The 57671-nt window shown below is 65.6% G+C and carries 42 protein-coding genes (2 of these 42 cut by a window edge); 33 read left to right on the forward strand and 9 right to left on the reverse strand.

Translation table 11 applies throughout. The annotated features are described in order from the left end of the window. Window positions 1-406, reverse strand: partial view of a carbohydrate-binding family V/XII gene (locus CTR55_RS25440; protein ID WP_296290463.1) — the start only. It extends 1991 nt beyond the left edge of the window; 406 of the gene's 2397 nt are visible here — the first part of the coding sequence; its start codon is at window positions 404-406; its stop codon lies beyond the left edge, outside the window. A 319-nt stretch (window positions 407-725) separates the two neighbouring features. Between CTR55_RS25440 and CTR55_RS25445 the strand changes: the two genes are divergently transcribed. The 4 genes from CTR55_RS25445 (at window position 726) to CTR55_RS25460 (ending at window position 5264) form a co-directional block, all read left to right on the forward strand. Beyond that, window positions 726-1700 (forward strand): ABC transporter substrate-binding protein, encoded by a 975-nt coding sequence (locus tag CTR55_RS25445; RefSeq protein ID WP_296290464.1) that lies wholly within the window; start codon window positions 726-728, stop codon window positions 1698-1700. Window positions 1701-1758: 58 nt separating this feature from the next. Continuing rightward, window positions 1759-2565, forward strand: coding sequence for an ABC transporter permease (locus CTR55_RS25450; RefSeq protein WP_296290465.1), 807 nt, complete (start codon window positions 1759-1761; stop codon window positions 2563-2565). Then, on the forward strand, window positions 2553-3386 hold the full coding sequence (locus CTR55_RS25455; protein WP_296290466.1) for an ABC transporter ATP-binding protein: 834 nt from the start codon (window positions 2553-2555) through the stop codon (window positions 3384-3386). Before CTR55_RS25450 ends, CTR55_RS25455 begins: the two co-directional genes overlap by 13 nt. 249 nt (window positions 3387-3635) lie before the next feature. Further along, complete coding sequence (locus CTR55_RS25460; protein ID WP_296290467.1) at window positions 3636-5264, forward strand: GMC family oxidoreductase N-terminal domain-containing protein; 1629 nt, start codon at window positions 3636-3638, stop codon at window positions 5262-5264. A 272-nt stretch (window positions 5265-5536) separates the two neighbouring features. On the opposite strand, the gene CTR55_RS25465 is transcribed toward CTR55_RS25460, so the two are convergent. Together CTR55_RS25465 and CTR55_RS25470 are read right to left on the reverse strand one after the other, a co-directional pair. Continuing rightward, entirely contained in the window at window positions 5537-6007 is a 471-nt protein-coding gene (locus CTR55_RS25465) for a nuclear transport factor 2 family protein (protein ID WP_296290468.1), read from the reverse strand. 351 nt (window positions 6008-6358) lie between these two features. Next, complete coding sequence (locus CTR55_RS25470; RefSeq protein WP_296290469.1) at window positions 6359-7357, reverse strand: GlxA family transcriptional regulator; 999 nt, start codon at window positions 7355-7357, stop codon at window positions 6359-6361. A gap of 212 nt (window positions 7358-7569) precedes the next feature. Between CTR55_RS25470 and CTR55_RS25475 the strand changes: the two genes are divergently transcribed. The 15 genes from CTR55_RS25475 (at window position 7570) to CTR55_RS25545 (ending at window position 31220) form a co-directional block, all read left to right on the forward strand. Continuing rightward, a complete protein-coding gene (locus CTR55_RS25475) occupies window positions 7570-8508 on the forward strand; it encodes a choline ABC transporter substrate-binding protein (protein WP_296290470.1) in 939 nt (312 codons plus the stop codon). A gap of 90 nt (window positions 8509-8598) precedes the next feature. After that, window positions 8599-9483: a 3-keto-5-aminohexanoate cleavage protein gene (locus CTR55_RS25480; RefSeq protein ID WP_296290471.1), complete on the forward strand. Its 885-nt coding sequence runs from the start codon at window positions 8599-8601 to the stop codon at window positions 9481-9483. 142 nt (window positions 9484-9625) lie between these two features. Beyond that, window positions 9626-10591: an L-carnitine dehydrogenase gene (locus CTR55_RS25485; protein ID WP_296290472.1), complete on the forward strand. Its 966-nt coding sequence runs from the start codon at window positions 9626-9628 to the stop codon at window positions 10589-10591. 82 nt (window positions 10592-10673) lie between these two features. Next, complete coding sequence (locus tag CTR55_RS25490; protein ID WP_296290473.1) at window positions 10674-11147, forward strand: thioesterase family protein; 474 nt, start codon at window positions 10674-10676, stop codon at window positions 11145-11147. Between the two features lie 6 nt (window positions 11148-11153). After that, window positions 11154-12086 (forward strand): alpha/beta hydrolase, encoded by a 933-nt coding sequence (locus CTR55_RS25495; protein ID WP_296290474.1) that lies wholly within the window; start codon window positions 11154-11156, stop codon window positions 12084-12086. A gap of 10 nt (window positions 12087-12096) precedes the next feature. Then, on the forward strand, window positions 12097-13275 hold the full coding sequence (locus tag CTR55_RS25500) for a gamma-butyrobetaine dioxygenase (RefSeq protein ID WP_296290475.1): 1179 nt from the start codon (window positions 12097-12099) through the stop codon (window positions 13273-13275). A gap of 642 nt (window positions 13276-13917) precedes the next feature. Beyond that, window positions 13918-14166, forward strand: coding sequence for a hypothetical protein (locus CTR55_RS25505; protein ID WP_296290476.1), 249 nt, complete (start codon window positions 13918-13920; stop codon window positions 14164-14166). A 167-nt stretch (window positions 14167-14333) separates the two neighbouring features. Further along, window positions 14334-16034 carry a ShlB/FhaC/HecB family hemolysin secretion/activation protein gene (locus CTR55_RS25510; protein ID WP_296290477.1) on the forward strand — a complete coding sequence of 567 codons (1701 nt, stop codon included), beginning with the start codon at window positions 14334-14336 and terminating at the stop codon, window positions 16032-16034. 46 nt (window positions 16035-16080) lie between these two features. Continuing rightward, the gene (locus CTR55_RS25515) at window positions 16081-27459 is read left to right on the forward strand and encodes a hemagglutinin repeat-containing protein (RefSeq protein ID WP_296290478.1); all 11379 of its coding nucleotides are present in this window, start codon (window positions 16081-16083) and stop codon (window positions 27457-27459) included. Further along, the gene (locus CTR55_RS25520) at window positions 27456-27773 is read left to right on the forward strand and encodes a hypothetical protein (protein WP_296290479.1); all 318 of its coding nucleotides are present in this window, start codon (window positions 27456-27458) and stop codon (window positions 27771-27773) included. Before CTR55_RS25515 ends, CTR55_RS25520 begins: the two co-directional genes overlap by 4 nt. Before the next feature lie 460 nt (window positions 27774-28233). Then, window positions 28234-28479, forward strand: coding sequence for a hypothetical protein (locus tag CTR55_RS25525; protein WP_296290480.1), 246 nt, complete (start codon window positions 28234-28236; stop codon window positions 28477-28479). Window positions 28480-28605: 126 nt separating this feature from the next. Then, window positions 28606-28869 (forward strand): hypothetical protein, encoded by a 264-nt coding sequence (locus CTR55_RS25530; protein WP_296290547.1) that lies wholly within the window; start codon window positions 28606-28608, stop codon window positions 28867-28869. A gap of 93 nt (window positions 28870-28962) precedes the next feature. After that, complete coding sequence (locus CTR55_RS25535) at window positions 28963-29652, forward strand: hypothetical protein (RefSeq protein WP_192383518.1); 690 nt, start codon at window positions 28963-28965, stop codon at window positions 29650-29652. 146 nt (window positions 29653-29798) lie between these two features. Beyond that, window positions 29799-30197: a VOC family protein gene (locus CTR55_RS25540; protein WP_296290481.1), complete on the forward strand. Its 399-nt coding sequence runs from the start codon at window positions 29799-29801 to the stop codon at window positions 30195-30197. Between the two features lie 543 nt (window positions 30198-30740). Next, entirely contained in the window at window positions 30741-31220 is a 480-nt protein-coding gene (locus CTR55_RS25545; protein WP_296290482.1) for a phage antirepressor, read from the forward strand. Window positions 31221-31407: 187 nt separating this feature from the next. Here CTR55_RS25545 and CTR55_RS25550 read toward each other — a convergent pair whose 3' ends face one another. Continuing rightward, on the reverse strand, window positions 31408-32514 hold the full coding sequence (locus CTR55_RS25550) for a GlxA family transcriptional regulator (RefSeq protein WP_296290483.1): 1107 nt from the start codon (window positions 32512-32514) through the stop codon (window positions 31408-31410). A gap of 382 nt (window positions 32515-32896) precedes the next feature. Next, window positions 32897-34273 (reverse strand): L-serine ammonia-lyase, encoded by a 1377-nt coding sequence (locus CTR55_RS25555; RefSeq protein WP_296290484.1) that lies wholly within the window; start codon window positions 34271-34273, stop codon window positions 32897-32899. Between the two features lie 348 nt (window positions 34274-34621). Between CTR55_RS25555 and CTR55_RS25560 the strand changes: the two genes are divergently transcribed. The 4 genes from CTR55_RS25560 to choV all read left to right on the forward strand — a co-directional run bounded on the left by CTR55_RS25560 (window position 34622) and on the right by choV (window position 38825). Beyond that, window positions 34622-35566 carry a choline ABC transporter substrate-binding protein gene (locus CTR55_RS25560; RefSeq protein ID WP_296290485.1) on the forward strand — a complete coding sequence of 315 codons (945 nt, stop codon included), beginning with the start codon at window positions 34622-34624 and terminating at the stop codon, window positions 35564-35566. A 239-nt stretch (window positions 35567-35805) separates the two neighbouring features. Next, window positions 35806-36747 (forward strand): choline ABC transporter substrate-binding protein, encoded by a 942-nt coding sequence (locus CTR55_RS25565; protein ID WP_296290486.1) that lies wholly within the window; start codon window positions 35806-35808, stop codon window positions 36745-36747. 54 nt (window positions 36748-36801) lie between these two features. Further along, window positions 36802-37641, forward strand: a complete 840-nt coding sequence (choW, locus tag CTR55_RS25570) for a choline ABC transporter permease subunit (protein WP_296290487.1) — start codon at window positions 36802-36804, stop codon at window positions 37639-37641. Between the two features lie 5 nt (window positions 37642-37646). Then, window positions 37647-38825, forward strand: coding sequence for a choline ABC transporter ATP-binding protein (gene choV, locus CTR55_RS25575; protein WP_296290488.1), 1179 nt, complete (start codon window positions 37647-37649; stop codon window positions 38823-38825). Window positions 38826-39145: 320 nt separating this feature from the next. Here choV and CTR55_RS25580 read toward each other — a convergent pair whose 3' ends face one another. From CTR55_RS25580 to CTR55_RS25595, 4 genes are all read right to left on the reverse strand, one after another. After that, window positions 39146-40156: an alpha/beta hydrolase gene (locus CTR55_RS25580; protein ID WP_296290489.1), complete on the reverse strand. Its 1011-nt coding sequence runs from the start codon at window positions 40154-40156 to the stop codon at window positions 39146-39148. Window positions 40157-40344: 188 nt separating this feature from the next. Continuing rightward, window positions 40345-41214, reverse strand: a complete 870-nt coding sequence (locus CTR55_RS25585) for a helix-turn-helix transcriptional regulator (protein ID WP_296290490.1) — start codon at window positions 41212-41214, stop codon at window positions 40345-40347. A 53-nt stretch (window positions 41215-41267) separates the two neighbouring features. Next, window positions 41268-42686, reverse strand: a complete 1419-nt coding sequence (locus CTR55_RS25590) for an aminotransferase (protein WP_296290491.1) — start codon at window positions 42684-42686, stop codon at window positions 41268-41270. Between the two features lie 229 nt (window positions 42687-42915). After that, complete coding sequence (locus CTR55_RS25595; RefSeq protein WP_296290492.1) at window positions 42916-44019, reverse strand: polyamine ABC transporter substrate-binding protein; 1104 nt, start codon at window positions 44017-44019, stop codon at window positions 42916-42918. Between the two features lie 160 nt (window positions 44020-44179). Between CTR55_RS25595 and CTR55_RS25600 the strand changes: the two genes are divergently transcribed. The 10 genes from CTR55_RS25600 to CTR55_RS25645 form a co-directional block, all read left to right on the forward strand. Then, window positions 44180-44827, forward strand: a complete 648-nt coding sequence (locus CTR55_RS25600; RefSeq protein WP_296290493.1) for a TetR family transcriptional regulator C-terminal domain-containing protein — start codon at window positions 44180-44182, stop codon at window positions 44825-44827. A 110-nt stretch (window positions 44828-44937) separates the two neighbouring features. Then, window positions 44938-45687, forward strand: a complete 750-nt coding sequence (locus CTR55_RS25605) for a response regulator transcription factor (protein ID WP_296290548.1) — start codon at window positions 44938-44940, stop codon at window positions 45685-45687. Between the two features lie 103 nt (window positions 45688-45790). Continuing rightward, window positions 45791-46552 carry a transporter substrate-binding domain-containing protein gene (locus CTR55_RS25610; RefSeq protein ID WP_296290549.1) on the forward strand — a complete coding sequence of 254 codons (762 nt, stop codon included), beginning with the start codon at window positions 45791-45793 and terminating at the stop codon, window positions 46550-46552. Beyond that, window positions 46549-48792 (forward strand): ATP-binding protein, encoded by a 2244-nt coding sequence (locus tag CTR55_RS25615; protein WP_296290494.1) that lies wholly within the window; start codon window positions 46549-46551, stop codon window positions 48790-48792. The genes CTR55_RS25610 and CTR55_RS25615 overlap by 4 nt, the downstream gene beginning before the upstream one ends. Before the next feature lie 394 nt (window positions 48793-49186). Next, on the forward strand, window positions 49187-50614 hold the full coding sequence (locus CTR55_RS25620; protein ID WP_296290495.1) for an amino acid permease: 1428 nt from the start codon (window positions 49187-49189) through the stop codon (window positions 50612-50614). A 402-nt stretch (window positions 50615-51016) separates the two neighbouring features. Further along, window positions 51017-51805, forward strand: a complete 789-nt coding sequence (locus CTR55_RS25625; protein WP_296290496.1) for an enoyl-CoA hydratase-related protein — start codon at window positions 51017-51019, stop codon at window positions 51803-51805. Window positions 51806-51822: 17 nt separating this feature from the next. Next, on the forward strand, window positions 51823-52983 hold the full coding sequence (locus tag CTR55_RS25630; RefSeq protein WP_296290497.1) for an acyl-CoA dehydrogenase family protein: 1161 nt from the start codon (window positions 51823-51825) through the stop codon (window positions 52981-52983). Window positions 52984-53052: 69 nt separating this feature from the next. Continuing rightward, on the forward strand, window positions 53053-55140 hold the full coding sequence (locus tag CTR55_RS25635) for an acetate--CoA ligase family protein (protein ID WP_296290498.1): 2088 nt from the start codon (window positions 53053-53055) through the stop codon (window positions 55138-55140). A gap of 113 nt (window positions 55141-55253) precedes the next feature. Beyond that, entirely contained in the window at window positions 55254-56864 is a 1611-nt protein-coding gene (locus CTR55_RS25640; protein WP_296290499.1) for a 5-guanidino-2-oxopentanoate decarboxylase, read from the forward strand. A gap of 55 nt (window positions 56865-56919) precedes the next feature. Beyond that, window positions 56920-57671, forward strand: partial view of a pyridoxal phosphate-dependent aminotransferase gene (locus CTR55_RS25645; RefSeq protein WP_296290500.1) — the 5' portion only. 439 nt of this gene lie beyond the right edge of the window; only the first 752 of its 1191 coding nucleotides appear in the window; its start codon is at window positions 56920-56922; its stop codon lies beyond the right edge, outside the window.

Consider the following 57671-nt stretch of genomic DNA (forward strand, 5'->3'; position numbering starts at 1 on the left):
CGGTCAGGCCGTCCTTGGGCAGGCGCGCCACCAGCGCATCGCGCAATTGACCGGCACTGTCGGGGGCGGTGGGCACTTCCACCTTGTCGATGCGCAGGTCGGTGAGTTGCACCAGAGCGCTGGCCTTGTCGATGGCGGCGGCGGCGGAGAACTGTGCCACCCCGTAGGTCGGTGCGCCGTTGGCGGGGCCGACGGCGATGGCCGCGCGGCCGCTCATGCGGGTGCCGTCCCAACCCTCGATCTGCGGCTGGAAGATCTGTACGTGCTGCTCGCCGACGGCGAAGTCCCGTGGCCATTTCAATTCGGTGACGGCCGGCGCCTGGAGGTCGGCAGCGACGGTCAGAGCAGGGTGCAGCGACAGCCCGATGGCAAGCGCCAGGGCGGAGAGAACGGGACGTAAAGCCATGCTGGGAACCTTCGTTAAAGAGAGCTGCGTTCAACCTTAGTGCAGCGCGAAACAACTCGCGCGTGTCTGAGTTCTCCCTTGCGCCATGCTGGTGCAGTTTCGCCGGCAAGGCAGCTTTTTCTTATGGCGCAACGACATATTTAATAATTTTCCGAGCCTCCCGCTTCGGCGACCATCCGTCTGTCAGACATGTCGCGAGACAAAGCCTTCAGATGCTACGGCCACAGAGCCTAATGCCGCCCATGTCCCGGTTTTACCGGCCTTCTGGCCACTGCCGCAGTAAATCAACAAAAAAGCCAAACGGCTGTGGGAGTGCTTCATGATCAAGTCCTTGCTCGTGCGTTCCATCGCGTGTTCCGCCCTGGCTGCCGCCGTCGTTTCTGGCGCGCAGGCCGGTACCCTGACCATCGGCCATACCACCTGGGTGGGTTATGGCACGCTCTATCTCGCCCGTGACCTGGGCTACTTCAAGGAGCAGGGCCTCGACCTGCAGCTGACCACCATCGAGGAAGCCTCGATGTACATGGCGGCCCAGGCTTCCGGCCAGCTCTCCGGCTCCGCCTCCACCATCGACGAAATCCTCAAGTACCGGCCCAAGTTCTGCTTCAAGGCCGTGGCCGCGCTGGACGACAGCCATGGTGGCGACGGCGTGCTGGTGAGCAAGGACGTCACCTCGCTGGCCCAGCTCAAGGGTCAGGAAGTGGCGGTGAACGAAGGCTCCGTCTCGCAGTTCTGGCTGGCCTACCTGCTCAAGCACGCCGGCATGAGCATGAGCGACATCAAGGTGCAGAACATGACCGCCGATGACGCGGCCAGCGCCTTCATCGCCGGCCGCGTGCCCGCCGCCGTGACCTGGGAGCCGCATCTCTCGCTGGTACGCGAAAAGCAGCAGGGCAAGGTGCTGGTGGACAGCTCCACCACCCCCGGCGTGATCGTCGACGTGGTCGCCCTCAACTGCGACGTCATCGAGAAGCAGCCCGAGGACGTGAAAGCCCTGGTGAAAGGCCTCTACAAGGCCGTGCAGTACACCCAGGACCACCCGCAGGAGGCCTACGCGATCATGGCCAAGGGCGTCGGCGGCTACCTCTCCGATCCCAAGGCCCTGGCCGACGCCGCCAAGGGCGTGCGCTTCTACGACAAGGCGGTGAGCGAGCAACTCATTGGCGCCCCCGGTAAGCCCGGCGACATCAAGGGCTTGATCCGCCTCGCCAACGAAACCTGGAGCGGCCTGCAGGGCAAGCGCCTGGACGTCAGCTACGACGACCTGGTCGACCCGCGCTTCGTCTCCGAGTAACCGTCTCACTCTTTGTCCCCGCGGGCGGCCTGGCGCCGCTCGCCTGGAGGAATTCGCGATGCCTCGTCGTTCGCAATCCTGGCTCAGCCGTTGCCTGACGCCCAAGGTCGACCTGCCGTTGAAGCTGGTCTGGTCTGCCGGCACGCTGTGCTGGCTGCTCGTGTTCGGCCTGTGGGCCGGGCTCTCCTACGGCGGTGTGGTGCCGGCGATGTTCCTGCCCACCCCTGACGCGGTGCTCGCGGCCGGCGTTCGCCTGGCCAATGACGGCACCCTCGCCACCCATGTGATGGCCAGCGTCAAGGTGGTGATGATCGGCTTCATCGTCTCCTCGCTGGTGTCAGTGCCGTTGGGGCTGCTGATGGGCAGCTTCCGCATCGTCCAGGCGTTCCTCGAACCGCTGGTGAACTTCATCCGCTACCTGCCGGTGACCTCCTTCGTGCCGCTGTTCATCCTGTGGATCGGCATCGGCCTGGAGCAGCGCGTCACCGTGATCATCTTCGGCGTGTTCTTCCAGCAACTGGTGATGATCGCCGACGTCTCCCGCGGCGTCGCCAAGGACCTGGTGAACGCGTCCTACACCCTGGGCTGCAACCGCCGCGACGTGGTCCTCCACGTGCTCGGCCCGGCCTCGCTGCCCGGCGTGCTCGATACCCTGCGCGTGACCATGGGCTGGGCCTGGACCTACCTGGTAGTCGCCGAACTGGTCGCCGCCTCCAGCGGCCTGGGCTACATCAGCCTCAAGGCGATGCGCGGCTTCCAGGTCGACGTGATCTTCCTGGCCATCGCCATCATCGGCCTGCTGGGCCTGATCACCGACCAACTCTTCCGATTCATCCGACTGAAGGTGGCGTCATGGGCGCAGTAGCGATCAAGCAGGAAGAACAAGCCGTGACCGGTCAGCAACCTGCCAAGCCGGCCCGCCTGCGGGTGGAGAACGTCAGCCTGCGTTACCGCACGCCCGACGGCGGCACTTTCAGCGCGCTGGAGAATGTCTCCTTCGAAGTCCCGGACCAGCAGTTCGCGGTGATCGTCGGGCCGTCCGGCTGCGGCAAGTCGAGCCTGCTCTACCTCACCGCCGGCCTGGCCGAGCCCACCGACGGTGACATATACGTCGGCGGCCAGCTGGTCGACGGCCCCGGCGCCGACCGCGGCATGGTGTTCCAGAGCTACACCCTGTTCCCCTGGCTCAGCGTGCGCCAGAACGTCGAGTTCGGCCTCAAGCGCCGCGGCATGCCGGCGGCCGAGCGCCGCGAGATCGTCGACTACTACCTCGACGAAGTCGGCCTGCGCCGCTTCGAGAACAACTACCCCAAGCAGCTCTCCGGCGGAATGATGCAGCGCGTGGCGATCGCCCGCGCGCTGGCGAACGACCCGCAGATCCTGCTGATGGACGAGCCCTTCGGCGCGCTCGACAGCCAGACCCGCATGCAGATGCAGCAACTGCTGCTGCGTGTGTGGGACCACAGCAAGAAGACCGTGGTGTTCGTCACCCACGACATCGACGAGGCCATCCTGCTGGGCGACCGCGTCTACGTCATGGGCGCTCGCCCCGGCCGCATCAAGCGCATCCTCGACGTGCCGATCGAGCGCCCGCGTTCGCTGGACATGGTCATGGACCGCCAGTTCATCGAGATGAAGCGCGAGATCCTCGGGCTGCTCCACGACGACCTGGAAGAAGCTCATTGAGACTCGGCGCCGCCCACCCTCACCTCAGCCCTCTCCGTGAGGAGGGGCCCCCTACGGAGCCCGGCTATTGCTGTAGTTAGCCGGCGAGCGCGGTGCTTTTCGTAGGAGCGAGCTTGCTCGCGAACCGCCCAGCGCCGGACCTGCGGGTGAGTTTGTTCGCGAGCAAGCTCGCTCCTACAGGTTGGGTGTTGTGGCGGTGTGTGAGCTTGCCCCTCAACCCATTCACGCCACACTCCAAAGGGAGCCCCAATGTCCTCCACCCACGACTCCACCTTCGACTACCTCATCGTCGGCGCCGGCTCCGCCGGTTGCGTCCTGGCCAACCGCCTGAGCGCCGACCCGTCGGTGCGCGTCTGCCTGCTGGAAGCCGGCGGCAGCGACGCCAGCCCGCGCGTGCAGACCCCGGCTGGCACCATCACCCTGTACAAGAGCAAGATCTTCAGCTGGAACTTCTACTCCGCGCCGCAGAAGCGTCTGAACAACCGCTCGCTGCACTGCCCGCGCGGCAAGGCCCTGGGTGGCTCCAGTTCGATGAACAGCATGATCTACATCCGTGGCCATGCCTCGGACTACGACCGCTGGGAACAGGACGGCTGCCCAGGTTGGGGCTGGAAGGACGTGCTGCCGTTCTTCAAGAAATCCGAACGCAACCTGCTCGGCCAGGACCCGGCGCTGCACGGCACCGTCGGCGAACTGGTGGTGGACAAGCCGCGCGACCCCAACCCGCTGTCCAGCCTGTTCATCAAGGCCGGCGAGCGCATCGGCCTGCGCCGCAACGATGACTTCAACGGCCGCGAATTCGAAGGCGTCGGCATCTACAACCTGACCCAGAAGGACGCCAGGCGCCTGAGCAGCTACCGCGCCTTCGTCGCGCCGCTGCAACGGCCGAATCTCACCGTATTGAGCGGTCGCCAGGTGGGTCGCCTGCTGCTCGAAGGTCAGCGCGTCACCGGCATCGAACTGCGCAGCGGCGAACGCCTGCAGGCGCGCCGCGAGGTGATCCTCTGCGCCGGCTCCCTCGGCTCGCCGCAGATACTGCTGGCTTCCGGTATCGGCCCGGCCGCCGAGCTGAAAGCCGCTGGCATCCCGGTGAAACACGACCTGCCGGGCGTGGGCAAGAACCTCCAGGACCACCTCGACGGCCTGGTCACAGTGCGCTCGCCCAGCCCGCTGAGCCTGGGCTTCTCCCTCGGCTCGCTGCCGCAGATCCTGCTCTCGCCGTTCAAGTACCTGCTGGCGAAGAAGGGCTGGCTGACCACCAACTACGTCGAGGCTGGCGGCTTTGCCCGCACCCCGCTGGCGGAAGGCCTGGCGGACGTGCAGTTCCACTTCGTGCCCGGCTACCGCAGCCACCGTGGTCGCCTGTTCGAGTGGGGCCATGGCTATGCCGTACACACCTGCGTGCTGCGCCCGAAAAGCATCGGCGAGCTGCGGGTGAAGCCCGGTGGTGACATCGAGATCGACTACAACTTCCTCGCCAACGAGGAAGACGGCCGCGTGCTGGTGGAAGGCGTGAAGCTGGCGCGCAAGATCCTCGCCCAGCCGGAGTTCGACAGCATCCGTGGCGCTGAAATGCTGCCCGGCCCGCAGGTGCAGACCGACGAACAATTGATGGACCACCTGCGCGACTACGCCGCCACCGTGTTCCACCCGGTGGGCACCTGCAAGATGGGCGAAGACCCGCTGGCGGTGGTCGACCTGCGCCTGCGCGTGCACGGCCTGAAGGGGCTGCGCGTGGTAGATGCTTCGATCATGCCGACGCTCATCAGCGGCAACACCAACGCGCCCTGCATCATGCTCGGCGAGCGCGCGGCGGCGATGATCCTGGAAGAGAGCCGCGCCACTGCTGCAGCTCCCTCCCAGGCAGTCCCGGTCTGACGGCTTTCTGTAGGAGCGAGCTTGCTCGCGAACCCGGTAGTAGGGCGGACAACCTGGAACAGGTTATCCGCCGGCCCTTGCGGCGGATAACGCTGGCGCGTTATGCGCCCTACGGCTCGGCGTCCCCCTTGGTCCTACAGTCACCGGGAAGCTCATTCGTAGGATGGGTGGAGCTTGCGATACCCATCAGCGGGCTTGCCGGTGATCGATGGGTATCGCTTCGCTCCACGCCATCCTACGGGTGCCTCAGGCTCCCCTGCGGATAACTGTTCTTACAGCCCCAACTCGCTCAACGACGGATGATCGTCCGGCCGGCGACCCTGCGGCCAATGGAACAGGCGTTCATCCTCGCTGATCGGCAGGTCGTTGATGCTGGCGTGGCGCTCGAACATCAGGCCGTTCTCGTCGAAGGCCCAGTTCTCGTTGCCGTAGGAGCGGAACCAGTTGCCCGAGTCGTCGTGCCATTCATAGGCGAAGCGAACGGCGATGCGGTTGTCGGTGAACGCCCAGAGTTCCTTGATCAGCCGGTACTGCTGCTCGCGCACCCATTTGCCGGTGAGGAACTGGACGATCTGCTCGCGGCCCTCGACGAAGGTCGCGCGGTTGCGCCAGCGGCTGTCGGGCGTATAGGCCAGCGACACGCGGTGCGGGTCGCGGCTGTTCCAGCCATCCTCGGCGAGGCGGACTTTCTGGATGGCGGTGTCGCGGGTGAAGGGCGGCAGAGGGGGACGGGCTTCGCTCATGGTGGTCTCCAAGGGCAGTGAGAGTTGGGTGCCTGGTCTCCATACTCCGCCCGACCCCGGACGGGGTAAATGACGGCGATCCCACAGATATTGCCAACCTGCTTTTCGTAGGAGCGAGCTTGCTCGCGAACAGAGTCAACCGGTGGTGCTGAGGCTGGGCGGTTCGCGAGCAAGCTCGCTCCTACAGAATCGTCCCCGGCCATTAAGGCGTGTAGGGCGCATAACCCGGAACGGGTTATGCGCCATGGTGGCGGATAACGCCGTAGGCGTTATGCGCCCTACAGGGCCGGGCGGTTCGCGAGCAAGGGCTAGGCGCCCCCTCGGTCCTACGAGAGCGGATGCCCCCTCCCTTCAGGGAGAGGGCTGGGGAGAGGGGCTCTTGGCCGCAACACCATGACTGCCCGCCACCTTGCGCAACCCCACCCGATCCTGGCTCGGGCACACCCCGAACTTCGCCCGATAGCTGCGCGACAGGTACGAAGGCGTCTCGAAGCCGCAGGCGACGCCGACCTCCAGCACGCTCATGTCCGTCTGGCGCAGCAACTGGCGCGCCTTGTCCAGGCGCAGGCCGAGGTAGAAGTTCGACGGCGTGTCGTTCAGGTGCAGGCGGAACAGGCGCTCCAGCTGGCGCCGGGTCACCTGGATGCGCTCGGCCAGCTCCAGCGTCGTCAGCGGCGGCTCGCTGTGGCGCTCCATCTCGCCGATCACCTGCACCAGCTTGCGGTTGGAAACGCCATAGCGGCTGGCGACCTGCAGGCGCTGGTGATCCTGACGGGTACGGATGCGCCCGACCACGAACTGCTCCGATACCTGCACCGCCAGCTCCGGCCCGTGGGCCTGGGCGATCAGGTCGAGCATCAGGTCGATGGACGCAGTGCCGCCGGCGGACGTGATGCGTGGCCCGTCGATCTCGAACAGCTCCTGGGTCGCCTGCACCTGTGGATAAGTCTCCCGGAAGGCCTCCAGCGCCTCCCAGTGCACCGTGCAGCGCTGGCGCTGCAGCAGCCCGGCCTCGGCCAGCACGAAGCTGCCGGTATCGATGCCGCCCAGGGTCACGCCCTCGCGGTCCAGGCGTTTCAACCAATGCAGCAGTGCCGGGGTGCAGGCGCGCAGCGGTTCGAAGCCGGCCACCAGCAGCAGCGTGTCGCCCTCGCGCAGCGCTTCCAGGCCGCTGTCGGCGTTCATCGACATGCCGTTGCTGGCCAGCACCGGGCCGCCGTCCAGGCTCATCAGGTGCCAGCGATACAGCTCGCCGCGAAAGCGGTTGGCCACCCGCAGCGGTTCCACGGCGGAGACGAAGCCCATCACGGAAAAGCCGGGCAACAGCAGAAACCAGAAGTCTTGGGACATGGCGGGTACCGTGCAATGGGTGGCAGCCTGCCCATGCTTATGAACCAAGGACGTCGCCCTGGCAATCGGGGAGGTCGCTGCTGTGCAAGAGCCGGTCGCCACCGTGCGACTCACCCGTCGCGTCGCTGCGTAACTTGGACGCCAGCCCCCGTGAGGGCCGCATGACACACAACAACGATAACCAACGCCGCAAAGGCCTTGAGGGAGAAGTCATGAAGCTATCGATCCGAGCGCTCGGCTGTGCCGCGCTCATGCTCGCCGCCGGTACCAGCTGGGCCGCCGAGCCCGCCCAGTGCCAGAACGTGCGTATGGGTACGGTCAACTGGACCGACGTGGTGGCCAGCAGCGCCGTGGCCGAGGCCGTGCTCGACGGCCTGGGCTACAAGGTCAAGCAGACCAGCGCCTCGCAGCAGATCATCCTTGCCGGCATGGCCGACAAGCAGCTCGACGTCTTCCTCGGCTACTGGCAACCGACCATGCAGCCGGTGGCCAAACCCTACCTCGACAAGCAGCAGATCGACGTGATCACCCCGCCGACCCTGCCCGACGCGCAATCCACCTACGCCGTGCCCAGCTACGTCTATGACGGCGGCCTGAAGACCTTCGCCGACATCGCCAAGTTCAAGGACAAGCTGAGCAACAAGATCTACCTGATCGAACCCGGCAGCGGCTCCAACCGCATCACCGCGAAGATGATCGCCGACGACAAGTTCGGCCTGAAGGGCTTCCAGATCGTCGAGTCCAGCGAGGCCGGCATGCTCACCGCGGTCAAGCGCGCCATCAAGCGCAAGCAATGGGTGGTGTTCTTCGGCTGGAAGCCGCACCCGATGAACCTGCAGATCGACATGAAATACCTCACCGGCAGCGACGACGTGTTCGGCCCCAACGAAGGCTCCGCTACCGTCTCCATCATGACCGCCGGCGGCTACCAGGCGCAGTGCGGCAACGTCGCCAAGCTGTTGCACAACCTCAAGTTCAGCAGCGAGCAGGTGAGCCAGGTGATGGTGCCGATCCTCGACCGCAGCCAGCCGGTGGACGCCGCCAAGGCCTGGTTGAAACAGAACCCCGATCCGCTCAAGGCCTGGCTCGACGGCGTGACCACCTTCGACGGCAAGGACGGCCTCGCCGCCGTCCAGGCCTCACTGAAATAGCGTTCCAAAAAAGCCAACCTCCCACCCGTAACTCCCTGCGTGTCGCCCGGCGCGCAGTGGGTGCGTTCGACCCGAAGAAGGACAGCCACCGTGAACCATGAAGTAATCGTCACCTGCGCGGTGACTGGCGCCGGCGACACCGTCGGCAAGCACCCCGCCATTCCCGTCACCCCGAAGGAAATCGCTGCCGCCGCCATTGAAGCGGCCAAGGCCGGCGCCACCGTCGCCCACTGCCACGTCCGCGACCCGCTGACCGGCAAGCCCAGCCGCGACGTGAAGCTCTACCGTGAAGTGGTCGAGCGCATCCGCGAAAGCGACACCGACGTCATCATCAACCTCACCGCCGGCATGGGCGGCGACCTGCAGATCGGCCAGGGCGAGCAGCCGCTGGAGTTCGGCGCCGGCACCGACCTGGTCGGCCCGCTGGAGCGCCTCAAGCACGTCGAGGAACTGCTGCCGGAAATCTGCACCCTGGACTGCGGCACCCTGAACTTCGGCGACGGCGACTTCATCTACGTCTCCACCCCGGCCCAGCTGCGCGCCGGCGCCAAGCGCATCACCGAGCTGGGCGTGAAGGCCGAGCTGGAAATCTTCGACACCGGCCACCTCTGGTTCGCCAAGCAGATGCTCAAGGAAGGCCTGCTGGAAGACCCGCTGATCCAGATCTGCCTCGGCATCCCGTGGGGCGCCCCGGCCGACACCACCACCATGAAGGCCATGGCCGACAACATCCCCGACGGCCTGACCTGGGCCGGCTTCGGCATCGGTCGCTCGCAGATGCCGATGGTCGCCCAGGCCATGCTGCTGGGCGGCAACGTGCGGGTCGGCCTGGAGGACAACATCTGGCTGGACCGTGGCGTACACGCCAGCAACGGCCAGCTGGTCGAACGCGCCATCGAGATCATCGAGCGCCTGGGCGGGCGTGCCCTGACCCCGGCCGAGGGGCGCAGGAAGATGAACCTCAAACCCCGCTGATTCCGGCCCACGTACTGACCTAACTGCTCTTCGTAGGAGCGAGCTTGCTCGCGAACCCGCCCAGCTCTTGAGCTGCCGGTTGACTCTGTTCGCGAGCAAGCTCGCTCCTACAGGTAATCCCCCATTCCTGCTGGAGCCACCCATGTCCTTCATCACCCACATCAAGACCTTTGCCGCCCTCGGCAGCGGCGTCATCGGCAGCGGCTGGGTCGCTCGCGCCCTGGCCCACGGCCTCGACGTCATCGCCTGGGACCCGGCTCCCGGCGCCGAAGCCGCGCTGCGCGCGCGCATCGCCAATGCCTGGCCGGCGCTGGAAAAGGCCGGCCTCGCCCCCGGCGCCTCGCCCGATCGCCTGCGCTTCGTCGCCACCATCGAGGAGTGCGTGCGCGGCGCCGACTTCATCCAGGAAAGCGCCCCCGAACGCCTCGACCTGAAATGCGAGCTGCACGCGAAAATCAGCGCCGCCGCCAAGCCCAACGCCCTGATCGGCTCCAGCACCTCCGGCCTGCTGCCCAGCGAGTTCTACGCCGACGCCACGCATCCCGAACGCTGCGTGGTCGGCCACCCGTTCAACCCGGTGTACCTGTTGCCGTTGGTGGAAGTGGTGGGCGGTGCGAAGACCGCGCCGGAAGCCGTGCAGGCCGCCATCCAGGTCTACGAGTCCCTCGGCATGCGCCCGCTGCACGTACGCAAGGAAGTGCCTGGCTTCATCGCCGACCGCCTGCTCGAAGCCCTCTGGCGCGAGGCGCTGCACCTGGTCAACGACGGCGTTGCCAGCACCGGCGAGATCGACGACGCGATCCGTTTCGGCGCCGGCCTGCGCTGGTCCTTCATGGGCACCTTCCTCACCTACACCCTGGCCGGCGGCAACGCCGGGATGCGCCACTTCATGGCCCAGTTCGGCCCGGCGCTGCAACTGCCCTGGACCTACCTGCCCGCCCCGGAACTGACCGATACGCTGATCGACCGCGTGGTGGAAGGCACCGCCGAGCAGCAGGGCAGCCGCAGCATCGCCGAGCTGGAGCGCTACCGCGACGACTGCCTGCTGGCGGTGCTTGGGGCGATCAAGGACACCAAGTCCAAGCACGGCTTCGCCTTCGCCGACTAACCTCACGGTTCATCACCCGCTCCGAACCGCCCCCTCTCCCTCTGGGAGAGGGCTGGGGTGAGGGCCTCACGGAAGCCGCGCCATGCACGCCCTGAAAACCTACCAAACCCCCATCCTCGCCGAGTGGACCGACTACAACGGCCACCTGCGCGACGCCTTCTACCTGCTGCTGTTCAGCTACGCCACCGACGCCCTGATGGACCACCTCGGCCTCGACGCCGACCACCGCGCGGCGACCAATGACTCGCTGTTCACCCTCGAAGTGCACCTCAACTACCTGCACGAGGTGAAGGAGGGCGAGAGGGTCGAAGTGCGCAGCCAACTGATCGCCCATGACCGCAAGCGCCTGCACGTTTTCCACAGCCTGCACCGCGCCAACGAAGACCTCGCCCTGGCCGTCAGCGAGCAGATGCTGCTGCACGTGAACCTCGAAGGCGGCGCGCGTTCGGCGCCCTTCGAAGGCGCGGTGCTGGAGCGCGTGCTGGCGCTGGCCGAAGCCCACCGCCCACTGCCGCGCCCGGACTACGTCGGCCGCGTCATCGGCCTGCCGGGCTGAACGGGCATGAGCCGGCACTATCCGCTGTCCGATGCCATGCAGGCCTTTGTCGCCGAGACAGAGGCCCATCCCCTGGCGGGCCCAACCCTGGACGCCCAGCGGGAAAACTACGAGCGCATGGCCGCTGCCTTTGCGCCGCCGATCCCGCCCGGCCTGCTGGTGCGCGACGTGCAGCCCGAAGGACTGGTCGAACTGCGCCTCTACAGGCCTGACGGCGCGCCGCCGGCGAGCGGCTGGCCCACGCTGTTCTACCTCCACGGCGGCGGCTGGGTGCTGGGCAATGCCCGCACCCACGACATGATCTGCATTCCCCTGGCCGCCGAACTCGGCGCGCTGGTGGTCGCCATCAGCTACCGACTGGCGCCCGAGCACCCTTATCCCGCCGCCCTCAACGACTGCCTCGACACCTGGCGACGGATTCACCAGGACGGCCTCGGCGAGCCTGTGGATAAAACCCGCATCGCGGTCGCCGGCGACAGCGGCGGCGCCAACCTCGCCGCCGCGCTCTGCCTGGCCCTGCGTGGCAGTGGTGAAGCGCTGCCGCTGGCCCAGGCGCTGATCTACCCCGCACTGGGCAACCTCGACACGCCCTCGCGCACCACCTGTGCCGACGCGCCACTGATGACCAGCGCGGCGGTGGACGAATACCTCGCCGCCTACCTCTCGCGCCCCGCCGACTGGCGCGACCCGCTGGCGCTGCCGCTGCTGGCCGAAGACCTGCGCGGCCTGCCGCCAGCCTTTATCGGCGTCGCCCAGTTCGACCCGCTGCGCGACGACGGCGCGCTGTACCGCGACCGCCTGCGCGCAGCCGGTGTGGCGGTGGATTACTTCCCCGGTGCCGGGCTGGTCCACGGCTGCCTGCGCGCCCGGCGCGTGGCGGAAGTGGATGCCCTGCGCGGCGCCCTGATCGCGGCTCTGCGCCGCAGCCTGAATCGATGAGGAGCAACGCATGCAGACCACGCTGGAAAACCCCGGCGTCGCCGACTGGCGCACCTACCGGCTGACCGCCGAACTGGCCAGCCTGCGGCCGCTGGAGAACCGCCTCGAAGTGCTCTGGGCCGACGGCCGCGTCAGCCCCTTCCACCATCAATGGCTGCGCGACAATTGCCCCTGCAACGAGTGCGTCTACAGCGTCACCCGCGAACAGGTGCTGGAAATCATCGACGTCCCCGCGAACCTCGCCCCGGCCCGCGCCAGCCTCGACCAGGGCCAGCTGTGCATCGACTGGCAGGACGGCCACCGCAGCCGCTTCGACCCCGGCTGGCTGCGTGCCCACGCCTATGACGACGAGTCCCGCGCCGAACGCCTGGCCGCGCACCAGACCACCCGCGTCTGGCGCCGTGACTTCGAGGTGCCGGTGTTCCAGCACGACCAACTGATGGACGACGACTCCGCGCTGCTGGAATGGATGCTCGCCCTGCGCGACCTCGGCCTCAGCCGCGTGGACGGCGTGCCCACCGCGCCTGGCTCTCTGCAGCGCATCGCCCAGCGCATTGCCTTCATCCGCGAGACCAATTTCGGCGTACTGTTCGACGTGAAGTCCAAGGCCGAGGCCGCCGACAGCAACGCCTACACCGCCTTCAACCTGCCGCTGCATACCGACCTGCCGACCCGCGAGCTGCAACCGGGGCTGCAATTCCTGCATTGCCTGGTGAACAACGCCGATGGCGGCGACAGCGTGTTCGTCGACGGCTTCGCCATCGCCCAGGCGCTGCGCGACGAAGCGCCGGAAGACTTCCGCACGCTCTGCGAGATGCCCATTGAATTCCGCAACAAGGACCGCCGCAGCGACTACCACTGCCTGGCGCCGGTGATCGCCCTGGACGCGCGGGGCGAGATCAGTGAAATCCGCATCGCCAACTTCCTGCGCGGCCCCTTCGATGCGCCGGCCGAGCGCATGGACGCGCTGTACCACGCCTGGCGCGCCTTCCTCACGCTCACCCGTGATCCGCGCTTCCGCCTGCAACAGAAGCTGCGCGCCGGGCAGATGTGGAGCTTCGACAACCGCCGCACCCTGCACGCCCGCACCGCTTTCGATCCGGCCAGCGGCGAACGCCACCTGCAGGGCTGCTACATCGACCGTGACGAACTGCTGTCGCGCATCCTGGTGTTGCAGCGCGGTCGCTGATGTTCCCGGCTCGCGCCGAACGCTGTAGGAGATTCTATGTCTCCCCCAGCGCCGGTCTCGCCGACGGACCTCCAACGTAGGATGGGTGGAGCGAAGCGATACCCATGCGGATCGCCGCGCGGTAATCGATGGGTATCGCTTCGCTCCACGCCATCCTACGACGTGTTCCTCCTGACGCTTCTGTGAAAGGAATCAAACGCCTGGATCGCCTCCAGCTCATGCGCCCTACGGTCTACGAAAGAACCCATAGGCGCAGACCTGCCGACCTGTAGGAGCGAGCTTGCTCGCGAACCGCCCAGCAGTGGCGTCGCCGGGTAACCCGTTCGCGAGCAATAACGAGGGCGCCCCCTCGCTCCTACAAACAGCACGTTCATCCGGGCAAAAAAAATCCCCTGCGGCGCCCGACGCGCGGCAGGGGACAAATCGAGCCAACTCGGGCTCTTTCGTCTGCGGGGCCCCACAGCTGGCGCCGGTGCCGGCCGCAGGGTATGCAGCCAGTCTGCTCGCCGCGCCGTCGCCTCGGTTAGTCGAAAACGACCTGCGCTTGCCCGCCGCGGACATTCCGTCGGGCAGGTGCTTGCCGTGCCTTGCCAGGCTTACCAGAATCGATGCAGACCCCCGCCGCTCCCAAGGAGAACCGCGATGATGCACGCCGACCTGATCGACCAGGACGATTTCCGCGAACGCCTGCAGGCGCTAGGCTTCGCCGTGCCGCCGGACGCCACTGCCGAACAGGCGTGCGAATACGCCGTCCGTGGCCTGACCCCAGAGCGTTCGCTGGCGCTGCGCCGGCTCGTGGAAAGCATGCTCGCCGGCAACGCCACCCTGCTGCCCGCCGTGCGCGAGGCCATCTCCCGGCAGTTGCTGCCGGCGTTGGTGCCCAAAGTGTGACAATCGGGCACACAGTCACATGTTATTTATGCGCTGCATCTCCCAGAAATTGGGAAATGGCTTACAGCTCGTCGAGGTGGTGGCCTAAGGGCATCATGTATCAAATATGATCCAATCCGTTTTTTCGGATGCACTGGCCGCTTGGCCTGATGACAGGGATCATAAGGATGCATGCTCTCTACCGTGGCTGGGTGCCCCTCCTGGCATTCTGCTGTGCCTCGGCAAGCTTTGCCGCGCCACTCCCCTCGCCGGGTGACAACGACCTTCAGCGCCAGCGCCAGGAACAATTGCTGCGCGAACAGCGCCAGCGCCTGGAAGAGCTCCAGCAGCTCCCCGGCAAGGCGCCGACCGAAGCACCGTCGACCACCGCGCCGGACACCCGTTGCTTTGCCATTCGCACCATCACCCTCGAAGGCGCCGAGCACCTCGACGTGCGCTCGCGTGAAGCGCTGCTGGCGCCGTATCGGGACAAATGCCTGGGGGTCAATCAGCTCAACGAGCTGCTCAAGGGCATCACCGACCACTACCTGTCGCGCGGTTTCGTCACCACCCGCGCCTACCTGCCGCAGCAGGACCTCTCCAGCGGCGAGCTGAAGATCATCGTGGTCGAAGGCCGTTTCGAGGGTTTCGAGCAGTCGGAGCTGGCCAGCGAGCGCGAGCTGGCGATGACCTTCCCCGGCGTCACCGGCGAAGTCCTCAACCTGCGTGACCTGGAACAGCTGGTCGACCAGATCAACCGCCTGCCTTCGCGCCAGGCGCAGATGGAACTGGTGCCGGGCAAGGAAGTGGGCGGCAGCCGCGTGCAGCTCAAGGGCGAGCGCAGCAAGCCCTGGCGCGTCTCCGCCAGCCGCGACAACAACGGCGACTCGACTTCCGGCGAACAGCAGGCCGGCGTCGGCCTGGACTGGGACAGCCCGCTGGGCCTGGCCGACCAGTTCGGCCTGCGCTACGGCGAGGACGCGGTCAGCGACCACTGGAAGCACTCCGACAACCAGAGCCTGTGGTATAGCGTCCCCTACGGTTGGTGGACCTTCAACTACAGCTACAGCCGCAACTACTACCGCACCCGCAACGAAGACGCCGGCTTTGCCTTCAAGTACGACGGCGACAACGAGACCCACCAACTGGGTGCCGAGCGCGTGCTGCACCGCGACGACGTGAGCAAGACCGGGGTGAACTTCGGCCTCAGCCACCAGCGCACGCGCAACTACATCGACGACACCCTGCTCGACGTCTCCAGCACCCACCTCAGCGAATTCAACCTGGGCTTCAACCATGGCCGGCGCATCGGCAGCGCCTTCGTCAACGCCGACATCGGCTGGCAGCGCGGCATCGGCGCCTTCGGCGCGCAGGATGACGAGCATGGCGCCCCGCATGGCAGCCCCACCGCCCGCTACAACAAATACAGCCTGACCCTGAGCTACCTGCAGCCGTTCACGCTGTGGGAGCAAGCCTTCAGCTTCGAAAGCCTCGCCACCGGCCAGCACAGCGAAGACGTGCTCTACAGCCCGCAGCGCATCAGCCTGGGCGGCCTCAGCTCGATCCGCGGCTTCAAGGACCAGACCCTCTCCGGCGACTCCGGCTACTACTGGCGCAACCAACTGCGCTGGCGCCGCGCCGTGACCTGGGAACCGCTGCTGCCCTGGGTGCAGGAGTACGGCGTGGCCTACGCCTACGACTTCGGTGCCATCGAGCACAACCGCTACAACCCGGGCCTCTCCGGACGCATGAGCGGCCACGGCCTGGAGTTCAGTGCGCGCGGGCAGTACGCCGCCGCCTCCGTGACCCTGGCGCGCTCGCTGGAGCGCCCCGACCTCATCGAGCGACGCGAGCACCCGGTGTACTTCCGCGTCGACCTCTTCTTCTGACCGATTCGCTCTTTAGCTAGTAGCCAGTACTTGGGGAGATTCCCACATGGACGTCCGCCACCCGTTGTTCCAGGCCATCGCCAGCGTGCTTGCCGGCATCCTGATCCTCAACCCCATCGTCGCGGCGGCTGCCGAGTTGGCGGTGGACACGGCAGCCGGTGGCAACACGCACCTGGGCGCGGCGGGCAATGGTGTGCCCGTGGTGAACATCGCCACGCCCAACGGCGCGGGTCTCTCCCACAACAAGTTCAGCGACTACAACGTCGGGCAGAACGGCCTGATCCTCAACAACGCCACCGGCAAGACCCAGTCCACCCAGCTGGGCGGGATCATCGTCGGCAACCCGAACCTCAAGGGTGGCGCGGCCAACAAGATCCTCAACGAAGTCACCGGGGCCAACCCCTCGCAACTGCGCGGCTATACCGAAGTGGCCGGGCAGGCCGCCCACGTCATCGTCGCCAACCCCCACGGAATCACCTGCAACGGTTGCGGTTTCATCAATACCCCGCGCGCCACCCTGACCACCGGCAAGCCGCTGATGGATGGCGAGCGCCTGCGTGGCTACGACGTCGACGGCGGCGAGATCAGCGTCGAAGGCGCCGGCCTGAATGCCAGCAACCTCGACCAGTTCGAGCTGATCACCCGCAGCGCCAAGCTCAACGCCGACCTCTACGCGCAGCAACTCGCCGTGGTGACCGGCCGCAACCAGGTGGACGCCGAGACGCTCGCCGCCACCGCCAAGCCCGACAACGGCAGCGCCAAGCCGCAACTGGCCATCGACAGTTCCGCGCTGGGCGGCATGTACGCCGGCGCGATCCGCCTGGTGGGCACCGAGCAGGGCGTGGGCGTGAAGCTGGCCGGCAACATGGCCGCCAGCGCCGGCGACATCCAGATCGACGCCAACGGCCAGTTGACCCTGGCCCGCACCAGCGCAGCCGGCAACCTGCGCGCCAAGGCCAGCGACATTGCGCTCACCGGCCCGGCCTACGCCGGCAGCGTCGCCGAGCTGAACGCCAGCGGCCAACTGAGCAACAGCCAGAGCCTCGCCGCTGGCCAGCGTGTCGCGCTCACTGCCGCGCAGGTCAGCAACAGCGGCGTCGTCGAAGCCGGGGTCAACCCGGACAACAGCCGCAATGCCCAGGGCGACGTGGCGATCACCGCGCAGAACCTGCGCAACAGCGGCAGCGTGGTCGCCAGCCGCCACCTGGATGCCAACGCCAGCGGCAGCCTGGACAACCAGGGCGGCACGCTCAAGGGCACCACCACCCGCGTCAGCGCCGCCAGCCTGGACAACCGCCAGGGCCGTCTGCTCGCCAGCGACCAGCTGAACCTCAGCGCCGCGCGCCTGGACAACCGCAGCGGCCAGGCCTTCGCCAACCGGCTGCAAGTCAGCGGCGGCGCGCTGGACAACCGCCTGGGCCTGTTCTCCGCCGAGCAGTCGCTGGACTTCACCCTCGACAGCCTCGACAACAGCGGCAAGGGCACCCTGGTCAGCAACGGCACCCTGCAGGCCCGCGTCCAGCACAAGCTCGACAACCAGGCCGATGGCCTGCTCTCGGCCAAGGGCGCGCTCGGCGTGCAGGCCGGCAACCTCGAAAACCGTGGCGGGCTGGTGGTCGGCGATGCCGGCGTGACCCTTTCCGGGGCCAGCCTGAACAACAGCGCGCTGGGCGTGATCAGCAGCCTGGGCGACCTGAAGATCGACGTCGGCCAGCTGGACAACAGCCAGGGCGGCGCCCTCGACAGCGGCGCGACGCTGCGCCTGAACGCCAGCCAGGTGAACAACGCCCAGGGCAGCGTGAATGCCAAGGGCGACCTGCAGGCCAAGGCCGACAGCTTCAGCCAGCAGGGCGGCGAACTGCTCGCCCAGGGTGCGCTAAACCTCGAAGTCGGGCAGCTCGACAACCGCAACGGCGGCCTGGTCGCCGCCAACAACGGCGTCAGCGTCAAAGGCATCGATCTGCTCAACCAGGGCGGCGAAATCTCCAGCCGTGCCAAGGTCGCTGTGCAGGCTGCCAGCCTCGACAACGGCGCCGGCAAGGTGATCGGCGACGCCGGCCTCGACCTGCAGGTGCAGCGCATCGCCAACCGCGCCGGCACCCTGGCCGGCCGTGATGGCCTGAGCATCGCCGGGCAGAGCCTGGACAATAGCCAGGGTGGCCGGGTGAACAGCCAGAACAGCGTCTGGCTTCAACTGGCCGGTGCGCTGGACAACAGCGGCAACGGCGCGCTGCTCAGCCAGGGCAGCCTGACCCTCAACGCCGGCAGCCTCGACAACCGTGGGGGCGCGGTCTCCAGCGCCGGCCTGTTGTTCGCCCGCCTCGCCGGCGCCCTCGACAACCGCGGCGGCAAGCTGCTCAGCGACAGCAGCATCGACCTCGCCGGCGCTGACCTGAACAACGCCGGTGGCATCCTCAGCGCCGCCGGCGATATCCGCCTGCAAGGCGCGAAGCTCGACAACAGCCAGAAGGGCCGTATCGTCACCGACGCTGCCATCCACCTCGCCACCGCCCAACTGGACAACAGCCAGGGCGGCAGCCTGTCCGCGCGCGGCGTCATCGACGGTCGCATCGCTGGCCTCGACCAGCACGGCGGCGGCCAGTTGATCGGCCAGGGCGGTGTCGACCTCGACTTCCAGGGCGGCGCCCTGAACAACGCTGGCGGCCTGCTCGGCAGCCCCGGCCAACTGGTGCTGCGCAACGTGGCCAGCCTCGACAACCGGGGCGGTGAGATTTCCAGCGACCGCGCCTTCGCCCTCACCACCGGCACTCTGCTCAACCAGGGCGGCAAGATCCTCTCCGGCGACCGCCTGACCCTCACCAGCGGCGCACTGAACAACAGCAACGCCGGGGTGCTCTCCGGCAGCAACGGCCTCAGCGTCAGCGCCGCCAGCCTCGACAACAGCCAGGGCGGCACCCTCGCCAGCCGCAGTGACCTGCTCGTTCGCAGCCAGAGCGCGCTGGACAACCACGGCGACGGCGCACTGGTCGCCAGCGGCAAGCTCGATGTCGGCAGCGCCAGCCTGAACAACCAGGGTGGCCTGCTGTCCGCCACCGGCGACCTGCTGCTGGTCACCGGCACCACCGACAACCGCGACGGCCGCCTGCTCGCCCAGGGCCGCCTCGACGCCACCACCGCCGACCTCGACAACCGCGACGGCGTGATCAGCGGCGCGCAAGACCTTGACCTTGGCGCCGGCAACGTCCTCAACGGCGCCAGCGCCGCCGGCAAACCCGGTGGCCTGATCACCAGCCAGGGCGCACTGACCCTGCGCGGCGGCAAGCTCGAATCCACCAACGGCGGGGAAATCTCCGCCAAGGGCGACCTGCACCTGATCGTCGCCCAACTGATCCAGCAGCAGGCCGCGCTGATCGGCGAAGGCAAGCTCACCCTCGACCTGGGTAACGGCGCCCAGCGCGGCGACTTCGACAACCGTGGCGGCCTGCTCAGCGCCACTGGCGCCCTGCGGATCAACGGCCTGGGCAACCTCGACAACCGTGGCGGGGAAATCTCCGCCAGCCTGGGCTTCGCCCTCACTGCCAGCGGCCAGCTCGACAACGGCGACGGCGGCCGGATCATCAGCGCCGGCCAGCTCGAACTGAACGCCGGCGCCCTGCGCAACGCCAGCCAGGGCCTGCTCTCCGGCTGGCAAGGCCTGGTGGTCAACGCCGCCAGCCTGGACAACAGCGCCAGCGGTACGCTCTCCAGCCGCGATGGCGCGCTGACCCTGACGGTCAGCGGCGTACTCGACAACCACGGTGCTGGCGCGCTGGTCAGCAAGGGCAACCTCGGCCTCGGTGCCGGTAGCCTGAACAACGCCGGTGGCATCGTTTCCACCCAGGGCGGGCTCGGCCTGACCGTGGGCGGCGATGTGGACAACAGCAACGGCGGCCTGCTCAGTGCCCAGGGCGGCCTGACCGGCAGCGCCAAGGCTGTGGATAACCGTGCCGGGCAGATCAGCGCGGCCAGCGTCGACTACGACGCCAGCCGCCTCGACAACAGCGGCGGCAGCCTGGTCAGCCAGGGCGCGCTGCGCCTGGGCCTGCTCGGCGCGCTGCTGAACAACGGCGCCGGCTCGAAGATCGCCAGCGGCGGCCCGCTCAACCTGAGCGTCGGCAGCCTGGAAAACCGTGGCGGCCAGCTCGCCAGCCAGGGGCTGCTCAAGGTCCTCGCCGGGCGCTTCGACAACAGCGTCGGCGGCACCGTGGCCGCGCAGGACGACCTGACCCTGCAACTCACCGCCGAGCTGCTCAACGGCCAGGATGGCATGGTCTTCAGCAAGGCCGGCCAGCTCAACCTCAGCGCCGCCAGCATCGCCAACGGCGGCGGCACCCTGCAGGGCCAGGGCGACACCACCCTCAAGACAACCGGCGCCCTCAGCAACCAGAACGGCCGCATCATCAGCCAGACCGGCCAGCTCGACCTGGGCAGCGGTAGCCTTGACAACAGCGGCGGCGTCATCAACGCCGCCAACGGCAACCTCAAGCTGGTCACCGGCACCTTCAGCAACAACGCCGGCATCACCCAGGCCAAGGCCCTCGACCTCACCGCCACCGGCGGCATCGACAACCGCGCCGGCCACCTCTCGGCGGTCAGCGGCGACAACCGCATCAGCACCACCGACCTGAACAACCAGGGCGGCGGCCTCTACGCCGGCAGCCTGCTCTACCTGCGCGGCAACCAGCTGCTCAATGGCGGCGACCAGGCGGCCCAGGGCGGCAAGATCGGCGCCGGCCACATCGACGCCAGCCTGAACGGCGCGCTGAACAACCAGTTCGGCCTGATCGAAAGCAGCGGCAACCTGACCCTCGGTGCGGCCAGCATCAACAACGTGGTCGGCGCCATTCGCGCACTCGGCCAGACGCCCGTCAGCCTGCTGCGCGCAGCCAGCCCCAGCCAGATGAAGATCGTCAGCGGCGGCCTGCTCAACAACAACCTCGGCCGCATCGAAGGCGCCACCCAGGACCTGATCCTGCAGACCGGCGCCCTGCAGAACGGCGGCGGCAACGTGCTGCACGTCGGCACCGGCACCTTCGGCGTCGACCTCGGCCAGGCCGGCCTTGCCGGCGGCAACTTCACCTCCAACGGCAGCCTCACCTACCAGGCCGCCAGTTGGACCAACAACGCCATCATCCAGGCGCGCAACCTGAACCTGGATATCGGCCAGCTCGACCAGGGGCAGTACGGCCAGCTGCTGGCCGCACAGAGCCTTATTGGCCGGGGCGGCAACTGGGCCAACGACGGCCTGATCGCCAGCGATGGCAGCCTCGACATCCAGCTGGGCGGCACCTACAGCGGTGCGGGGCGCACCACCAGCGTCGGCAGCTTCAACCTCGGCGCCGACGTGATCGACCTGACCGGCAGCCTTGCCGGCGGCCAGGGCGTTACCCTGAACGCCAACACCCTGAACAACCGTGGCCGCATCACCGCCGGTGGCAACCTTAGCGCCAGCGCCGGCACCCTCAACAACTACGGCACCCTCGGCGGCGCCAGTGATGTGCGCCTCAGCGCCTGGAACCTGCGCAACGACGGCGAAGCGAATGGCGCGCTGATCTTCAGCGGCGGCGATATGCAGCTGCGCGCGCAGAACTTCACCAACCGCTTCGCCAACGTCTACAGCCTCGGCGGCCTCGATTTCGCCGCCGACGATAACGGCGGCCGCGCCGCCAGCCTGGACAATCTCTCCGCCACCATCGAGAGCCAGGGCGACATGCGCCTGAACGTCGGCGCGCTGAACAATGAGCGTGTGGTTCTGGTGGTCAACAACGCCGGCAAGTACACCGCACAGATCGTTGAGGTGAACTGCTACAAGTACCTCAACGACAGCATCGCTGACTGTTCCGGCAAGCGGAATGGCGTCTGGGAAATCACCGAGCGCGACAAGCTCGAAGTACTCAGTTCCACTGCCGCCTCCTCTATCAGCGCTGGCGGCAACCTCAACCTGCTGGGCGACTCTATCAACAATGCCAGCAGCATCATCAGCGCTGGGCAGAATCTCTACGCCAACGTAGGCAGCCTGACCAACCAGGGTGTAGTCACCGGAGAGACGGAAACTTTCCGCGTCTTCAAATCCCAGCGCACCAACAGCATGGGCAGCTGGACCAGCGAGGCCAACGCCTTCACCGACCAGTACTGGATCGACAGCCCCAACTACGTCAACGACCCGGCCGGCCTCGCCGTCGCGATGAGCCACTTCATCGCCCGCACCGAGCAGGAGCTGAGCCAGTACCGCACCGTCACCGATCTCAACAGCGGCGACCAGAGCTACGCCGGCATCATCCAGGCCGCCGGCAACGTCAGCATCACCGCCACCAGCGAGATCAACAACAGCGTCATCCGCAACAACTACACCTTCGTCAATCCGGGCCAGAAGACCGGCGACACCGCCATCGGTGCCAGCCCGGTCACCACCGTGGTGCCGATCAACTCGCAACTGCCGCCCGACCTCGCCCAGCAGCAGGTCAACCCCATCACCCTGCCGGGCTTCAGCCTGCCCACCGGCAGCAACGGCCTGTTCCGCCTGAGCGGCGAGCAGGGCAGCGGCGGCGCGGCCGGTAGCGTGCAGGGCGGCGGTGACCTCACCTTCAACGGCCAGAACCTCGGCACCGGCCAGCGCGAACAGGCACTGGGCGGCGCTGTCGGTGGGGCCGATAACGTCGCCCTGGGTGGCGGCGCATCCACCGCCAATGCCACCTCCGGCAACGGCTTCGACATCCCCCGCGTGCAGGGCCTGCCCAGCAGCGCAACCCCGAGCAACAGCCACAAATACCTGATCGAGACCAACCCCGAGCTGACCAGCCTGAAGAGCTTCCTCAGCTCCGACTACCTGCTCGGCCAGCTCGGCTACGACCCGGACAAATCCCAGAAGCGCCTCGGCGACGGCCTCTACGAACAGCGCCTGATCCAGCAGGCCGTGGCCGCCCGTACCGGCCAGCGCTTCATCGACGGCATGGCCAGCGACGAAGCCCTGTTCCGCTACCTGATGGACAACGCCATCGCCTACAAGGACAGCCTGCAACTCTCCGTTGGCGTCGGCCTCTCAGCCGAACAGGTCGCGGCCCTGACCCACGACATCGTTTGGCTAGAAGAAGCCGAAGTGAATGGCGAGAAGGTCCTCGTCCCGGTGCTCTACCTCGCCCAGGCCGCAAACCGCCTCGGCCCCACCGGCGCGCTGATCCAGGGCCAGGACGTCACCCTCATCAGCGGCGGTGCACTCAACAACGCCGGCACCCTGCGCGCCAGCAACAACCTCAGCGCCAGTGCCAGCAACCTGAACAACAGCGGGCTGATCCAGGCCGGCAACCGCCTCGACCTGCTCGCCGACGACAGCATCCGCAACGCCGCCGGCGGCATCATCGCCGGGCGCGACGTGAGCCTCACCGCACTGACTGGCGATGTCATCAACGAGCGCAGCGTCACCCGCATCGACAGCGCGCAGAGCGCCAACCGCACCTGGACCACCAGCTTCGCCGACAGCGCCGCCCGCATCGAGGCTGCCAACAGCCTCGACATCAGCGCCGGCCGCGACGTCAGCAACCTCGGTGGCGTGCTGCAGAGCCGTGGCGACCTGTTCATCGGCGCCGACCGCGACGTCAACATCGCCTCGGTAGAAGTCACCAACGGCCAGCTCAACGGCCGCCGCTCCTACAGCGAAACCACCACCCAGCTGGGCGCCGAAGCCAGCGCCGGGCGCGACCTCGACATCAGCGCCGGGCGCGACCTCAACGCCGTCGCCAGCCGTCTCGACGCCGCCCGCGACGCCGCCCTGAGCGCCGGCCGCGACGTCACCCTCGCCTCGGCGGCGGATTCGAGTCATAGCTATAGCAACACGCGCAAGATCAGCAGCCAGAAGGACCACGTCGAGCAGCAGGGCACCGAGCTGACCGCCGGCGGCGACGTCAGCATTGCCGCCGGGCAGGACCTGGCCCTCAAGGCCAGCAGCGTCAGCGCCTCGGGTGAGGCTTACCTCTATGCCTCGCGCGATGTCAGCCTGGTTTCCGAGCAGGACAGCGACTACAGCTACTACCGCAAGACCAAGACCAGCAGCTCCGGGCTCTCCAGCACCACCAAGACCCGCATCGACAGCAGCAGTAGCACCACCCAGGCCGGCTCCCTGGTCAGTGCCGACAAGATCGCCATCCGCGCCGGTCAGGACATCGCCGTACAAGGGAGCGACGTCGCCTCCACCAACGGCACCAGCCTGCTGGCCGGGCGCAACGTACTTATCGATGGCGCAACCGAAAGCTTCGAGACCAGCCACGCCGAGTCGAAGAAGAAGTCCGGCCTCATGAGCAGCGGTGGGATCGGTGTGACCCTCGGCTCCAGCAGCCTGAAGACCACCCAGGACGACCACACCGAACAGACCCGCGGCAGCACCATCGGCAGCGTGCTCGGCAACGTCGATATCCAGGCCGGCAAGGACCTCACCATCCGTGGCTCCGACCTTGTCGCCGGCAAGGACATCAACCTCATCGGGCAGAACGTCAGCATCCTCGAGGCGCAGAACCGCAACCGCAGCGAGGAAACCCGCGAGCAGAAGAAAAGCGGCCTGACCCTGGCCCTGTCCGGCAGTGTCGGCAGCGCGGTCAATACCGCCTACCAGTCGTCCAAGGAAGCACGCCATGAAGACGACAGCCGCCTGGCCGCCCTCAAGGGCATCCAAGCCGGCCTGACCGGCTATCAGGCGTGGCAGGCGGCGGAGCAGGGTGGCATGACCACCGACAATGCCGGCAACTTCGTCGGCATCGCCATCTCCCTCGGTTCGCAGCAATCCAAATCGAAAACCGTTCAGGAGCAGAGCATCGGCCAGGGCAGCACCCTGACCGCCGGCAACAACCTCAACATCCTCGCCACCGGCGCGGGCAAGGTCGGTGAAGACGGCGACATCCGCATCCAGGGCAGCCAGCTCAAGGCCGGCCAGGACGTCATGCTGGCCGCCAACCGTGACCTCATTCTCGAGGCCGCCTCCAACACCCAGAAACTCGACGGCAAGAACAGCAGCAGCGGCGGCAACGTCGGCGTCAGCATCGGCTTCGGCAGCGGAGGCGGTGGGCTGAGTGTCTTCGCCAACGGCAACAAGGGCACCGGCTTCGAACACGGCAACGGCACCACCTGGACCGAAACCACCGTCGATGCCGGCCGCCAGGTCACCCTCGTCAGCGGCCGCGATACCAGCCTCATCGGTGCCCAGGTCAGTGGCGAGCAGATCACTGCCAAGGTCGGTCGCGACCTTACCCTGCGCAGCCTGCAGGACACTGACGAGTACAAGTCCGAGCAGAAGAACGTCAGCGGCGGCGTCAGTGTCGCCATCATCGGCTCCGGCGGCAGCGCCAGCCTCTCGGTCGACAAGAGCAAGATCCACTCCAACTATGACAGCGTGCAGGAGCAGACTGGCCTCTACGCTGGCAAGGGCGGCTACGACATCGACGTGGGCAAACACACCCAGCTCGACGGCGCCGTCATCTCCAGCACCGCCAACGCCGACCAGAACCGCCTGAGCACCGACACCCTCGGTTGGCGCGACATCCGCAACGAGGCCGACTTCAAGACTCAGCAGCAGGGTGCCACCGCCAGTAGCGGCGGGAATGAAGGCGGCAACTTCCTGGGCAATGCGCCCAACGGCATGGTCACCGCCTACACCCATAGCGACAGCGACAGCGGTACCACCCGTTCGGCCATCAGCGCCGGCACGATCGACATCCGCAATGGCGAAGCCCAGCAGCAGGATGTCGCCAGCCTGAGCCGCGATGTCGAGCACGCCAACGGAAGCATCAGCCCGATCTTCGACAAGGAGAAGGAACAGCGCCGCCTGCAGGAAGTGCAGCTGATTGCCCAGATCGGCAGCCAGTCGATGGACATCATCCGCACCAACGGCGAGATCAAGGCGAACGAGGAAGGGCGCAAGGCGCTGGAGAAGGACGGCAAGTATCCGCCGGGGGAAGGCGCTTCGGCCGAGGAGATCAAGAAGTACAACGACACTCTGGTCAACTCCAAGGCCTACCAGGATGTAATGCGAGAGTACGGCACGGGCAGCAACTACCAGCAGGCCGCCCAGGCCGTCACGGCAGCACTGCAATACCTGGCCGGTGGTGATATTGGCGGGGCGGTGGCGGGAGCCTCAGCGCCCTATGTGGCAACGCTCATCAAGCAGCAAACCGGCGACAACGACACTGCCCGCATCATGGCCCAGGCGGTGCTTGGCGCCATTGTGGCCAACGCTCAGGGCAACTCCGGCGTGGCCGGAGCAGCGGGTGCTGCGACGGGTGAGCTGATTGCGACCACGGTATACCCCAACAAGAAACCCGAAGACCTGACGGAGAGTGAACGGCAGATCGTCTCGGCCCTCTCCACCCTCGCAGCGGGGATGGCGGGTGGTTTGGCCACGGGGGATAGCGCTGGGGTTGTGGCGGCGGCTGGGGCGGGTAAGACGGCGGTTGAGAACAACTACCTTTATCTCGGTGAAATGAAGGAGCGTGAGCGCCGCTTAGCTGCTGCTGAGACAGACGAAGAGCGTAAGCAGATTCGAGATGAATATCGCGATCTTTCTCGGGAGCGAGATCAGGAAATTTCTTCCCTATGCACTAGCGATCCGACTCGTTGTGCAGCGATCAAGCAACAGCTGGCTGACGAATCACAAGCTGCGTGGGACTACAACCGGGAAGTCAGGAAGGAAAAAGCGGCCAACGCCCTCTTAATGTGGGGAGATATCCAAGGTAATGAAGAAGCTCGCTTTGCGCTTGGCCGAGAACTCATAATTCAAGGCGGAGACAGCACTGACGCATTTCTAAATGACTTCTCCGAGGCGATAGCGCAATCTGCTGCTGGTGCCGGTGGCCGTGGGGGAATGAGCGCGGTCATAGGTGGTTTGGCTGTTAAGCAAGGGATGGCTGCTTCAATCGGAAAATATCAGCCGCCCAAAGGGGAAGCTCAACTGGAGTTGGTTGAGGTTGATGTGGCCAGGGTTAGTAAAGGTACGCCCGAATACAAGATATTGAACGAGCCACCACCCAATAGCCAAGTCAAGCTCAGCAATGGTACAGAGTTTAAAACTAACTCAAGCGGATATGTCGATGAACTTACGTTCACACCATCACTGGAGAAGGGAGTTCGAGATTCGCGTCAAACAGCTGTTGGCAAGGAGGGACTGTCAACAGACGTGGGAGGGCATATCCAAGGTTGCCAATATGGTGGAACCTGCGACCGATTCAATCTTTTCCCGCAGGATAGTAACTTTAATAACTCTGCCTATAAGCGCTGGGAGATGAGTATCAAGAGGGCGTTGAGCAGCGGTGAGCAGGTTGGTGCGGTAACAGTGCGTTTTACTAGGGCAGATCCGGCATCGGCGCGACCGGACTCATTAGTGGTTGACTACTCTGTTAACGGAGAGAAAATGCGTAGGTCATTCAAGAACGAGGCAGGGCAATGAGTATTGAACAGCAGGTAAGGATTTTAAATTCTCTCACGCAGATCATGCATGATTCAGCCGCTGGGAACTATGACGAAATGTGCTGCGAGTTCGAGTATGAAGCTTACGATGGTGGATGGTCAGTAGGCTCTAAATATTCGTTCATCCTTGGAGGGGTTACGGTGAGTGAGCTTCTGGATGATCCCGAGGATAATGCTTCCGACTTCGTGCACGAATTGCACGAGCTAATGAAGTCACATACGGGAGGAGATTGGAAAAAATTCGTGCTATCTATTGATCCTAACGGTAAAGCAAACACTAAATTCATTTACTGACGTTGGGCATCCCGTCTAGAGGGAAGGGGGCTAGGAAAATAACTGGCAAAAGGGGATAGATTTATTTTTCTACTCTAACACTGGCTGGCGATTCGGGATTAGAGTACAGAAAATAAATCTGCCCACTTTTCTGAATAAAAAATGAATAGTGCAAAGATTCTTCAGTTGGCTTTTATGCTTGTTAAGTTGGTGCTTGTATGTAGTGGGGCACTTTTTCTAGCGTCGACAGTTTCAATAGGATTTGTCATGCATTTAAGGGGGCAGGATTTCGACCTGTGGAATGTGATGGAGTCTGCTGCCGAGAGTGCTTTTAGAGGGGGAGGGATAATGACCTTCTTTCTAGGAGTTGTTTTTGCAGTAAATTACTTTAAGTCTGGAAGGGGTTGAGAAAAAAGAAAAGTAACAAAAGGGGGCGGAGTGGGGTGTTCGCTGGTTAAATTTCGCGTGGCAGGAGTTTCAAATGAAGCCTGATGGATTGCTTAATGAATACATGTCGTCGTTGGTTTCTGGTATTCGATTTGTTCTTCTTATGATCGTTTCCGGCCTGATTGCCGGTAAGCTGGAAAGATTCTTTGAATTCAAGAATCCCATTGCATTTATTTTGATATTATTTCCTGTTTATTTTGCTCTTGAAGGGCTTCTGAGTCTATTTAAACGCCGTAGCAAGAAAAAGGCAAAAGAGATACGGCGCGGCGGATATGATTAAGTGCTGGTTGAGGGTTAAGAGGCGAAAGGTTTTTTCTAATAAAAACGAAACCTAAGTCAGCGCTAGAGAAAAGGGAGAGCCTTTCCTATTTTTCTCTTCTCATTTTGATTGGAGGTTTACTGAGTGATGCTTACAAAGAATCTGTGCTTGCTAGCTATTGGTTCAGCGCTACTGACAGGCTGTATGACGCTGTCCGGTTATTATCAGTTGACGGCCTACGATACAAATGGCGAAGTAGTGATGGGAGATAGGAAGAACATTGCTGAAGGTTCAGGGATATATACTGTCCGAAATGCCTTGTGCGGCATTCCTTCTGTGGCGACCGTTGTTGTTCGAGATAACAAAACGGGCGATGAATTGAAAGGCGAAAGTCCTTATCGGTGCCGTTGAAGGGCAAGCGGTGACAGTTTTTATTCCCATGATATGTGACGCACAGCGGCGGTGTTGGAACAACCTGATAACCAGGAAGAAGGAAATTTATTCATGTTGTTGTCGATCAAGGTCTTGAATGGGAAAGCATTGGCAATCCTTGCTGTTGCTCTGCTGGTAACACTGGTTCAGGGCTGCAGCTATGAAAAGATGAATGTAAGAAATGACGCGGAGGCTGCAAAATATGACCCTGCCTCCACAGCACGCGTCCGCTTCTTCTCTTCGCCAGAATACTACTCATCCTATCAGCCTGGAGCGGCTTGTGAGGATTTCCATCCCGGCAAGGCCACCGACAAGAAAACCTATCTGCGAGTGTATGAAAACAAGGAGTCCTACATATTGTGGCGGGACACCGATCTGCGTGGCATGAAGGCGGAAGACTATAGAAATAAGGTCATTGGAATGCCGACTTCCAAGACCACAGAAGCACTCAAAAGCGATCGACTGGGGTACGACGAAGTCGTGATCCCGGTGGGAAAGCCCTCGGTCTTGTCGATCAACTATTCGATGCATAGCCAGGAAGGTAGTGCGTCATGCTATCCATCGCCGGTATCCCTCAACCCCGAGGCCGGGAAGGACTATGAGGTGAAATTTGTGTTCGAGAAGCCACAGTTTCTGGTGACGACCTGCAAATTGACCGTCAGTGAGTTAAGTGGTGTTGGTTCGCCGCAAGATGTTCGGGAAGTCAAAACTGACCTTTGTGTAAAAAATGAACATTACGACTACGAAACGGTGCGCAAGTAATCCGGGAGAAAGCGGAGCTCGTGCAGTTCAAGCCGCGTCTGCTGGTCTGCTGAGGTTAGCTCCAGCGCGGTGAGTGCTTCATCGCTCTGCGCCTGGTCCAGTGCCTCGTGACCTAGACTGGCCCTTTTCTCCACAGGAGAGCCGTCATGACCACAGCCACTCCCTTCCTCATGTTCCAGGGAGGCGTCGCGCAGGCGGCGCTGGATTTGTATCTCGCCACCTTTCCCAACTCCCGCGTGGTGCACGTGGAGCGCTATGGCGCTGGTGAGCCGGGGCCGGAGGGGACGATCAAGGTGGCGCGGTTCGAGGTGTGCGGGCAGGCATTCCTGTGTTCGGACAGCCCGGTGAAGCATGACTTCGATTTCACGCCGTCCAGTTCGATCTTCGTGGAGTTCGAGTCGGGGGAGGTGCTGGAGCGGATTTTCGCGGTGCTGTCGGCGGGTGGGCGCGTGTATATGCCGTTGGGCGACTACGGCTTCAGCCCGCGCTTTGGCTGGGTGAGCGACAGGTTCGGGGTGTCGTGGCAGCTCAGTCTGGTGCGCTGAGAGGCTACCTGCAGGAGCGCCCCATGGGCGCGGTCGCGGGCATGGCCCGCTCCTGCAACGGCTCCGTGGCTCGATAGCCTGTGTAGGGCGAAAAACGCCTGTGGCGTTATCCGCCGTCCTGGCGGATAACCCGTTCCGGGTTATGCGCCCTACGTGTCTGTCGGTGGGTTCCTGAGACGGCTTTCACCGGGTGAGGCAAATCCCTGACGGGCGCGGGTTTCTGCGCCGGTCAATGCGGGAAGGGCCCTACACTGCGCCGGCGTTGCGGTCCTACAAGCCCTCTGCGTAGCGTTCCTGGCACCACGCTTCGGCGTGGTCAGGTGTGGAAACCTGTTCAGAACTTACGAACGCCATAGCAGAGATGATTCCGCCCGAGACTGGGCGGAATCAGTTCTGGCTGTCTATGGCGGGCCGTGTGAGGCGGACTTCGGTCCGGCCGGTCTTCTTTCGTAAGTTCTCCGGTTTTCCACCCTTGCACGGTCCGCCTCCCTTATTTCGGATGTTTCGGGCGGCGGCTTCCTGTCTTGAGCAAGGAGCTACTGCATGATGACGTCGATGTCCTTCCCGGCCGAACACGGCCTGAATACCCAATCCTTCGTGCGCTACAACCGCCAGTTGCGCGGCGTGCTGCTGGATCAGCAGCCGTGGTTCGTGCTGCGCGACCTGACGAAGCTGACCGCGAGCAATCGCGGGGTGGAGCTGGTGCGCAAGCTGGAGCCGGACCAGTCGCGCTGGGAGCGCCTGGCCGGCGCGGCAGAGGATGAGCTGCTGGTGAGCGAGAGCGGGGTGTATGCGCTGCTGTTGCTGCACCTGTACCACCCGGAGAACCGCAGCCTGCGGCAGTGGCTGAGCAACGAGGTGGTGCCGGCGCTGCGCGCGGCGCAGCAGGACAACGCGCTGTTGCCGCGTCACAAGTTCCGGGAGGTGCAGGGGCAGCACATTGCCTTGCTGGATTGGCAGGGGCGGTTGTGGGTGCGGTTTACCGATGCGGCGCGGTTGATGGAGCTGGATGGGCGTGGGTAGGACTGGCCCGGCGTAGGTGCGGATTCATCCGCGATGGGTGGGCGGCGGTGCGAGGGTGGGGCTATCGCGGACGGAGTCCGCTCCTACGAGGTAGGCCGGAGTTGGGCTGGCCCTCACCCCAACCCTCTCCCAGAGGGAGAGGGGGCTGTTCGGCGCAAGAGGGTGGCCGTGGGTACTCAGTGGTGTCTTAGAGCACCCGCACGCTGGCGAAGGTGGATTCGCCCTGGGCCTGGCTCAAGGCCGAGATGGCCGAGGAGTTGGGCATTAGGGCGAGGTCCTGCGGGATGGGCATGACCATGACGGGCTGGCCAATGGGCTGGCCCTGGCGCTCGTCGCGCGGGGGGATGCCGAAGTATTCGCGGTAGCACTTGGAGAAGTGCGGGGTGGAGACGAAGCCGCACACCGAGGCGACTTCGATGATCGACATCGAGGTCTGCTTGAGCAGCTGGCGCGCGCGGATCAGGCGCAGCTTGAGGTAGTAGCGCGACGGCGAGCAGTGCAGGTACTTCTGGAACAGGCGTTCGAGCTGGCGGCGCGAGACGCTGACGTAGACGGCCAGTTCGTCGAGGTCGATGGGCTCTTCGAGGTTGGCTTCCATCAGCGCGACGATTTCCTGCAGCTTGGGCTGGTTGGTGCCGAGCATGTGCTTGAGCGGTACGCGCTGGTGGTCCTGCTCGTTGCGGATGCGCTCGTAGATGAACATCTCGGAGATCGCCGCCGAGAGTTCGCGGCCGTGCTCGCGGCCGATCAGGTGCAGCATCATGTCCATCGGCGCGGTGCCGCCGGAGGAGGTGAAGCGGTTGCGGTCGATGGAGAACAGGCGGGTGCTCATGGCCACGCGGGGGAAGGCTTCCTGCATGGCGGCCAGGCATTCCCAGTGCACCGAGCAGTCGTAGCCATCGAGCAGGCCGGCGCGGGCCAGGGCCCAGCTGCCGGTGCATACGGCGCCGAGTTTGCGGCCGTGGCGTGCCTGGGCCTGGAGGAAGGTGACGTGTTCGCGGGTGACGCTGCGCTGGATGCCGACGCCGCCGACGACGATCAGCGTGTCCATCTGCGGGGCGCTGTCGCAGGCTGCGTCAGGGGTGATCTGCAGGCCGTCGCTGGCCCACACCTGGCGGCCGTCGAGGCTCAGGGTGTGCCAGCGGTAGAGTTCGCGTCCGGAGAGCTGGTTGGCCATGCGCAGCGGTTCCACCGCCGAGGCCAGGGAGATCAGGGTGAAGTTGTCCAGCAGCAGGAAGCCGATGGACTGCGGAGCTCGGTTTTGCGGGGGAACTCCGGGGTTGAACGCGTTCATTCAGTCACCTCACGCTAGTCACAGTCGCCTCACGGGAGGCGTTTCTTATGCTTGTTGTTCTGTTCGGGAATCGGCCTCGGGGTTGGCCCGGGCTGTTCCTCTGTTCTCGCTGCCTATGACAAGGCAATTGCCGTGCCTAGGTTGAATGGGCGTTCAACTAAAAAAGAAAACGGCATGGGAATGCCGCTTTTGCCGGCCCGGATTGCGACGCCTCGAAGGTCGCAAATACGCATGGATCGTGGCCTGGGGTTTTTGGTAGCACTCACCGGTCACGGGGTCGGTGGTGCTGTGCCCGGAACGGTAACGCCCCAGGTGTCGTCGGGACGGGCGTACCGCTTGCGCCATCAGGGGGCGCGCCGGGGCGGGCGTGGGCGATTGCGGGTCAGCACTCGATGATGCTGACGGCCAGGCCGCCGCGCGAGGTTTCCTTGTACTTGTCGTGCATGTCGGCGCCGGTGTTGCGCATGGTGCGGATCACCTGGTCGAGGCTGATGAAGTGCTGGCCGTCGCCGCGCAGGGCCATCTGTGCGGCGTTGATGGCCTTCACCGCGGCGATGGCGTTGCGCTCGATGCAGGGCACCTGGACGAGGCCGCCGACCGGGTCGCAGGTCAGCCCGAGGTTGTGTTCCAGGCCGATCTCGGCGGCGTTTTCCACCTGTTCGGGGGAGGCGCCGAGCACTTCGGCGAGGCCCGCCGCGGCCATGGCGCAGGCGGAGCCGACCTCGCCCTGGCAGCCGACTTCGGCGCCGGAGATGGAGGCGTTCTTCTTGCACAGGATGCCGACGGCGGCGGCAGCGAGCAGGTAGTTGGTGACGTCGTCGTCGCTGGCTTCGGGGTTGAAGCGCATGTAGTAGTGCAGCACCGCCGGGATGATGCCGGCCGCGCCGTTGGTGGGCGCGGTGACCATGCGCCCGCCGGCGGCGTTTTCCTCGTTCACCGCGAGGGCGAAGAGGTTGACCCATTCCATGGCGGAGAGCGTCGAGCCGATGACGTTGGGCTTGCCGATTTCCTGCAGGTTGCGGTGCAGGCGTGCGGCGCGGCGCTGCACGTTGAGGCCGCCGGGGAGGATGCCTTCGTGGCGCAGGCCGTTGTCGACGCAGTCGCGCATGGCCTGCCAGATGGTCTTGAGGCCTTCGCGGATGTCGGTTTCGCTGCGCCACATGCGCTCGTTGGCCATCATCAGCTCGGACACGCGCAGGTTGTGGCGGCGGCAGAGCATGAGCAGTTCGGCGGCGCTGGCGAAGTCGTAGGGCAGCACGCTGTTGTCGGTGTCGAGGCTGCCGGAGGCGGCCTGTTCCTCGTCGACCACGAAACCGCCGCCGATGGAGTAGTAGGTGTCGCTGTGCAGCACGTGGTCGCCTTCGATGGCGGTCAGGCGCATGGCGTTGGGGTGGTAGGGCAGGTTCTCTTCGAGCAGGCGCATGTCGCGAATCCAGTCGAAGGGGATCGCACGGCTGCCGGCCAGCAGCAGTTCGCCGCTGCTGCGCAGTTGCGCCATGCGCGGTTCGATCTGGCTCGGGTCGATGCGGTCCGGCCATTCGCCCATCAGGCCCATGATGACGGCACGGTCGGTGCCGTGGCCTACGCCGGTGGCGGACAGCGAGCCGTACAGGCGCACTTCCACGCGGCTGGTGCGTTCGAGCATCTGCCGTTCACGCAGGGCGCCGACGAACAGCGCAGCGGCGCGCATGGGGCCGACCGTGTGCGAACTGGAAGGGCCGATACCGATCTTGAACAGGTCGAACACACTGATTGCCATGCCGGACTCCGGGCGAGCTGCACATCCATGAGGGGGCATCTCTTGAAGGGATGAGCAGGCACGTCCCGGTGCCCGCGATGCGAGGCCATGATCGGCCCAAGTCCGGCTCAGGCTGCGTCCATCGACGACGCGGCCGTATCCATTAACGCCGCCTGCGCACCCTGCCGGTGCAGGCCGTGAGGCCGCGTGTTCCGGGGCCGACGAAAGCTTGCCTCATTACGACATGGGCACGGCGAACCACGACCGGTCGATAGGCGCGGGCAGGCGCGCTGTTCCATGATCCGCCACCGACGAACGGCCACGTTCGCCCGTATCCACCCCCATTCTCCGCAGTCAGAGGCTGGTCTCATGAAGAGTCTTGTGTCGTCGCTGTTGGCGTTATCCGTGGTACTTCCGGGCGCCGTTCGCGCCGCCGAACCCGAACCTGAATCCTGCTCCTTGGTGCGTTTCGCCGATGTCGGCTGGACCGACATCACCGTGACTACCGCCGTCACCCGCCTGGTGCTCAGCCACCAGGGCTACCGTACGCAGGTGGTGCGGTTGTCCGTGCCGGACACTTACAAGGCGATGGCGGAGAAGAAGATCGACGTGTTCCTCGGCAACTGGATGCCGAGCATGGCGAACGACCTCAAGCCTTTCGCCGACAAGGGCCAGGTGGAAACCGTGGGCGCCAACCTCGAAGGCGCCAAGTACACCCTGGCGGTGCCGCGCTATGCCTATGAGGCGGGCCTGAAGACTTTTGCCGATATCGCAAAATTCAGGGAGCAGCTGGGCGGGCGGCTCTACGGCATCGAACCGGGCAACGACGGCAACCAGCTGATCCAGAAGATGATCAACGAGAAGGCCTTCGGCCTGGGCGACTTCAAACTGGTGGAGTCCAGCGAGGCCGACATGCTGGCCTACGTCAAGCGAGCCGGGGCCTTGAAGCAGCCCATCGTGTTCCTGGGCTGGGAGCCGCACCCGATGAATACCCGCATCCAGATGAACTATCTGGAAGGAGGGGATTCCTACTTCGGTCCGAACTATGGCGGTGCGACGGTCTTCACTAACGTCAGAGCAGGCTATCTTCAGGAGTGCCCCAATGTGGCGCGGCTGCTGAAGAACCTGAAATTCGACCTGGCGATGGAGAACCAGCTGATGGATGCGGTGCTCAACGAGCGCCGCAACCCTCGCCAGGCCGCCAAGAGTTGGCTGAAGGCCAACCCGCAGGTTCAGGACAGCTGGTTGCAGGGTGTCGCGCCGCTGGCTTCGGTGCCGTCGCCAGGGGGCCAGAAAACCGCCGCCAAGGAGTGATCCGGGCCTGTGGAAGTCGCTGGAACCGGGCCTTTCGACTGGATACGACATGGCTGGTACTGAATGCGACTTCGCCTGCACTGGATGCGACCCACCCGGTAGGCGACGAAATTTTCCTGTTCCATGATCGTTTACGAAATGACAACAAAAGGGCCCGTCCCCCAGGCCCCAACCATAATTCGACCGCCGCGCCCCACTGTGGGCAGCGCCGGCGCCCCACCCCGCAGAGGAGTACGCTCATGAAAGGTTGCAAGTCTTTGCTGCTGGCTGCTGTGTCCGTTTGCGCACCGCTGGCGGTTCAGGCCGCTGAACCTGAGTCGTGCGGCACGGTTCGCTTCTCCGACGTCGGCTGGACCGACATCACCGTGACCACCGCTACTACCCGTCAGGTGCTCGAGTCGCTTGGCTACACCACCAAGGTGACCATGCTGTCCGTGCCGGTGACCTACAAGTCGCTGGCGAACAAGGATCTGGACGTCTTCCTCGGCAACTGGATGCCGAGCATGGCCAACGACATCAAGCCCTACGCCGACAACGGTTCGGTGGAGACGGTGAAAGCCAACCTCGAGGGCGCCAAGTACACCCTGGCCGTCACCCAGGCCGCTTACGACGGCGGGCTGAAATCCTTCGCCGACATCGCCAAGTACGCCGACAAGCTGGGCAACAAGATCTACGGCATCGAGCCGGGCAACGACGGCAACCGCCTGGTCCAGGGCATGCTCGACAAGAACCAGTTCGACCTGGGCAAGTTCAAGCTGGTGGAGTCCAGCGAGGCCGGCATGCTCTCGCAGGTCGGGCGCGCCGACCGCCGCAACCAGTGGATCGTGTTCCTGGGCTGGGAACCGCACCCGATGAACACCCGCTTCAAGATGAAGTACCTCGAAGGCGGGGATGACGTGTTCGGCCCCAACTACGGCGGCGCGACCATCTACACCAACGTGCGCAAGGGGTACGTCCAGGAGTGCTCGAACGTCGGCAAGCTGCTGACCAACCTGACCTTCACCCTGGAAATGGAAAACAAACTCATGGATGCCGTGCTCAACGGGGGCAAGAAGCCCGAAGACGCGGCCAAAGCCTGGTTGAAGGACCATCCGGAACTGCTCGACGCCTGGCTCGCCGGCGTGACCACCCGTGACGGCAAACCGGCCTTGGCGGCAGCCAAGGTGGCGTTCTCGAAATAAGAGCCGAAGTAATTGCCGTTGGCCGATTCCTCAAGCTTCTGATGGGCCCGCATTATGTTTCTGACTGACCACAAGCTACCGCTGGGCGAGCATATCGCCGCCTTCGTCGACTGGCTCACGCAACATGGCGCGTCGGTGTTCGACAAGATTTCCGACACCCTCGAGTTTCTCATCCACGGCGTCACCAACAGCCTGCTCTGGTTCCACCCGCTGGCGCTGATCGCGCTGATGGTCTTCCTGGTGTTCTACATCCAGCGCAGCTGGGGGCTCGCCGTTTTTGCCCTGGCTTCGCTGCTGCTGATCCTCAACCTGGGGTACTGGCAGGAAACCATGGAGACCCTGGCGCAGGTGATCTTCGCCACGGTGGTGTGTATTGCCGTCGGGGTGCCGCTGGGCATCCTGGCGGCGCACAAACCCTGGTTCTACACCGGGCTCAGGCCGCTGCTGGACTTGATGCAGACGGTGCCCACCTTCGTTTACCTGATCCCCACCCTGACCCTGTTCGGCCTGGGTGTGGTTCCGGGTCTGATCTCCACGGTGATCTTCGCCATCGCCGCGCCCATCCGCCTGACCTGCCTGGGTATCCAGGACGTGCCGGCGGAACTGATGGACGCCGGCAAGGCCTTCGGCTGCTCGCGCTGGCAACTGCTGACGCGCATCGAGCTGCCGCACGCCATGCCGAGCATCGGCGCGGGTATCACCCAATGCATCATGTTGTCGCTGTCGATGGTGGTTATCGCCGCGCTGGTGGGTGCGGATGGCCTCGGCAAGCCGGTGGTCAACGCGCTCAACACTGCGGACATTTCCCTCGGCTTCGAGGCCGGTCTGGCCATCGTCCTGCTCGCCATCCTGCTCGACCGGGTGTGCAAGCAACGTTCGCTGCGGGGGAGGTAAGCACTATGTCGGCGATTCGATTCGAACATGTGGATGTGATTTTTGGCACCCACACCAAGGAAGCGCTCAAGCTGCTGGACAAGGGTCTGGGCCGTGAGGAAATCCTCAAGCGCACCGGCCAGGTGCTGGGTGTCGAGGATGCCTGCCTGGATGTCGAACGCGGCGAAATCTGCGTGATGATGGGCCTCTCGGGCTCGGGCAAGTCCAGCCTGCTGCGCTGCATCAACGGCCTCAACCGGGTCAGCCGCGGCAAGCTGCTGATCGAGCACGAAGGCCAGCAGGTGGACATCGCCAACTGCTCGCCGGCGGCGCTCAAGACCATGCGCACCAAGCGCATCGCCATGGTGTTCCAGAAGTTCGCGCTGATGCCCTGGCTGACCGTGGCCGAGAACATCGGTTTCGGCCTGGAGATGCAGGGCCGCCCGGCCAACGAGCGGAAGAAGGTGATCGACGAGAAGCTCGAACTGGTCGGCCTGTCGCAATGGCGCGACAAGCGCCCGGATTCGCTCTCCGGCGGCATGCAGCAGCGCGTCGGCCTGGCCCGCGCGCTGGCGATGGATGGCGACATCCTGCTGATGGACGAACCCTTCTCCGCGCTGGACCCGCTGATCCGCCAGCAGCTGCAGGATGAACTGCTGGTGCTGCAGCGCCAGCTGCACAAGACCATCGTCTTCGTCAGCCACGACCTGGACGAGGCGCTGAAGATCGGTACGCGCATTGCGATCATGAAGGACGGCCGCATCATCCAGCACGGCAAGCCCGAGGAAATCGTGCTCAGCCCGGCGGACGACTATGTGCGCACCTTCGTTGCCCATACCAACCCGCTCAACGTGCTGTGCGGCTCCAGCCTGATGCGTGGCCTGGACCAGTGCCGCCGCCAGGCCGACGAGGTGTGCTTCGACCAGGGTCGCGACTGCTGGCTGGGCCTGACCGAGTCGAACCAGATCAAGACCGCTCGCCAGGGCAGCAACATCATCGACCTGCAGCAATGGCGCCCGGGCGACCCGGTGGAAAGGCTCAAGCACGAGCCGACCCTGGTGGACGTCAACATCCGCATGCGCGATGCGCTGCAGATTCGCTATCAGACCGGCCACAAGCTGGTGTTGCAGGAGCAGAGCCGCGTCGTCGGCGTGCTCGGCGACAGCGAGCTGTACCACGCGCTGCTGGGCAAGAACCTGGGCTGATTCTTTCGGCCACATGAAAAACGCCGGCTCCCTGCGAGGGGAGCCGGCGTTTTTGTTGGGACTGAAGCCTTGGGTTTTTTGTAGGAGCGAGCAAGCTCGCCCCCACAGGTTCGGCCCGGTGCCGCGGCGGTCCCTCACCCTAACCCTCTCCCAGAGGGAGAGGGGACCGTCCGGTGCAGGATGAAACCGTGGCATCAGCCTGCACAATCGGCGCCCTCTCCCTCCGGGAGAGGGCTGGGGTGAGGGGAAGCCCCAGCGCCGATGTCGCAAGGAAACGTAGGAGCGGACTCCGTCCGCGATTGCCCAACCTCTGGCAGAGATCAGTGCTTGAGCTCCGCCAAACCCTTGAGCAGCGCCTCGTGGAAACGCTTCGGGTCCTGGATCTGCGGGGCGTGGCCCATGTCGTCAAATTCCACCAGCGTTGCGTTGGGGATGGCCTTGGCGGTCGCCTTGCCCAGCTCGGCGTAGTTGCCCAGCTTGGCCTTCAGGTCGGCCGGGGCGAGGTCCTTGCCGATCGCGGTGTTGTCCTTGGTGCCGATCAACAGCAGCGTCGGCATCTTCAGCTGGCCGAATTCGTAGACCACCGGCTGGGTGAAGATCATGTCGTAGAGCAGCGCCGAGTTCCACGCCACGCGCTCGTGGCCGGCGCCGTTGAACAGGCCGGCGAGCATGTTCACCCACTTGTCGTACTCGGGCTTCCACTGGCCGGCGTAGTAGGTCGCCTGCTCGTACTGGCGGATGCCTTCGGCGCTGGTCTTCAGCTCGCGCTCGTACCACTGGTCCGGGGTGCGATAGGGCACGCCCAGGGCCTTCCAGTCTTCCAGGCCGATGGGGTTGACCATGGCCAGTTGCTCGACCTGCTGCGGGTACATCAGCGCATAGCGGGTGGCGAGCATGCCGCCGGTGGAGTGACCCAGCAGGGTGATCTTGCCGACCTTCAGGTGCTCGAGCAGGGCGTGGGTGTTGGTCGCCAACTGCTGGAAGCTGTACTGGTAGCGCTCGGGTTTTGTGGATTTGCAGAAGCCGATCTGGTCCGGCGCCACCACGCGGTAGCCGGCCTCGCTCAGGGTGGCGATGGTGGTTTCCCAGGTGCCGGCGCAGAAGTTCTTGCCGTGCAGCAGCACCACGGTGCGGCCGTTGGGCTGCTTCTTGGGCTTCACGTCGATGTAGGCCATGTGCACGTGGTGGCCCTGGGACGCAAAGCTGTAGTGACCGACCGGGTAGGCGTAGTTGAAACGCTCCAGCTCCGGGCCGTAGGTGGGTTTGGATTCGGCGGCGTGCAGCGGCAGGGCGGCGGCCAACAGCAAGGCGGGTAGCCAGCGTCGGGACATCGGGGAGCTCTCCTGATGGTGGGGCACGGGTCAGACAGCGGGAAAGGCCATAGGTTGGCAGATTTTGAAGCCGGACGCCGCATGGAACGTGTAGGAGCGAGCTTGCTCGCGAACGCCTCGCACCGTGCCCACCTGGTTCACGAGCTCCGGCCTGGCCGGCGAGCCACCCATCCTACGCAGAGCAACGGTCAGGCAGCGGAGGCGTCGCCGGTCAGCCAGTCGATGAACAACGAGAACAGCTCCGCCTGGGAGTTGATCGCCAGCTTGGTGTAGAGGTGCTTGCGGTGCATGCGCACGGTCTCCGGGGAGATATCCAGCACCCGCGCGCTGGATTTCACCGAGTGGCCGCGCAGCAGCAGGTGGGCGATTTCCCGTTCGCGCTCGGTCAGCAGGTCGGCGCCGAAGTTCATGAACGCCGTGCGGATGTGCCGGTTCAGCGGTGCCTGGCTGTCCGGCGCGCTGACGCTTACGCCGCGCCCGGCCAGTAGCAGGTCCAGCCCGCCATTGCGCTCGAACTGGCGGAACAGCTCACGCACCAGCGGCAGGGCGGTGGCCAGCAGGTCGAGTTGGGTTTCGCTGAAGCGCGCGCCGCTGCTGCCCTGGTACAGGCACAGCGAGACCTTGCGCGCCTCGCCCAGGTCGATGATGAAGTGGCAGTCCTCGGTGCAGCCGAACTTGAGGTAGTAGGTCTTGTAGTACTCGCTGGCGAAGAAGTCGTCCGGGGCGATGTCGGCCAGCGGGTAGAAGCCCTCGGTGAGGCCGTCTTCCATGGCCAGGCAGAACGGGTCGAGCAGATAGCCGCGGGCGTAGTAGCGGTCCACCAGCGCCTCGTGGTGCTCCGGGTCGACGCCGCGCTGGTACAGCGGTTGCGGCGGCTGGCCGCGTTGCTCCAGGCCGAGCATCACCGACTCCACCGGCACCAGGCAGCCCAGCGCGTCGGCCAGGCGTTCGACGAAGACGACTTCGCCGACGCAGGCCAAGGCGCGCGCCAGCCCCGCATGCCAGGCATGCAGGGCTGGTGCGTCGGACGTTTCGCTCAGTGCCTGGGATTCGCTCATGTCCGGCAGTCTAAAGGGCTGCCGGGGTGTAGGCAAAATCCTCGGATCGATCATCAGTGCCCCGCGTAATCACCGCTGCGCTGGAGGTCTGCGGCGGCCTCGAGGATCGACTCGCGCAGGGTGTCGACGATCTCGTCGACCTGCTCGCGGGTGATGGTCAGCGGCGGCGACATCACGTTCAGGTGCACGATCGGCCGCACCAGCAGGCCCTTGGCCTGGGCGCGCAGGTGGATCTTCTCGCCGATGTTCAGCTCCTCGGGGAAGAGCACCTTGCTGCGCTTGTCGGCAACGAACTCGACGCAGGCCATCAGCTTCTGGCAGCGCACGCTGCCCACCAGCGGTAGCTCGGCCAGTTCCTGCAGACGCTGTTCCAGGTAGCTGCCGACGTCCTTCACGTGCTCCAGCAGATTCTCACGCTCGATGATCTCGATGTTCTTCAGCGCCGAGACGCAGCTCACCGGGTGCCCGCTGTAGGTGAAACCGTGGGCGAAGCAGCGGCCCTTGTCGGCCTCGCCGATTACCTTCCAGATGCGCTCGGAGAAGATGCACGCGCCCAGCGGCAGGTAGCCGGAGGTCAGGCCCTTGGCGGTGGTGATGATGTCCGGCTGCATGCCGAACACGTCCTCGGAGGCGAAGAAGGCGCCGAGGCGGCCGAAGGAGGTCACCACCTCGTCGGCGACATAGAGCACGTCGTAGCGCTTGCAGACTTCCCACATGCGCTGGTGGTAGCCCTTGGGCGGGATGATCACGCCGCCCGAGCCCATGATCGGCTCGGCGAAGAAGGCGGCGACCTTGTCTTCGCCCAGTTCGAGAATCTTGTCTTCGAATTCCTTCACCAGGAATTCGAGGAAGTCGCCCTCGGTCATGCCTTCCGGCGCGCGGTAGGGGTTGGGGCAGGAAATGTGGTGGATGACGTCCTTGAGGAAGTCGAACTCGGCCGGGTGGTCGGCGACCTTGCCGCCCAGCGACATGGTGAGGAAGGTCGAGCCGTGGTAGGCGTTTACTCGGCTGATGATGTGCTTCTTCCCGTGCTTGCCGCGGCAGTTCTGGTAGTACTGGATCAGGCGGTAGGCGGTGTCCACGGCGGTGGAGCCGCCAGTGGTGAGGAACACGTGGTCGAGGTCGCCCGGCGCCAGTTCGGCGAGCTTTTCGCAGAGCTGGATGGCGGTGACGTTGGCCATGTCGCAGAAGGGGTTGGAGTAGGCCAGCTTGCGTACCTGCTCGGCGATGGCGTCGGCCATTTCCGCGCGGCCCAGGCCGATGTTGGTGCACCACATGCCGCCCACGGCATCCAGGTAGCGATTGCCCTGGGTGTCGTAGATATAGGCGCCCTCGCCGGCGGCGATGTTCAGCGCACCGTTGACCCGGTGATCGTCGAACACGTGGTAGCCGTGCATGTAGTGGGCTTTGTCGGCGGCGACCAGCTGCTCGTCGTTGAATTGGGCGAAGAAGGCTGGGGTTGGGGTGGTCATCTGCTTTACCTCGAAATTACGGTTCGTCTTGCGAGTCCTTGCCCTCTCCCTAACCCTCTCCCGCAAGCGGGAGAGGGGACCGTTCGGAGCGCTCGGCGACTACGACGGTCATTGCGGGCCCGCTGTCAGCGGAACATCAGGAAGATGACTTCCATGAACCCTGCTGCGGGCTGCCCCCTATCCCTTCAGGGAGAGGGTTGGGGAGAGGGGGCTCTTGAACGTCTGAAACTCAGGTCCCGGTCTTCACCGCGTTCCAGGTACGGGTGATCAGGCGGGTGGCCTTGGGGGTCTGCACTTTCTGGGTGAACAGCCGGGCACGGGTGTCGGCGTCGGGGTAGATCGCCGGGTCATTGCGCACTTCGGCGGCCAGCAGCGGGGTGGCGGCGGCGTTGCTGGAGGCGTAGCGGATGTAGTCGGCGACGCCGGCGGCCACCTTGGGCTGCAGCATGTATTCGATGAACTTGTGGGCGTTCGCCACGTGCGGCGCGTCAGCCGGGATGTAGAAGTCGTCGAACCAGATCAGCGAGCCTTCCTTGGGTACGAAGTAGCCCAGCTTGACCTTGGCGCCAGCCTCGTCGGCGCGGGCCTGGGCGGTGGCGTAGTCGCCGGACCAGGTCATCGCCATGCACTGGTCGCCGTTGGCCAGGCCGTTCAGGTAGCTGGTGGAGTCGAACTTGCGGATGTACGGGCGGATCGATTGCAGCAGGTCCTGGGCGGCCTTGAGGTCCTCGGGTAGCGCGCTGTTGGGGTCGCGCTTGAGGTAGGCCAGGGCCAGCGGGATCACGTCGGTGGGGGAATCGATGATGGTCACCCCGCAATCGGCGAATTTCGACACGATCTTCGGATCGAACAGCATCGCCAGCGAGCCGATGGGCGCGTCGGGCATGCGCTGCTTGATCTTGTCGACGTTGTAGGTGATGCCGTTGCTGCCCCAGGTGTAGGGCGCGGAATACTTCACGCCCGGATCGTAGTGCTCCAGGTGCTTGAGCACGTCCGCATCGAGGTTGTTCCAGCTGGGCAACTTGGTCTTGTCCAGCGGCTGGAACACGCCGGCTTTGAGCAGCGGCGGCACCAGGGCGGCGTTGAGCACCACCAGGTCGTAGCCGGAGCGGCCGGGCAGCAGTTTGCCCTGCACGGTCTCGTAGGAATCGAAGGTGTCGTAGACCACCTTGATCCCGGTTTCCTTCTCGAAGTCGGCGATGGTGTGTTCGCCGATGTAGTCGGTCCAGTTGTACAGCCGCAGCGTCTTCGCGCCTTCGGCATCCTCTCCGTGACTTAGCGCCGGCAAGGTCGCCAGCGCCGTGCTGAGTACTGCAGCGAGCATTTTCTGCATGTCAGTCCCACCTTTGATTTTGTTATGGATTGGAGCATTCGCGGATAGGCCCACTGTCGACCAGGGGCGGTGCCCGGACCATTCCCCGAACGGGTAGGTAGGGCTGGCTTCCTGTCGAACAATCGTTCAGATTGGCCACCTGAAACCTTAGGAGCCAGGCATGAACGAGGAAGTCCGCTTTACCCGACTGGAGCCGGAACAGCGCAAGGCGCTGCTGATCGAGGCGACCCTCGCATGCCTGAAACGCCACGGCTTCCAGGGCGCCTCGATCCGCAAGATCTGCGCCGAGGCCGGGGTCTCGGTGGGGCTGATCAACCACCACTATTCGGGCAAGGACGAACTGGTCGCCGAGGCCTACCTGACCGTCACCGGGCGGGTCATGCAGCTGCTGCGCGAGGCCATCGCCGAGGCGGCGCCGGATGCCCGCGCGCGGCTGTCGGCGTTCTTCCGTGCGTCGTTCTGCGCCGAGCTGCTCGACCCGCAGTTGCTCGATGCCTGGCTGGCGTTCTGGGGCGCGGTGAAGACCGCCGAGGAAATCAACAAGGCCCACGACCATTCCTACGGCGAGTACCGCACCCTGTTGGCGCAGGCGCTGAACGATCTGGCGCTGGAGCAGGGCTGGTCCGATTTCGACGCTGACCTGGCCGCTATCGCCCTCAGCGCCTTGCTCGACGGCCTGTGGCTGGAGTCTGGCCTGAACCCCACGACCTTCACCCCGGACCAGGGCGTGCAAATCTGCGAGGCCTGGGTCGATGGCCTCCAGCACGGCGGCCGGCAGCGTTTCTGTCGGGCGTCGGGAGTCTGTTGATCGATTGTTCAGCGGGCGGTAACCTGCCGCCATCTGCAGGACAGTTCCTACAGCTCTACCTCCACGCATAACAAGAACGGCCCCGTCACGAGCGGCGGCCTCAGCAGGGTATTGCGATGACTTCCCGTGTACTGATCGTCGACGACGATCCGGTGATTCGCGAGCTCCTCCAGGCCTACCTCGGCGAGGAAGGCTATGACGTGCTTTGCGCCGGCACCGCCGAACAGGCCGAGGCGACGCTCGCCGAAGCCGAGCAGGCCGAACAGCCCATCGACCTGGTGATGCTCGACATCCGCCTGCCCGGCAAGGACGGCCTGACCCTGACCCGCGAGCTGCGCGTGCGTTCGGAGGTCGGCATCATTCTGATCACCGGGCGCAACGACGACATCGACCGCATCGTCGGCCTGGAATGCGGCGCCGACGACTACGTGATCAAGCCGCTGAACCCCCGCGAGCTGGTGTCCCGCGCGAAGAACCTGATCCGCCGCGTGCGTCACGCCCGGCAGCCCGCCGCCGCGCCCGCCCAGGGCAGCAGCCGGCAGAACCACAGGCGCTTCGCCCACTGGACGCTGGACCCGGATCGCCGCCGGCTGATCGACCGTGACGGCAGCGAAACGCCACTGACCCATGGCGAGTTCCAACTGCTCGGCGTGTTCCTGCGCAACACCGGCCACACCCTGAGCCGCGACCAGCTGATGGACCAGATCCGCAACCGCGAATGGCTGCCCAACGACCGCTCCATCGACGTGCTGGTCGGCCGCCTGCGCCGCAAGCTGCGCGACGACCCGGCGGAGCCCGAGCTGATCATCACCATCCACGGCGCCGGCTACCTGTTCACCGCCCCGCCCGCCGACGCCTGAGCTTTACGACGTGTTTCGAGTGCGCACCGTACGGCCCCCTCTCCCTTCGGAGCGGGGCGCGCAGCCAGGGCTGGGGAGAGGGCGGCCCCTGCTCCGATCCCTCCTGTATCTCCTACCCCTGCTCTTCTGCACGCTCTCGCACGCCGCCCAACCCCTCCGCTACTGCGACTACCCCGTCTACCCGCCCATCTCCTGGAGCGATGGCCATGAAGTGCGCGGGCTGGCGCCGCAGACCGTGCGCAGCGTGCTCGGCGAGCTGGGCTACGAGGTGAAGACCGTGGTGCTGGGCAACTGGAAGCGCTGCCTGCTGGACGCCGCCGAAGGCCGCGTCGACGTGGTGCTCGCCTACCAGACCCCGCAGCGCGACGACGGCCTGCTGTTCTCCCGCGTGCCGGTGCTGCGCGAGGAAGTGGCGATCTTCTACAACCGCCGCAAGCCGGTGCGTTTCGATCAGTTGAATGACTTGGCCAGCTACCGTGGCGGGCTGCTGTTCGGCGAGAGCTACGGGCCGGAGTTCGACCGTTTCGTCGCCGAGCACGGCAACGTCGAATGGGTTTCCGACAGCCGCCAGAACTTCGGCAAGCTGATCCGCCAGCGCATCGACTTCATCGCCCACGAGCGGCGCACTGGCACCCTGTTCGTCGAGCAACTGGCCGGCGGCCAGGACATCGCCGCGCTGCCCCGTCCGCTCACCGTGGATTACCTGCGCATCGCCGTCTCCCGCCATTCACCGCTGGCTGCGCGGATGGACGAGATCGACGCGCTGCTGAAGAAGCGCGTGGACGACGGCAGCGTCGCCCGCTGGCTGCAGCAGAGCGAGCACGACTACCGCGCCATGCTCGCCGGCGATGGGGTGCCGCGTTGAGGCTGCCCGGCGGCCTGGCCCGGCGCCTGCTGCTGCGGGTGCTGCTGTTCAGCCTGTGCTTCACCGTGTTGGCCGGCGCGGTGCAGCTGTACTTCGAATACCGCCGTGAGATGCGCGACATCGACACGCGGCTGGAGTTGATCCGCGTCGGCTATCTGGCCAGCTTCGAGCGCAGCCTCTGGGACCTCAACCAGGAGCAGCTCAACGTGCAGCTGCACGGCCTGGCCGACTTCCCCGACATCGCCCAGGTACGCCTGCGCAGCGCCGACTTTAACCTGGAGCAGGACGCCGACGACAAGCGCGGGCCTTTCCGTGTCGAGCACTACGCCCTGGCCTTCCAGCCGCCGGACGGCGAGCGCCGCGACCTGGGCGAGCTGGAAGTCAGCATCGATCTTGGCGCCGTCTACCTGCGCCTGCTTCACGGCGGGCTGACCAGCCTGCTGTGGATGGGTGTGTTCCTCTGCGGCCTGGCAGTGGCGCTGAGCTGGCTGTTCCACAGTCTCGTGACTCGCCACCTGCGCACCATGGCCGACTTCGTCCGCGGCCTGACGGGAGGCGACCTCGGCACCGAGCTGGTACTGGCTAAAAAACGCTCAGGCGAAGAAGACGAAATCGACACGGTTGCCGATGCCCTCGATGGTTTGCGTCGGGCGATGCGTGCCGAGCTGCGCCGCCGCGAAGCCGACCGCGCGGCCCTGCAGAGCAAGCGCGATGAACTGCAGCTCCGGGTCGAGCGGCGCACCGCCAGCCTGCGCCGCGCCAAGGAGGAAGCCGAGGCCGCCAACCGCGCCAAGAGCCGCTTCCTCGCCACCATGAGTCACGAGATCCGCACGCCGCTCAACGGCATTCTCGGCATGGCCGAGCTGCTGCGCGCCGCGCCTTTGGGCGAGCAGGACCGCCGACGTCTGCAAGCGTTATCCACCGCCGGCGAAGGGCTGCTGGCGATCCTCAACGAGGTGCTGCACTTCGCCAAGCTGGAAGACGGTGCCAGCCAGCCCGAGCCGGTGGACTTCTCCCTGCGCCGCCTGCTCGACGACGTGGTGACGCTGCTGGAGCCGCGCGCCGAGGACAACGGCACCTGCCTGCGCCTGCGCATAGAACCCCAGGTGCAGGACGGTTGCCGGGGCGCCGAGCAGTTCCTCCGTCAGGTGCTGAGCAACCTGCTGGCCAACGCGGTGAAGTTCACCGAAGAGGGCGAGGTGCTGCTGGAAGTCTCCGTACTGGAAAGCAGCGATGCCGGGCAACGCCTGCGCTTCAGCGTGACCGATGACGGCATCGGCATCTCCGCCGAGCAGCAGGAAAAGATCTTCCAGCGCTTCACCCAGGCCAGCGACGAGGTGGCGCGGCGTTATGGCGGCACCGGGCTGGGGCTGGCGATCAGCAAGCGGTTGGTGGAAATCATGGGCGGCGAGATCGGCGTGGAAAGCCTGGAAGGCGAGGGTAGCACCTTCTGGTTCGAGATCGAGCTGGCGCCGGGCGTGGTGCCGCACTCCGGCGTGGCCATCGAGCAGGCGCCGGCGCTGGATGTGCTGGTGGTGGAAGACGTCGCCCTCAACCGCGAAGTCGCCCAGGCGTTGCTGGAGCGCGACGGCCACCGCGTGCGGCTCGCCGACGATGCGGAGCCCGCGCTGGCGCTCACTGTTGCGCGGCGCTTCGACCTGATCCTGCTGGACATGCACCTGCCGGGCATGACCGGCCTTGACCTGTGCCGGGCGATTCGCGCGCAGGCCGGCGGGCTCAACGCGACCACGCCGATCCATGCCTTCACCGCCAGCGTGCAGCCGGGCATGGTCCGCCGCTATTTCGAGGCCGGCATGCAGGGCGTGCTGGGCAAGCCGCTGCGGCTGGACGACCTGCGCCGCGCGCTGTCCGGCGTGGCGTGGGAGTTGCCGCCCGAGACTGTGGATAACGGCCCGCTGGATCGCCAGGTGCTCGATACCCATCGTCGCCTGCTGGGCGAGCACAAGCTCAACGAGCTGCTCGCCAGCCTGTGGAAGCTGCTGGATGAGCAATGGCCGCTGCTGCTCGATGCGCTGCGCCAGGACGATGCGGTGGAGGCCGCGAGCCTTGCGCACCGGCTGGCGGGCAGCTGCCGGTCGATGGGCTTGCGCGGGCTGGGGGATTGCCTGGGCGAGCTGGAGCAGGTGGCGTTGGCGGGAACTTCGCTCGCTGGTTGGGCGGAGCAGCTGGAGCAGGAGAGGGCGGTTGTCGCTGAACTTCTGAAGAGCTCGCCAGCGTAGGGCGCATAACCTGGAACAGGTTATCCGCCACCTGCTGCGGCGGATAACGCTGGCGCGTTATGCGCCCTACAGGGGAAGCCCAGGTTCACCTGACGTTGTAGGAGCGAGCTTGCTCGCGAACCCGCCCAGCGTTGGCGTCGCCGGGAAATCTGTTCGCGAGCAAGCTCGCTCCTACGAAGAACAGCTACCTGAAAGCCCCGCCCTACGCGCCCTGCACAAAATCCTTACATCTTTCTACAACTTCGATCCTGGCGAACAACCCCGCCTTACATCGCCTTCCAATAATCCGGTGGCATCCGTGCCCGAGCCACGGCCTCTGATTGATTGGAGATAACAATAATGATCCAACGTAGAGTTCCGCTCCGTCGCGCCCGCCGTTTCCCGGAGGTGCGCCATGTCTGAGCCCCATCACGCCAATAGCGGCGAGAAGATTCAACTCACCCGCGCGCTGAAGAGCCGCCACATTTTCATGCTGTCGCTGGGCGGCGTAATCGGTACCGGCCTGTTCATGGGCTCGGGCGTCACCATCGGCTCCGGCGGCCCGATGGGCGCCATCCTTGCCTACCTGGTCGCGGGCCTGCTGATGTACCTGGTGATGGTCTGCCTGGGCGAGCTGTCGGTGCAGATGCCCGTCTCCGGCTCCTTCCAGGCCCACGCCACGCGCTTCATCGGCCCGGCCACCGGGTTCATGATCGGCTGGGTGTACTGGATGAGCTGGGCCTCTACCGTGGGCCTGGAATTCACCGCCGCCGGCATGCTGATGACCCGCTGGTTCCCCGACGTGCCGATCTGGCTCTGGTCGGGCTTCTTCGTGGTCGTCCTGTTCTCCCTCAACGCCCTGGCGACCCGCGCCTTCGGCGAAGCCGAATACTGGTTCTCGGGCATCAAGGTGGCGGCCATCCTCGGCTTCATCGTGGTCGGCGTGCTGGTGATCTTCGGTGCCATCCCGCTGAACAGCGGCGAAGCGGCTCCGGGGTTGTCCAACCTGATGAGTGACGGCCTGTTCCCCAACGGCCTGTCCGCCGTGTTCGCGGTGATGATGACGGTGGTCTACGCCTTCCAGGGCTGCGAGATCATGGGCGTCGCCGCCGGTGAGACCGACCAGCCGGAAAAGAGCATCCCGCGCGCCGTGCGCAACGTGGTGTTCCGCGTACTGATCTTCTACGTGCTGGCGATCGTCGTGCTCTCCTGCATCGTGCCGTGGAAGCAGGCCGGGCTGATGGAAAGCCCCTTCGTGCAGGTATTCGACATGGTCGGCATCCCCTACGCCGCCGACCTGATGAACTTCGTGATCCTTACCGCGATTCTGTCGGTGGGTAACTCCGGCCTGTACGCCTCCACCCGCATCCTCTGGGCCATGTCCAAGACCGGCATGGCGCCGCGCAAGCTGTCGAAACTCAGCGCCCGTGGCGTGCCGCTCTACGCGCTGCTGATCAGCCTGGCTTTCGCCCTGCTGTCGCTGCTGACCAGCATCGTCGCCGCCGACACCCTGTTCATGGTGCTGATGGCGGTGAGCGGGATGTCCGGCACGGTCACCTGGATCGTGATTGCCTACGCCCAGTACCGCTTCCGCCGCGAGCACATGGCCAAGGGCGGTACCGTGGCCGACCTGAAGTATGCCGCGCCGCTGTTCCCGCTGATCCCCATCGCGTGCATCGCGATCTGCTGCTCGCTGTTCGTGTTCCTCGCCCTGGACCCGACCCAGCGTCCGTCGCTGTACTGGGGCTTCGGCTTCATGGCGGCGTGCTACCTCGCCTACTACGTGCTCAAGCGCAAGCGTGGGCAGGTGCTGACCGACGAGGCAGTGCCGAGCCTCGGCTGAGTCTTCCTGCGTCGAAGGAGCCCCGCACTGCGGGGCTTTTTCATTGGCTTTGCGGCTCTTCGTAGGAGCGAGCTTGCTCGCGAACCCGCCCAGCTCCAGAGCCGCCGGAAAATCCGTTCGCGAGCAAGCTCGCTCCTACAGGTATGCCTCTCACCCGTTGCGTAGGGCGGATAACCCCGGAATGGGTTGTGCGGCCTATCGCTTGCTGAACGATTGTTCGAAGTTGTAACAAGCTCTCGGGGCAAACCGCTGAAGAACCCCCCAGCCCCGCGCCACGCGGCCTTCCCGTCGATTGAAGGAGCGTTACAAGCCACCCATTCGGGTGGATTGCCGGCTTGCTGAACACTTGTTTAGTATTGGCTCCATCGCCTCACTACAATCGACTACAAGAACGAGGGCAGCATGACTCAGCCATCCCCGCTCAGCCGGGTCCAGGACGGCATCGCCTGGATCACCCTGAACCGCCCCGAGCAACGCAACGCGCTCGACGTCCCCACGCTCAAGAACCTGCTGGCCCTGCTCGACGCCTACGAGGCCGACGAGGCCGTGCGCGTCATCGTGCTCAGCGGCGAAGGCCGCAGCTTCTGCGCCGGCGCCGACCTCGCCGAATGGGCCGAGGCCGAAGCCCGCGGCGAACTGGAAACCTACGGCTGGACCGAAACCGCCCATGCCCTGATGCGCCGCCTGCACGGCCTGGACAAGCCAACCATCGCCGCCGTCAACGGCACCGCCGTCGGCGCCGGGATGGACCTGACCCTGTGCTGCGACTTCCGCATTGCAGGCGCCTCCGCACGCTTCAAGGCCGGCTATACCGGCATGGCCTACTGCCCGGACGCCGGCGCCAGCTGGCACCTGCCGCGCCTGATCGGCAGCGAAGCGGCCAAGCGCCTGCTGTTCCTCGACGAACTGTGGAACGCCGAACGCGCGCTGAACGCCGGCCTGGTCGGTGAAGTGGTTGCCGACGATCAACTGCAAGCCCAGGTCGGCGAATTCGCCGCGCGCCTGGCGGCCGGCCCGACCTTCGCCTTCGCCCAGACCAAGCGCCTGATGCGCGACGGCGCCGCCCGCACCCTGGCCCAGCAACTGGAAGCCGAACAGGCCGCCGGGCTGCTCTGCGGCCGCAGTGAAGATGCCGCCGAGGCGCTGCGCGCCGTGGCCGAAAAACGCTCCCCCCAATTCAAAGGCCGCTAACGGCCGCAGGTGATGTGATGGATTTCCAACTGACCCAGGAACAGGAAATGCTCGTCGAGGCGGTCAAGGCTTTCGTCGAGAAAGAGTTGCTGCCGTACGAAGAGGAAGTGGACCGCGCTGACGCGGTATCCCCGGAGCTGGCCGCGAAGATTCGCGGCAAGGCTCTGGCGGCGGGCTTCTACGCCTTCAACATGCCCGAGGAAGTCGGTGGTGGCGGCCTGGACTACCTGTCCCAGGCGCTGGTCGAGCGCGAGCTGTCCAAGGTGTCCTGGGCGCTGCACGTGTTCGTCGCGCGGCCCTCGAAGATCCTCATGGCGTGCAAGGGCCAGCAGATCCAGGACTACCTGCTGCCAGTGGTGCAGGGCGAGAAGATCGACTGCTTCGCCCTCACCGAGCCGGGCGCCGGCTCCGACGCCAACTCGATCAAGACCCGCGCCGTGCGTGACGGCGAGGACTTCGTGATCAACGGCGCCAAGCACTTCATCAGCCACGCCGGCCACGCCGACTTCGCCATCGTCTTCGCGGTGACCGACACCTTCGAGCGCAACGGCAAGAAGCGCAACGCCGTGACCGCCTTCCTGGTGGACAAGGGCACCGCCGGCATGACCGTGCGCCGTGGCCCGCGCTGCGTCAGCAACAAGGGCTATCACACCTACGAAATCTTCTTCGACGACTGCCGCGTGCCGGCCTCCCAGGTGCTGGGCGAAGTCGACAAGGGCTGGGAAGTGGCCAACGCCTGGCTCACTGCCGGCCGCGTGATGGTTGCCGCCAACTGCGTCGGCCAGGCCCAGCGTGCCATGGACCTGGCACTGCAATGGTCGGCCGACCGCAAGCAGTTCGGTGCCGCCATCGGCAGCTACCAGGGCATCTCCTTCAAGCTCGCCGACATGGCCACTCAGATTCGCGCCGCCGAGCTGATGACCCTGCACACCGCCTGGAAGATGGACCGCGGGACCATGACCGACGGCGAAGCCGGCATGGCCAAGCTGTTCGCCAGCGAAGTGCTGGGCAAGGTCGCCGACGAGACCGTGCAGATCTTCGGCGGCATGGGCCTGATGGACGAAGGCCCGGTGGAACGCATCTGGCGCAACGCGCGCATCGAGCGCATCTGGGAAGGCACCTCGGAAATCCAGCGCCACATTATTTCCCGCGAACTGCTGCGGCCGTTGCTGCGCTGATCCTTCGCCCCTCGCCCTTCAGGGAGAGGGGCTGGGGGAGAGGGCATAGGCCCCGTACCGAGACCTGATATGAAAAGAGAAAATCTTCAGCGCCTGCTGGCCCCCCGGCATGTCGCCTTCATCGGCGGCCGCAGCATGGCGCGCGCGCTCAAGCGCTGCGCCGAAGGCGGCTTCGCCGGCGCGATGTGGCTGGTTAACCCGCAATACGACGAACTCGAAGGCGTGCCCTGCGTACGCAGCATCGCCGAACTGCCTGAAGGGCCGGACGCAGTGTTCGTCGCCACCAACCGCGACCTGACCCTGCAAGCCGTCGCCGAGCTGGCCGCGAAAGATGCCGGCGGCGCCATCTGCTACGCCTCCGGCTTTGCCGAATGCGGCGAAGAAGGCGAAGCGTTGCAACGCCGCCTGCTCGCCAGCGCCGGCGACATGGCCCTGCTCGGCCCCAACTGCTACGGCCTGCTCGACTACCTCCACGGTTCCGCGTTGTGGCCGGTGGCCCACGGTGGGCACATCGTCGAGAAGGGCGTGGCCGTGCTGACCCAGAGCGGCAACTTCGCCTACAACCTGTCCATGAGCGACCGCTCGCTGCCCATCGCCTACATGGCCTCGGTGGGCAACCAGGCGCAGCTGGGCGTGGCCGAACTGATGGACGTGCTGCTCGACGAGCCGCGCGTCACCGCCATCGGCCTGCACCTGGAAGGTCTGAAGAACGTCCCCGGCTTTGCCCGTGCCGCCTTCAAGGCGCTGCAGAAAGGCATCCCGGTGATCGCCCTGAAGACCGGCGTCTCGCAGATCGGCGCCGAGCTCGCACTCAGCCACACCAGCTCCCTGGCCGGCTCCGATGCGCTGTACGACGCGCTGTTCGACCGCCTCGGGGTGATCCGCGTCAGCGGCCCGGTGAGCTTCATCGAAACCTTGAAGGCCGCTGCCTGCGGCAATCTGCCGGCCGGCCCCAGCCTCGCTGCGCTGGCCTGCTCCGGTGGCGACGCCGGGCTGATCGCCGACTACGCCGAACGCAACGGCCTGAGCCTGCCCAAACTGGTCGACGCGCAGCGCGCCGAACTGGCGCAGGTGCTGCCGGACTACGCCAACATCGCCAACCCGCTGGACTTCACCACCGCCATCTGGGGTGACGGCCCGGCGCTGAGCCGCATGCTCGACAGCGCTCTGCAGACCGAAGCCGACGCCGCCCTGCTGGTGCTCGACTACCCCGGCGAGGAAACCGGCGAGCGCCCGCAGTGCGACTTGCTGCTGGAGCTTTACTGCGCCGCGCTGGAGCGCCACGGCAAGGTCGGCTTCATCGCCTCCGCGCTGCCGGAACTGCTGCCCAGGCACGCCCGCGAACTGCTGCACTCCCATGGCGTCGCCGCGCTGCAAGGCGTGGAGGATGGCCTCGCCGCCTGGGGCCGCATCGCCCATTACCGCCAGCGTCGCGAAGCGCTGCTAGCCCGTGGCGAAGCCGCGCTGGTGCCGCTGTGCCCGCAGGCGCTGGAAGGCGAAGGCCGGTTGCTGGACGAGTGGCAATCCAAGCAGGCGCTGAAGCCTTTCGGCCTGCCGCTGCCGCGCGCTGCCCTGAGCACGCCGACCCAGGCCCGCGAAGCGGCCGCCGACGTCGGCTTCCCGCTGGCACTGAAAGTGGTCAGCGCGCAGTTGCCGCACAAGACCGAAGCCGGCGGTGTGGCGCTCAACCTGCGCAACGAGGCGGCGCTGGAAGCCGCGCTGTTCGACATGCGCGAAAACGTCGCTCGCCACGCACCCGGTGTGCCCTTCGACCAGGTGTTGCTGGAGCGCATGGCGAACCCGCCACTGGCCGAGCTGATCGTCGGCATCAAGCGCGAGAACGGCTTCGGCCTGGCGCTGGTGCTGGGGGCCGGCGGCATCCTCGTCGAGCTGCTCAAGGACAGTCGCAGCCTGCTGCTGCCGACCACCGACGCGGCGATCCGCGACGCCCTGTTGAGCCTGCGCAGCGCGCCGCTGCTCACCGGCTTCCGCGGTCGTCCGGCGGTGAACCTGGAGGCGCTGGTGGAAGCCATCCGCGCCGTTGCCGATTACGCCTGCGAGCACGTGGACAACCTGCTGGAGCTGGACGTGAACCCGCTGCTGGCGGACGCCGATGGCGCCGTGGCGGTGGATGCGCTGATCCGCAGCGCTGAGTGAAACGCACGTACCTGTAGGAGCGAGCTTGCTCGCGAACAAACCCCGCTGCGGGGCCCGGTTCGCGAGCAAGCTCGCTCCTACAAGGTCAAGCCATAGCCTTGGGGAGCAACCTCATGCAAGAGAACAAGAACCTCACCGGCGGCCAGGCCCTGGTCCGCCTGCTGGCCAACTACGGCGTCGACACCGTGTTCGGCATTCCCGGTGTGCACACCCTGGAGCTGTACCGTGGCCTGCCCGGCAGCGGCATCCGCCACGTGCTGACCCGCCACGAACAGGGCGCCGGCTTCATGGCCGACGGCTATGCACGCGTCAGCGGCAAGCCCGGCGTGGCCTTCATCATCACCGGGCCGGGGGTGACCAACGCCGCCACCGCCATCGGCCAGGCCTACGCCGATTCGATCCCGATGCTGGTGATCTCCAGCGTCAACCACACCGCCAGCCTCGGCAAGGGCTGGGGCTGCCTGCACGAGACCCAGGACCAGCGCGCCATGACCGCGCCGATCACCGCGTTCTCGGCCGTCGCCTTGAGCGCCGAAGACCTGCCCGAGCTGATCGCCCGCGCCTACGCCGTGTTCGACAGCGAGCGCCCGCGCCCGGTGCACATCTCCGTGCCGCTGGACGTGCTGGCCAATCCGGTCGCCCGCGACTGGACCCACGAAGTGGTGCGCCGTGCCGGCCGTGGCCAGCCCAGCGCCGATGCGCTCAAGCAGGCTGTGGATAAACTCCAGGCCGCCAAACGCCCGATGATCATCGCCGGCGGCGGCGCGCTGCATGCCGCCGATGCCCTGGCCGCGCTGAGCGAGCGCCTGGCCGCGCCGCTGTTCACCAGCGTCGCCGGCAAGGGCCTGCTGGCGCCGGAAGCGCCGCTCGCCGCCGGCGCCACCCTGTGTACCCAGGCCGGCTGGGACATGATCGCCGAGGCCGACGTGGTCCTGGCCATCGGTACCGAAATGGCCGACACCGACTTCTGGCGCGACCGCCTGCCGGTCACCGGCGAGGTGATCCGCGTCGACGTCGACTCGCGCAAGTTCAACGACTTCTACCCGAGCGCCGTGGCGCTGCTGGGCGATTCAAAGGCCACGGCCGAAGCGCTGCTTGCCGCGCTGCCGAGCGCGAGCCGCGACGCTGCGAAAGCGCAGTCGCGCATTGCCGAGCTGCAAGCGCAGATCAACGCCGGCCACGCGCCGCTGCAACGGATCCACAAGGCGATCCTGGAGCGCATCGCCAAGGTGCTGCCGGACAACGCGTTTATCGCCAGCGACATGACCCAGCTGGCCTACACCGCCAACTACCTCTACCCGAGCAAGGCGCCGCGCGGCTGGCTGCACCCCACCGGCTACGGCACCCTCGGCTACGGCGTGCCCGCCGGCATCGGTGCCAAGTTCGGCGCGCCGGAGCGCCCCGGCCTGGTGCTGGTCGGTGACGGCGGCTTCCTCTACACCGCGCAGGAACTGGCCACCGCCACCGAGGAGCTGGATAGCCCGCTGGTGGTGCTGCTGTGGAACAACGATGCGCTGGGGCAGATCCGCGACGACATGATCGGCCTGGACATCGAGCCCATCGGCGTCCTGCCGCGCAACCCGGACTTCGCCCTGCTTGGCCGCGCCTACGGCTGCGAGATGCGCCAGCCGCAGAGCCTGGACGAACTGGAGCGCGACCTGCGCGCCGGCTTCGCCCATCCGGGCGTCACCCTGATCGAGCTGAAACACGCCTGCGCCCAGTAGGACTTGTTGCACCCACCGGAACCCACGGGCTCCGGTGCCTTGAAGGAAGCACACCATGCGCTACTCGAACTTCACCCAACGCATCGCCGGCGACGGCGCCGCCGCCTGGGACATCCACTACCGCGCCCTGGCGCGCCTGGAGCAGGGCGACGACATCCTCCTGCTGTCGGTGGGTGACCCGGACTTCGACACCCCGGTGCCCATCGTGCAGTCGGCCATCGACAGCCTGCTGGCCGGCAACACCCACTACGCCGACGTGCGCGGCAAGCGCTCGCTGCGCGAAGCCATCGCTCGCCGCCACACCCAGCGCAGTGGCCAGGCTGTCACCGCTGATGACGTGGTCGTGCTGGCCGGCGCCCAGTGCGCGCTGTATGCCGTGGCGCAGTGCGTGCTCAATCCCGGCGACGAGGTGATCGTCGCAGAGCCGATGTACGTCACCTACGAAGCGGTGTTCGGCGCCTGCGGCGCCAAGGTCATCCCGGTGTCGGTGCGTTCCGAGCACGGCTTCCGCGTGCAGGCCGAGGACGTCGCCGCGCTGATCACCCCGCGCACCCGCGCGCTGGCGATCAACAGCCCACACAACCCGTCCGGCGCCAGCCTGCCGCGCGCCACCTGGGAAGCGCTGGCCGAGCTGTGCATCAGTAACGACCTGTGGATGATTTCCGACGAGGTCTACAGCGAGCTGCTGTTCGACGGCGAGCACGTCAGCCCCGCCAGCCTGCCGGGCATGGCCGAGCGCACCGCGACCCTCAACAGCCTGTCGAAATCCCACGCCATGACCGGCTGGCGCGTGGGCTGGGTGGTCGG

This window comes from Pseudomonas sp. (assembly GCF_002796985.1).
GTDB lineage: Bacteria > Pseudomonadota > Gammaproteobacteria > Pseudomonadales > Pseudomonadaceae > Pseudomonas.

Bases quoted from the DNA above. Each gene is read 5' to 3' on its own strand.
- CTR55_RS25635 (WP_296290498.1), top strand. From the start codon at position 53,053: ATGAAAAGAGAAAATCTTCAGCGCCTGCTGGCCCCCCGGCATGTCGCC.
- CTR55_RS25530 (WP_296290547.1), top strand. From the start codon at position 28,606: ATGCTTACAAAGAATCTGTGCTTGCTAGCTATTGGTTCAGCGCTACTG.
- CTR55_RS25625 (WP_296290496.1), top strand. From the start codon at position 51,017: ATGACTCAGCCATCCCCGCTCAGCCGGGTCCAGGACGGCATCGCCTGG.
- CTR55_RS25515 (WP_296290478.1), top strand. From the start codon at position 16,081: ATGGACGTCCGCCACCCGTTGTTCCAGGCCATCGCCAGCGTGCTTGCC.
- CTR55_RS25475 (WP_296290470.1), top strand. From the start codon at position 7,570: ATGAAGCTATCGATCCGAGCGCTCGGCTGTGCCGCGCTCATGCTCGCC.
- CTR55_RS25485 (WP_296290472.1), top strand. From the start codon at position 9,626: ATGTCCTTCATCACCCACATCAAGACCTTTGCCGCCCTCGGCAGCGGC.
- CTR55_RS25505 (WP_296290476.1), top strand. From the start codon at position 13,918: ATGATGCACGCCGACCTGATCGACCAGGACGATTTCCGCGAACGCCTG.
- CTR55_RS25555 (WP_296290484.1), bottom strand. From the start codon at position 34,273: ATGGCAATCAGTGTGTTCGACCTGTTCAAGATCGGTATCGGCCCTTCC.
- CTR55_RS25525 (WP_296290480.1), top strand. From the start codon at position 28,234: ATGAAGCCTGATGGATTGCTTAATGAATACATGTCGTCGTTGGTTTCT.
- choV (WP_296290488.1), top strand. From the start codon at position 37,647: ATGTCGGCGATTCGATTCGAACATGTGGATGTGATTTTTGGCACCCAC.
- CTR55_RS25560 (WP_296290485.1), top strand. From the start codon at position 34,622: ATGAAGAGTCTTGTGTCGTCGCTGTTGGCGTTATCCGTGGTACTTCCG.
- CTR55_RS25465 (WP_296290468.1), bottom strand. From the start codon at position 6,007: ATGAGCGAAGCCCGTCCCCCTCTGCCGCCCTTCACCCGCGACACCGCC.
- CTR55_RS25455 (WP_296290466.1), top strand. From the start codon at position 2,553: ATGGGCGCAGTAGCGATCAAGCAGGAAGAACAAGCCGTGACCGGTCAG.
- CTR55_RS25460 (WP_296290467.1), top strand. From the start codon at position 3,636: ATGTCCTCCACCCACGACTCCACCTTCGACTACCTCATCGTCGGCGCC.
- choW (WP_296290487.1), top strand. From the start codon at position 36,802: ATGTTTCTGACTGACCACAAGCTACCGCTGGGCGAGCATATCGCCGCC.
- CTR55_RS25450 (WP_296290465.1), top strand. From the start codon at position 1,759: ATGCCTCGTCGTTCGCAATCCTGGCTCAGCCGTTGCCTGACGCCCAAG.
- CTR55_RS25595 (WP_296290492.1), bottom strand. From the start codon at position 44,019: ATGCAGAAAATGCTCGCTGCAGTACTCAGCACGGCGCTGGCGACCTTG.
- CTR55_RS25495 (WP_296290474.1), top strand. From the start codon at position 11,154: ATGAGCCGGCACTATCCGCTGTCCGATGCCATGCAGGCCTTTGTCGCC.
- CTR55_RS25600 (WP_296290493.1), top strand. From the start codon at position 44,180: ATGAACGAGGAAGTCCGCTTTACCCGACTGGAGCCGGAACAGCGCAAG.
- CTR55_RS25445 (WP_296290464.1), top strand. From the start codon at position 726: ATGATCAAGTCCTTGCTCGTGCGTTCCATCGCGTGTTCCGCCCTGGCT.
- CTR55_RS25500 (WP_296290475.1), top strand. From the start codon at position 12,097: ATGCAGACCACGCTGGAAAACCCCGGCGTCGCCGACTGGCGCACCTAC.
- CTR55_RS25520 (WP_296290479.1), top strand. From the start codon at position 27,456: ATGAGTATTGAACAGCAGGTAAGGATTTTAAATTCTCTCACGCAGATC.
- CTR55_RS25540 (WP_296290481.1), top strand. From the start codon at position 29,799: ATGACCACAGCCACTCCCTTCCTCATGTTCCAGGGAGGCGTCGCGCAG.
- CTR55_RS25565 (WP_296290486.1), top strand. From the start codon at position 35,806: ATGAAAGGTTGCAAGTCTTTGCTGCTGGCTGCTGTGTCCGTTTGCGCA.
- CTR55_RS25545 (WP_296290482.1), top strand. From the start codon at position 30,741: ATGATGACGTCGATGTCCTTCCCGGCCGAACACGGCCTGAATACCCAA.
- CTR55_RS25620 (WP_296290495.1), top strand. From the start codon at position 49,187: ATGTCTGAGCCCCATCACGCCAATAGCGGCGAGAAGATTCAACTCACC.
- CTR55_RS25640 (WP_296290499.1), top strand. From the start codon at position 55,254: ATGCAAGAGAACAAGAACCTCACCGGCGGCCAGGCCCTGGTCCGCCTG.
- CTR55_RS25590 (WP_296290491.1), bottom strand. From the start codon at position 42,686: ATGACCACCCCAACCCCAGCCTTCTTCGCCCAATTCAACGACGAGCAG.
- CTR55_RS25470 (WP_296290469.1), bottom strand. From the start codon at position 7,357: ATGTCCCAAGACTTCTGGTTTCTGCTGTTGCCCGGCTTTTCCGTGATG.
- CTR55_RS25550 (WP_296290483.1), bottom strand. From the start codon at position 32,514: ATGAACGCGTTCAACCCCGGAGTTCCCCCGCAAAACCGAGCTCCGCAG.
- CTR55_RS25510 (WP_296290477.1), top strand. From the start codon at position 14,334: ATGCATGCTCTCTACCGTGGCTGGGTGCCCCTCCTGGCATTCTGCTGT.
- CTR55_RS25535 (WP_192383518.1), top strand. From the start codon at position 28,963: ATGTTGTTGTCGATCAAGGTCTTGAATGGGAAAGCATTGGCAATCCTT.
- CTR55_RS25630 (WP_296290497.1), top strand. From the start codon at position 51,823: ATGGATTTCCAACTGACCCAGGAACAGGAAATGCTCGTCGAGGCGGTC.
- CTR55_RS25580 (WP_296290489.1), bottom strand. From the start codon at position 40,156: ATGTCCCGACGCTGGCTACCCGCCTTGCTGTTGGCCGCCGCCCTGCCG.
- CTR55_RS25585 (WP_296290490.1), bottom strand. From the start codon at position 41,214: ATGAGCGAATCCCAGGCACTGAGCGAAACGTCCGACGCACCAGCCCTG.
- CTR55_RS25490 (WP_296290473.1), top strand. From the start codon at position 10,674: ATGCACGCCCTGAAAACCTACCAAACCCCCATCCTCGCCGAGTGGACC.